Annotated in this window: 24 protein-coding genes and 1 pseudogene; 16 read left to right on the top strand and 9 right to left on the bottom strand. The window is 74.3% G+C overall.

From position 1 onward, the window contains the following. Positions 1-223 (bottom strand): annotated as a pseudogene (locus AC07C1_RS33840) (hypothetical protein); the annotation flags it as partial. Between the two features lie 10 nt (positions 224-233). On the opposite strand from AC07C1_RS33840, the gene AC07C1_RS33835 reads away from it, so the two are divergent. The 8 genes from AC07C1_RS33835 to AC07C1_RS33800 all read left to right on the top strand — a co-directional run bounded on the left by AC07C1_RS33835 (position 234) and on the right by AC07C1_RS33800 (position 26,604). Beyond that, on the top strand, positions 234-20,555 hold the full coding sequence (locus AC07C1_RS33835) for a non-ribosomal peptide synthase/polyketide synthase (RefSeq protein WP_478945357.1): 20,322 nt from the start codon (positions 234-236) through the stop codon (positions 20,553-20,555). A gap of 140 nt (positions 20,556-20,695) precedes the next feature. Further along, the gene (locus AC07C1_RS33830) at positions 20,696-20,899 is read left to right on the top strand and encodes an MbtH family protein (protein WP_132785699.1); all 204 of its coding nucleotides are present in this window, start codon (positions 20,696-20,698) and stop codon (positions 20,897-20,899) included. A 145-nt stretch (positions 20,900-21,044) separates the two neighbouring features. Continuing rightward, positions 21,045-21,770: a GNAT family N-acetyltransferase gene (locus tag AC07C1_RS33825; RefSeq protein ID WP_478945355.1), complete on the top strand. Its 726-nt coding sequence runs from the start codon at positions 21,045-21,047 to the stop codon at positions 21,768-21,770. Continuing rightward, positions 21,767-23,017, top strand: coding sequence for an MFS transporter (locus AC07C1_RS33820; RefSeq protein ID WP_478945353.1), 1,251 nt, complete (start codon positions 21,767-21,769; stop codon positions 23,015-23,017). The genes AC07C1_RS33825 and AC07C1_RS33820 overlap by 4 nt, the downstream gene beginning before the upstream one ends. 46 nt (positions 23,018-23,063) lie before the next feature. Beyond that, positions 23,064-25,508 carry a SpoIIE family protein phosphatase gene (locus AC07C1_RS33815; protein WP_478945351.1) on the top strand — a complete coding sequence of 815 codons (2,445 nt, stop codon included), beginning with the start codon at positions 23,064-23,066 and terminating at the stop codon, positions 25,506-25,508. A gap of 81 nt (positions 25,509-25,589) precedes the next feature. Continuing rightward, complete coding sequence (locus AC07C1_RS33810) at positions 25,590-25,862, top strand: hypothetical protein (protein WP_478945349.1); 273 nt, start codon at positions 25,590-25,592, stop codon at positions 25,860-25,862. 90 nt (positions 25,863-25,952) lie between these two features. Next, complete coding sequence (locus AC07C1_RS33805) at positions 25,953-26,321, top strand: DUF6479 family protein (RefSeq protein WP_478945347.1); 369 nt, start codon at positions 25,953-25,955, stop codon at positions 26,319-26,321. Positions 26,322-26,421: 100 nt separating this feature from the next. Further along, a complete protein-coding gene (locus AC07C1_RS33800) occupies positions 26,422-26,604 on the top strand; it encodes a hypothetical protein (protein WP_478945346.1) in 183 nt (60 codons plus the stop codon). Between the two features lie 120 nt (positions 26,605-26,724). On the opposite strand, the gene AC07C1_RS33795 is transcribed toward AC07C1_RS33800, so the two are convergent. The 3 genes from AC07C1_RS33795 to AC07C1_RS33785 are packed head-to-tail and all read right to left on the bottom strand — an operon-like array spanning position 26,725 to position 29,136. Further along, the gene (locus AC07C1_RS33795; protein ID WP_478945344.1) at positions 26,725-27,309 is read right to left on the bottom strand and encodes an isochorismatase family protein; all 585 of its coding nucleotides are present in this window, start codon (positions 27,307-27,309) and stop codon (positions 26,725-26,727) included. 7 nt (positions 27,310-27,316) lie between these two features. After that, positions 27,317-28,702, bottom strand: a complete 1,386-nt coding sequence (locus tag AC07C1_RS33790; RefSeq protein ID WP_478945342.1) for an MFS transporter — start codon at positions 28,700-28,702, stop codon at positions 27,317-27,319. Then, entirely contained in the window at positions 28,699-29,136 is a 438-nt protein-coding gene (locus AC07C1_RS33785; RefSeq protein ID WP_478945340.1) for a MarR family winged helix-turn-helix transcriptional regulator, read from the bottom strand. The genes AC07C1_RS33790 and AC07C1_RS33785 overlap by 4 nt, the downstream gene beginning before the upstream one ends. Before the next feature lie 139 nt (positions 29,137-29,275). Here AC07C1_RS33785 and AC07C1_RS33780 point away from each other — a divergent pair, with 139 nt between their 5' ends. From AC07C1_RS33780 to AC07C1_RS33765, 4 genes are all read left to right on the top strand, one after another. Further along, entirely contained in the window at positions 29,276-32,320 is a 3,045-nt protein-coding gene (locus AC07C1_RS33780; protein ID WP_478945338.1) for an FAD-binding and (Fe-S)-binding domain-containing protein, read from the top strand. Positions 32,321-32,329: 9 nt separating this feature from the next. Then, positions 32,330-33,439 carry an enolase C-terminal domain-like protein gene (locus AC07C1_RS33775; RefSeq protein WP_478945336.1) on the top strand — a complete coding sequence of 370 codons (1,110 nt, stop codon included), beginning with the start codon at positions 32,330-32,332 and terminating at the stop codon, positions 33,437-33,439. Between the two features lie 64 nt (positions 33,440-33,503). Further along, positions 33,504-34,505, top strand: a complete 1,002-nt coding sequence (locus AC07C1_RS33770; RefSeq protein WP_478945334.1) for an SDR family oxidoreductase — start codon at positions 33,504-33,506, stop codon at positions 34,503-34,505. An 18-nt stretch (positions 34,506-34,523) separates the two neighbouring features. Next, positions 34,524-35,024, top strand: coding sequence for a metallophosphoesterase family protein (locus AC07C1_RS33765; protein ID WP_478945332.1), 501 nt, complete (start codon positions 34,524-34,526; stop codon positions 35,022-35,024). Positions 35,025-35,337: 313 nt separating this feature from the next. On the opposite strand, the gene AC07C1_RS33760 is transcribed toward AC07C1_RS33765, so the two are convergent. Continuing rightward, entirely contained in the window at positions 35,338-36,444 is a 1,107-nt protein-coding gene (locus AC07C1_RS33760; protein WP_478945330.1) for an XdhC family protein, read from the bottom strand. 178 nt (positions 36,445-36,622) lie between these two features. Here AC07C1_RS33760 and AC07C1_RS33755 point away from each other — a divergent pair, with 178 nt between their 5' ends. Continuing rightward, the gene (locus AC07C1_RS33755) at positions 36,623-39,013 is read left to right on the top strand and encodes a GTP-binding protein (RefSeq protein WP_478945328.1); all 2,391 of its coding nucleotides are present in this window, start codon (positions 36,623-36,625) and stop codon (positions 39,011-39,013) included. A gap of 68 nt (positions 39,014-39,081) precedes the next feature. Then, positions 39,082-40,941, top strand: coding sequence for an endoglycosylceramidase (locus AC07C1_RS33750; protein ID WP_478945326.1), 1,860 nt, complete (start codon positions 39,082-39,084; stop codon positions 40,939-40,941). A gap of 55 nt (positions 40,942-40,996) precedes the next feature. On the opposite strand, the gene AC07C1_RS33745 is transcribed toward AC07C1_RS33750, so the two are convergent. Then, complete coding sequence (locus AC07C1_RS33745; RefSeq protein WP_478945324.1) at positions 40,997-42,250, bottom strand: YncE family protein; 1,254 nt, start codon at positions 42,248-42,250, stop codon at positions 40,997-40,999. A gap of 140 nt (positions 42,251-42,390) precedes the next feature. Here AC07C1_RS33745 and AC07C1_RS33740 point away from each other — a divergent pair, with 140 nt between their 5' ends. Then, on the top strand, positions 42,391-43,053 hold the full coding sequence (locus AC07C1_RS33740; protein ID WP_478945322.1) for a TetR/AcrR family transcriptional regulator: 663 nt from the start codon (positions 42,391-42,393) through the stop codon (positions 43,051-43,053). Positions 43,054-43,759: 706 nt separating this feature from the next. Continuing rightward, on the top strand, positions 43,760-44,785 hold the full coding sequence (locus tag AC07C1_RS33735; protein ID WP_478945320.1) for an alcohol dehydrogenase: 1,026 nt from the start codon (positions 43,760-43,762) through the stop codon (positions 44,783-44,785). Positions 44,786-44,789: 4 nt separating this feature from the next. Here the strand turns inward: AC07C1_RS33735 and AC07C1_RS33730 are convergent, their stop codons facing one another. The 3 genes from AC07C1_RS33730 to AC07C1_RS33720 all read right to left on the bottom strand — a co-directional run. After that, positions 44,790-46,019 (bottom strand): glycosyltransferase, encoded by a 1,230-nt coding sequence (locus AC07C1_RS33730; protein ID WP_478945389.1) that lies wholly within the window; start codon positions 46,017-46,019, stop codon positions 44,790-44,792. A 140-nt stretch (positions 46,020-46,159) separates the two neighbouring features. Further along, positions 46,160-46,510 carry a hypothetical protein gene (locus tag AC07C1_RS33725; RefSeq protein ID WP_478945318.1) on the bottom strand — a complete coding sequence of 117 codons (351 nt, stop codon included), beginning with the start codon at positions 46,508-46,510 and terminating at the stop codon, positions 46,160-46,162. Continuing rightward, positions 46,507-47,231: cytochrome c oxidase subunit I (locus tag AC07C1_RS33720; RefSeq protein ID WP_478945316.1), on the bottom strand; the 725-nt coding region annotated here is incomplete at its 5' end. The genes AC07C1_RS33720 and AC07C1_RS33725, both read right to left, overlap by 4 nt.

Here is a 47,231-nt window from a genome sequence, read left to right as displayed (position 1 = left end):
GTGCGGAGCCTTCCGGCTCGACCCGTGCGGAGCCTTCCGGCTCGACCCGTGCGGAGCCTTCCGGCTCGACCCGTGCGGAGCCTTCCGGCTCGACCCGTGCGGAGCCTTCCGGCTCGACCCCTGCGGAGCCTTCCGGCTCCACCCCCGCGAAGCGCCCCGGCTCGACCCCCGCCCCCGCCGCGTCCTCGAAGCGGGACCGTGCCCGGGCCCTGCCCGAGGACATGCGGGAGGCGTTGCGTCGGAGGCTGGCCGGGCGGGCGGGCGGCGCGTCCGACGGCGGCCCGCGCGGCATACCGCGCGCCGGCCGCGACCGGCCGCTGCCCCTGTCCTTCGCCCAGCAGCGCCTGTGGTTCCTGGACCGGCTGCGGCCCGGCGACCCGCGCTACAACAGCGCCGTCGCCGTCCGGCTCACCGGCACCCTGGACCACGGCGCGCTGCAGACGGCCCTGACCGCCGTCGTGGCCCGCCACGAGGCACTGCGCACCACGTTCGAGGAGACCGACGGCCGGCCCGCGCAGCTCGTCCACCCCGCCGGGCCGGTCCCGCTGCCGGCCCGTGACACCACGGACGCCGACGCCGACCTGCTCGCGGAGTACTCCCGTCCCTTCGACCTGCGGCAGGGCCCCTTGCTGCGTGCCCTGCTGCTGCGCGAGTCGGCGAGATCGCACGTGCTGCTGCTGACCGCCCATCACATCGTCACCGACGGCTGGTCGATGGGCATCGTCCTGGACGAGCTGTGCACCGCCTACGACGCCCTCGCCCAGGGCGCCACACCGCAGGCGCCCCCGGTGGCGACGCAGTACCCGGACTTCGCGGTGTGGCAGCGCGAGCAGCTCTCGGGCACCCGGCTGGAACGACAGCTCGCCCACTGGAGGGAGAGGCTGACGGGCACGGTCGCCCCCGAACTGCCCCTGGACCGGCCGCGGCGCGGCGAGGAGGCGGGCGCGGGCGCCATCCACACCTTCACCGTCCCCGCCCGCTTCACGGCACGGCTGCGCGACCTCGCGAGAGAACAGCACACCACCCTCTACACCGCCCTGGTCGCCACCGCCCAGGCCCTGCTGGCCCGCTGGTCCGGCCAGGACGACATCACCGTCGGTTCGCTGACCCCCGGCCGGTCCCGCACCGACCTCGAACGCACCGTCGGCTTCTTCGTGAACACGGTGGTGCTGCGCACGCCGGTGCGGGCGTCCGGAACGTTCCGCGACCTGCTGGCGGAGACGGCCGGTACCGTCAACGACGCCTTCGCGTACGGCGACACGCCGTTCGAGCGGATCGTGGAGGCGGTGGGTGCGCCGCGTGAGGCGGGCCGTAACCCGCTGTTCGACGTGATGGTCCTGCTGCACCCCGACCCGCCCGCCGCGACCGCCCCGCACGGGCTCGCCACCTCCCCGGTCGCCGTGCCCCGCCAGGCGGCCACCTTCGACCTGAGCGTCGAGTTCGTACCGGACGGGGACGCCCTGACCGGCCTGCTGGAGTACCGCACCGACCTGTTCGACCCGGCGACGGCCGAGCGGATGGCCGGGCAGCTGCTGCGACTGCTTCAGGCCGCCACCACCGAACCGGACCGGCCACTCGGCACCCTGCCCCTGTTGCCCGAGCGGGAGGTTCAGCAGGTCACCCGGGACTGGAACGCCACCGCCCACCCCGTCGACGCGGCCACCCACCCGCAGCTCTTCGAGCGCCGGGCGGCCCTCACCCCCGGTGCTCTCGCCCTGGTCGCCGGCGGCGAGCGGCTGGACTACGCCACGCTCAACGCCCGCGCCAACCGGCTCGCCCACCACCTCATCGCCCTCGGCGCCGGGCCCGAACGGCTGGTCGCGCTGCGGCTGCCGCGCACCGCCGACATGATCGTGGCGATCCTCGCCGTCTGGAAGTCCGGCGCGGGCTATCTGCCCCTGGACCCCGCCCTGCCCGAGGAGCGCGTCCGCTACCTGCTGCGGGACGCCCGCCCGGCACTGGTCCTCGACGAGGCCGCGCTGCGGTCCATGCCCGCCGGCCTCCCGGACACCGACCCGACCGACACCGACCGCCGCGTCCCGCTGGACCCGTGGCACACCGCGTACGTCATCTACACCTCCGGTTCCACCGGCCGCCCCAAGGGCGTCGCCGTGGCCCACCGCTCGGCGGTGAACCTGCTGGCCGCACACCGCGCGGGCTTCGTGTCCGACGCCGGCGGCGGCCCGCTGCGGATCGCCCTCACCGCCTCCTTCTCCTTCGACACCTCCCTCGAAGGCGTGCTGCTGATGGCCGACGGCCACCCGCTGCACCTGGTCGACGAGGTGACCCGGATGGACCCGGCCGCCCTGGTCGAGTACGTCGTCGAACACCGCGTCGACTTCCTCGACCTGACTCCCTCGTACCTGCGGCAGCTGCTGCCCGCGGGACTGCTCACCGACCCCCGGCACCGCCCCCGGGTGCTGATGCTCGGCGGCGAGGCGGTCGGGCCCGCCCTGTGGCGCGAGCTGGCCGCGCACCCCGACGTGACGGCCTACAACTTCTACGGACCCACGGAGTGCACGGTCGACGCGCTGGCCTGCCGGATCGAGGGCGCCGGCCGCCCGCTGGTGGGCCGCCCGCTGCCGAACGTCCGGGCCTACGTCCTCGACGACCGGCTGCAGCCGGTCCCCCCCGGTGTCGGCGGCGAGCTGTACCTCGCGGGCGAGCAACTGGCCCGGGGCTACGCCGGCCGCCCGGGCCTGACCGCCGCCCGGTTCACCGCCGACCCGTTCGGGCCGCCCGGCACCCGGATGTACCGCACGGGCGACCTGGCCCGCTGGACCGCGGACGGGCGCCTCGACTACCTCGGACGCGCCGACGACCAGGTCAAGGTGCGCGGCCACCGCGTCGAACCCGGCGAGATCGAGGCGGCCCTGCTCGACCTGCCCGAGGTCGCCGCGGCCGCGGTCGTCGCCGTGACCGACCCGCACGGCCACACCCGGCTGGCCGCCTACGTCGTCCCCGCTCCCGGCGCGTCCCGGCCCGCCCCGGCGGACCTGCGGGCGGCCCTGCGGCGCGTGCTCCCCGACCACATGGTGCCGTCCTCCTTCACCGCGCTCGACGCGCTGCCGCTGACCATCAGCGGCAAGGTGGACCGCCGCGCCCTGCCCGCCCCCGACCTCGAAGGCGCCGAGCGGGGAGGGGAGTTCGTGGCCCCGCGCACCGCCGAGGAGGAGACCCTGGCCGGCATCTGGGCCGAGGTGCTCGGGGTGGCCCGGGTGGGCGTCACGGACAACTTCTTCGAGCTGGGCGGCGACTCGATCCTGAGCATCCAGGCCGTCTCCCGGGCCCGTGCCGCGGGCCTGCGCCTCGGCTCGCAGGACGTCTTCCGGCACCAGACGGTCGCCGACCTGGCCGCGGCGGCGGCCCGCCGGACCGCCACCGTGCCCGCGCCCCGGCGCCCACACGAGGACGGTCCCGCCCCGCTCACCCCGGTGCAGGAGTGGTTCCTCGCCACGCACGGACCGCTGCGCCACTTCAGCATGTCCCTGCTGCTCGACCTGCCGCACGACCTGGACGAGGCGGCTCTGGAACGGGCCCTGGACGCCGTCGTCGCCCGGCACCCGGCACTGCGCACCCGCTTCACCCGCACCGGGGACACCTGGCAACAGCACCCGGGCACGGGCCCGGCCACCGCACTGCTGACCCGGCACACCGCGTCCACCACACCCGCCGAGGCCGCCGACGCCGCCCGGGCGGCCCTGGATCCGGCCACCGGAGCACTGCTGCGCGCGGCCCTGCTGCCGGGCCGGGAGCGGCCGCGACTGTTCCTGACAGCCCATCACCTGGCCGTGGACAGCGTCTCCTGGCGGGTGCTGCTCGCCGACCTCGCACTCGCCTACCGGCAGGCGGCAGCGGGCGAGGACCCCCAGGTGGAGCCCGAGCACACGCCGTTCACCGACTGGTGCCGCCACCTCGCCGAGCGGGTCCGGGCCGGCGACCTCGACGACGACCTGCGGTACTGGACGGCCGAGACCGCCGAACCGCGCACCCCCCTGCCCGTGGACCTGCCCGGCACCCCGCTCGCGGGTTCCGTACGCACCGCGCGCACCCGGGTGGACCGCGCCACCACCGAGGCACTGCTGCGCCGGGTGCCGGGCGTGTACCGCACCCAGGTCAACGACGTGCTGCTGAGCGCGCTGGGCCGGGTGCTCGCCGACTGGGCGGGCGCCGAGCGGATCACCGTCGCCCTGGAGGGCCACGGCCGGGAGGAGGACCTGGCCGAGGGCGTCGATCTGTCCCGGACGGTCGGCTGGTTCACCAGCCAGTACCCCGTCACCCTCACCCCGGCCGGCCCGGCCGGGGCGCCGGACTGGGGCGCCACCCTCAAGAGCGTCAAGGAACGGCTGCGGGCCGTGCCCCGCCGCGGCCTGAGCTACCAGGCACTGGCCCATCTCGGCTCACCCGACCCGTCCGCCCGGCCGCTGCCGGACCTGCCGCTGCCCCAGGTGTGCTTCACCTACCACGGCCAGTGGGAGGCGCCCGGCGGAGGGGACTTCGCCCCCGCCGCCGACGTACCCGGCCGGGACACGGACCCCCGCGAGCCCCTGGACCACCTCCTCGACGTCTCGGCCGTGGTGGCCGACGGCGAGCTGGAGATCACCTGGCACTACAGCGACCAGGTGCACCAGGCGGACACCGTGCGGGGCCTGGCGGACGCAATGGCCCGCGCGCTCGCCGCCATCGCCGAGCACTGCGCCCGCCCCGGCGCCGGCGGGCGCACCCCCTCCGACTTCCCGCTCGCCCGCCTGGACCAGGCCGCGGTGGACCGCCTCGTGGGCGACGGCCGGAACGTGACGGACCTGCTGCCGCTCACCCCTCTCCAGGAAGGCATGCTCTTCCACCGCCTGGCCGGTGGGCCGGACGACGTGTACGTCGACCAGGCCGCGCTGCTGCTGGAAGGCGTGAGCGACCCGGACGCCCTGGCCGTCGCATGGCAGCGGGTCACCGACCGCACCCCGGCGCTGCGCACCTCGGTGGTCTGGGAGGGCGTACCGATCCCGCTCCTGGTCGTCCACCGCCGGGTCCGGCTGCCCGTCACCCAGCTGGACTGGCGGGAACCGGACGCGGGGGAGCGGGCCGACCGGCTGTCCCGGCTGCGCGCCGACGACCTCGCGCACGGCCTGGACCTCGGTGCGGCGCCCCTGATGCGGCTCACCCTCGTCCGGCTGCCCGACGCCCGCCTGCACCTGCTGTGGACCTCCCACCACCTGATCCTGGACGGCTGGAGCCTGGCCCAGGTGCTCACCGACGTGTTCGAGGAGTACGCGGCCCTCACCACCGGCACCGAGCCACGGCCGTCCGTGCGGCGCCCCTTCGGCGACTACGTGCGCTGGCTCGCCGACCAGGACACCGAGGCCGCCCGCGCCCACTGGCAAGGTGTCCTGGACGGGTTCGCCACGCCCACCCCGCTGCCCGTCGACCGCGTCCGGCGGGCGGGACACGAAACACGCTCGACGGGTGTGCTCTCGGCCGGGTTGTCCGGCGAGGTGTCCGCGCGGCTGGCGCGCACCGTCCGGGGGGCGGGGCTGACGCTCGGCACGGTGGTGCAGGGCGCCTGGGCGCTGCTGCTGTCCCGCTACAGCGCCGAGCGGGACGTGCTGTTCGGCACCACCGTCTCCGGCCGCCCCGACGACCTGCCCGGCGTCGAGTCGATGGTGGGCATGTTCATCAACACCCTGCCCACCCGCGTGCACGTGGACGGCGACCGTACCGCCACCGCCTGGCTGCGGGACCTGCAGCAGGCGCAGGCCGAGGCACGGCGGTTCGCCGCGGTGTCCCTCGCCGAGCTGACCGCTCTCAGCGCCGTGCCGTCCGGCAGCGCGCTGTTCGACAGCATGGTCGCGTTCGAGAACTACCCCTTCGACGAGGCCCGTTCGGCCACCGGCATACGCCTGGCCGAGGTCTCCTCGCGGGACGCCACCAACTACGCCCTCGTGCTGCGGGCCTACCAGGGTGAGCGCTTCGGCTTCGACCTCGCCTACGACCCCGGCCTGTTCGACGACACGACCGTACGCGCCCTCGCCGACCGGCTGTGCCTGCTGCTCACCGAGCTGGCCGACGACCCGGACCGCCCGCTGCGCACCCTGGACTGGACCACCGCCGAGGAACGGCGGCGCATCCTGGTCGACTGGAACGGCACCGAGGAGGGCCGGCCCACCGAGACCCTCGTCGACCTCTTCGCGGCACAGGCCGCCCGCACGCCCGACGCCGAGGCCGTCAGCTGCGGCGACGAGCGCCTGGACTACGCCACGCTGAACGCGCGGGCGAACCGGCTCGCCCACCGGCTCGCCGAACTCGGCGCCGCACCCGAGCGGTTCGTGGCCCTCGCGCTGCCCCGCTCCTGCGACCTGGTGGTGTCCGTCCTCGCCGTCCTCAAGACCGGCGCCGCCTACCTGCCCATCGACCCCGCGCTGCCCGCCGAACGCGTCGCCGGGCTGCTGGCGGACGCGGCCCCGGTGGCACTGGTGACGACGGTGGAGACCGCCGCACGGGCCGACGGCACCGCCCTACCTCTCCTGCGGCTGGACGACACCGGGGTACGGGCCGACCTGGCCGGGCGTCCGGCCACGGACCCGCGGGACCCGGGCCGCCGCCCGCTGCCCGAGAGTCCGGCCTACGCCATCTACACCTCCGGCTCCACCGGCCGCCCCAAGGGCGTCGTCGTCCCGCACGCCAACGTGGTGCGCCTGTTCACCCGCACCCGGCACTGGTTCGGCTTCGGCGCGGACGACGTGTGGGCGCTGTTCCACTCCTACGCCTTCGACTTCTCGGTGTGGGAGCTGTGGGGCCCGCTGCTGCACGGCGGCCGGCTGGTCGTCGTCCCCGACGACACCGCCCGTTCCCCGGAGGACTTCCTGCGGCTGCTCGCCGACGAGCGGATCACCGTCCTCAACCAGACCCCGTCCGCCTTCTACCCGTTGGTCCGCGCGGACGCCGAACTCCCGGACGTCAGCGCCCGGCTGGCGCTGCGTACGGTGGTCTTCGGCGGCGAGGCACTGGACGTGTCCGGGCTCGACGACTGGTACGCGCGCCACCCGGACACCGCGCCCCGCCTGGTGAACATGTACGGCATCACCGAGACCACCGTGCACGTCACCTACGCCCCGCTGGACCGTACGACCGCCCGCACGGGCACCGCGAGTCCCATCGGTACCGGCATCCCCGACCTGCGCGTCCACGTCCTCGACGACATGCTGCGGCCCGTACCGCCCGGTGCGGTCGGCGAGCTGTACGTCGGCGGAGAAGGCCTGGCCCGCGGCTACCTGGGCCGGCCCGGCCTGACCGCGACCCGCTTCGTCGCCGACCCGTTCGGGCGGCCCGGCGCCCGCATGTACCGCACCGGCGACCGGGCCCGCCGGCGGTCCGACGGCGCCCTGGAGTACCTGGGCCGTGCCGACCAGCAGGTGAAGATCCGCGGCTACCGTATCGAACCGGGCGAGATCGAGGCCGCCCTGCACACCCACCCCGGTGTCGGCGCCGCGACCGTGGGTGTCTACGAGGACACGGCCGGGACGCGCCGGCTGGTGGCCCACGTCGTCGGCACCGGCAGCGGCGACCGGGCCGCACCGCCCCCCTCCGCCGCCGAACTCCGCTCCCACCTGGGGCGGTTGCTGCCCGCCCACATGGTGCCCGCCGCCTATGTGCCGATGACCGCGCTGCCGCTCACCGTCAACGGCAAGCTCGACCGCCGCGCGCTGCCCGCGCCGGGCCCCGACGGGTTCGCCGCCGGCGGCGACCGCACTCCGCCGCGCACACCCGCCGAGCGGCTGGTCGCCGCGGCCTGGACGGACGTACTGGACACCGACGAGGCCGGCCCGGACGACGACTTCTTCGCCCTCGGCGGCGACTCCATCCTCGCCGTCCGCGTCACCTCCCGGCTGCGCGCCGCCTTCGGCACGGACGTCTCGCCCCGCCTGCTGTTCACCCACCCGACCCTGTCGGACCTCGCGGCCGCCCTCGGCGACCCGCCCGCCGAGCGCACCGCCCCGGCCGACGTCATCGCGGCCACCGGCCCGGACACCCCGGCGCCGCTGTCGTACGCCCAGCAACGGCTGTGGTTCCTCGACCGGTTCGAGCCCGGCAGCACGGAGTACACCACGCTGTCCGTACTGCGGCTGCGCGGCCGGCTCGACGAGGCCGCCCTGTCCACCGCCCTGGACGGCCTGGTCGCCCGGCACGAGGCGCTGCGCACCACCTTCGAGGAACACGACGGCCAGGCCCGGCAGGTCGTCCACCCGCCGAGCGCGGTCGACCTGCCACGGGACCGCCTCGCGGGCGAGGCCGACCTGGACGCCCTCCTCGAGCGTGAGGCAGGCACCCCCTTCGACCTGACCACCGGACCGCTGCTGCGCGCCCGCCTGGCCCGCCTCGCCACCGACGACCACGTCCTCGTCCTGGCCGTCCACCACATCGTCACCGACGGCTGGTCCCTCGGCGTGCTCGGCCGGGACCTCGGGGAGCTGTACGCGGCGGCCCTCGACAACCGCCCGCCCGTCCTGCCCGGCCTGCCCGTGCGCTACGCCGACCACGCCACCTGGCAGCGCACCCGCGCCGACCACATCGAGGCCGGTCTCGCCCACTGGCGCCGGGCCCTGGACGGGGTCACCCCACTGGAACCGCCCACCGACCGGCCGCGCCCGGCCGTCCGCACCCGTGACGGGGCCCTGCTGACCTTCACCCTGCCCGCCGCCCTGACCGAGCGGCTGCGCGAGCGCGGCCGGGAGGCCGACGCCACCCTGTACATGACCCTCGTGACCGCCTGCCAGGTACTGCTCGCCCGCTGGGCGGGGCAGCAGGACGTCACCGTCGGTACCGTCACCGCGGGCCGCGACCGGCCCGAACTGCACGACGTGGTCGGCATGTTCGTCAACACGCTGGTGCTGCGCGCCCGGGTGCGGCCGGACCTGCCGTTCCGTGAGCTGCTGGCCGAGGTGCGGAGCACCGTCCTGGACGCGTTCGCCCACCAGGACGTGCCCTTCGAGCGGGTCGTGGACGCCCTCCGGCCCGAACGGGACACCAGCCGCACCCCGCTGTTCCAGGTCATGGTCGCCCTGCACAACCTGGGCGCCGAGGTGCCCCCGCTGCCGGGCCTGGCGGTCGAGCCGATGACACCGCCGGTCCGCAACGCCACCTTCGACCTCGCCTTCGACTTCGTCGAACGGGACGGCGGCCTCACCGGCTACGTGGAGTACGACACCGGCCTGTTCGACGCCGACACCATCGCGGGTCTGGCCGGCCGGCTGCGGATCCTGCTGGAGGCCGCGGCGGAGGACCCCGAACGCGCCGTCGGTGCCCTGCCGCTGATGACCGGCACCGAACGGCAGCGGGTGCTCGCGTTCGGGCAGGGCACCCCTCTGCCCGAGCCGGACACCACCTTCCCCGCCCTGTTCGAGGCCCAGGCCGCCCGCACCCCGCACCTCACCGCGCTGGTGGCCCGGGACACCACCCTCGACTTCGCCGCACTGGACGATCGGGCCAACCGGCTCGCCCACCACCTCATCGCGCTCGGAGCCGGCCCCGAACGCGTCGTCGCGGTCCGGCTGCCGCGCACCTCCGAGCTGGTGGTGGCCCTGTTCGCGGTGCTCAAGGCGGGCGCCACCCTGCTGTGCCTCGACCCCGAACTGCCCGCGGACCGCATCCGGTTCCTCCTCGACGACGCCCGGCCGCACACACTGCTGACCGACCTGGGCGAGGTGCCCTGGGACCGGCTGCCCGCCCACGACCCGACCGACGCGGACCGGACCGGGCCGCTGCTGCCCGGGCACACCGCCTACCTCGTCTACACCTCCGGCTCGACCGGCCGCCCCAAGGGCGTCGCCGTCGAACACCGGCAGCTGGTCAACCTCTGCCACGACCACCGCGCGGGCCTGCTCGCCCCCCACACGTCCGACGGGCGGCGGCTGCAGGCCGCGCTCAGCGCCTCCTTCTCCTTCGACACCTCCTGGGAGGGACCGCTCCTGCTCGCCCTCGGCCACGAGGTCCACCTCGTCGACGAGGACGTACGCCTGGACCCGGAGGCCTTCTGCGCCCAGGTCACCGAAGGCCGGCTGGACCTGGTGAACGTCACCCCGTCCTTCCTGCGCGAACTCACCTCCGCCGGACTGCTGGCCCCCGGCCGCCACCACCCGCGCCTGCTGCTCGTCGGCGGCGAGGCGGTCACCACCGCCACCTGGCGGGAACTGGCCGCGGCCGAACGGGACCTGGACATCACCGTCCACAACATGTACGGGCCCACCGAGTGCACCGTCGACGCCGTCTACGCCCGCTGCGCCGACAGCCCCGACCGCCCGGTCATCGGCCGCCCCGGCGGCAACCTGCGCGCCTACGTCCTCGACGGCACCCTGCGCCCGGTACCGCCCGGCGTCCCCGGCGAGCTGTACCTGGCCGGATCGCAGGTGGCCCGGGGCTATCCGAACCGGCCCGGCCTGACCGCCGCCCGCTTCGTGGCCGACCCGTTCGGGGCACCCGGGGAGCGCATGTACCGCACCGGGGACCGGGCCCGCTGGGACGGGAACGGGCTGCTGGAGTTCCTCGGCCGGGTCGACGAGCAGGTCAAGATCCGCGGGTTCCGCATCGAGCCCGGCGAGGTGGAGGCCGCCCTCCTGGACCACCCCGACGTCGCCGACGCGGCCGTGGCCGTCCGTGAGCAGGCGGGTCGCCACACGCTGGTCGGCTACGTCGTGCCCGCCGGCGACCGCGTTCCCACGGCCGACGAACTGCGGCTGCGGCTGCGGCGCACGCTGCCCGACCACATGGTGCCCACCGCTTTCGTCCCGCTGGCCCGCGTCCCGCGCACCACCAGCGGCAAGACCGACCGCCGCGCGCTGCCCGCGCCGCCCGCGCAGCCCGGCACCGGCACCCCGTACGTGGCGCCCCGACCCGGCACGGAGGAACGGCTCGCCGCGATCTGGGCGGAGGTGCTCGGCGCCGAACGCGTCGGCGCCCGGGACAACTTCTTCACGCTCGGCGGCGACTCCATCCTCAGCATCCAGATCGTCTCCCGCGCCCGGCAGACCGGGCTCACCCTCACCACGAAGGACGTCTTCCGGCACCAGACCGTCGCCGAACTCGCCCTGCGCGTCGGTGAGGCCACCGCCCGCCCGGCCGTCACCGGCGACGTCCCGCCCGCCGAGGCCCCGCTCACCCCGATCCAGCACTGGTACCTCGACGGCCGCGAACCCGCCCAGGGCCTGCGCTTCACCATGACCCAGCGGCTGCGCACGGCCCCGGGCACCGACCCGGCGGCCCTCGGCCGGGCCGCCGAGGCCCTCGTCGCCCACCACGCGGCCCTGCGCACCCGGTTCCGGCACACCGACGGCTGCTGGCGCCAGCACGTCCTGACCGAGGCGCCGGACGCCGTCTTCACCCGCCATGACGTCACCCGGCTGGACGGCACGACGCTGGAGGCGGAGGTGCAGCGACGCACGGACGAGGCACAGGCCGCCCTCGATCCCACCGCGGGCCGGGTCGTCCGCGTCCTGTTCTTCGACGCAGGCCCGGAACGAGCCGGCCAACTCGTCTTCACCGTCCACCACTTGGCGGTGGACGGGGTGTCCTGGCGCATCCTGCTCGCCGACCTGGAAACCGCGTACCGGGCGGCCGGAACCGGACGGCCCGTGGCGCTGCCCCCGGCGGGCACCTCGTACGGGCACTGGGCCACCCGGCTCGAGGAGCACACCCGCTCCGGCGCTCTCGACGCGAACCTGCCGTACTGGACACGCACCGGCGCGGCCCCGGCCGACCTGCCCGCGGGCCGGCCCGGTCCCAACACCCACGGCACCGCCGCCACCGTCACCGTCACGCTGGACCCGGACACCACCGACGCCCTGCTGCGCCAGGTCCCGGAGGTCTACCGCACCCAGGTCAACGACGTCCTCCTCAGCGCCCTCGGCCGCACCCTCGCCCGCTGGTGCGGACGCGACACCGTGCTGATCGGCGTTGAGGGGCACGGCCGGGAGGACCTCTTCGACGACGTGGACCTGTCGCGGACGGTGGGCTGGTTCACCGCCGAGTTCCCGCTCGCCCTGCGCGTCGACCCGGCCGCCGGCTGGCACGACACTCTGCGCTCGGTCAAGGAGCAGCTGCGCGCGGTGCCGCTGCACGGCCTGAGCCACGGCGCCCTGCGCCACCTGCTGCCCGGCACCCCGCTCACCGGCACCCCGGCCCCGCGGGTCGGCTTCAACTACCACGGACAGTGGGACGCGGGCGGCACCGGCGCCGACGGCCTGTACGCCGGCCCGCTGCCCCCGGCCGGCCGCGACACCGACCCGGACGAAACCCGCCCCTACCTCCTGGACATCACCGGTGTGGTCCAGCGCGGACGGCTCGAGCTGGGCTGGACCTACCCGGCGGCCGTCTACGACGAGGACACCGTCCGCCGGCTGGCCGAGGAGACGGTCACCGCCCTGCGCGACATCGCGGCCCACTGCTCCCGGCCCGGGGCGGGCGGCCGTACCCCGTCCGACTTCCCGCTCACCGGCCTCACCCAGGACCGGCTCGACGCGCTGATCGGCGACGGCCGGCACGTCGAGGACGTCCTGCCGCTCACCCCGCTGCAGTCCGGCATGCTCTTCCACGGGCTCGTCGACACCGAGAACGCCTACTTCGACCGCACCGCGGTACGGCTCTCGGGGGTGGCCGACCCGCACGCGTTCGCCGAGGCCTGGCAGCGGGTCGCCGACCGTACCCCGGTGCTGCGCACCAGCGTGCACTGGCGGGGTCTGCCCCATCCCGTGCAGGTGGTCCAGCACCGCGCCGAGCTGCCCGTGACGCACCTCGACTGGCGCGACCTGACGCCCGAGGCGCGGGCGGCGGAGACCGAACGGCTGCTCGCCGAGGACCGCGCCGCCGGAATGGACCTGAGCACCGCACCGCTCACCCGGCTCACCCTGGCCGCGCTGCCCGGTGACGAGGTGCTGCTGGTGTGGTCCACCCATCACATCGTGCTGGACGGCTGGAGCACCGGACAGCTGCTCACCGAGGTGTGCGAATGCTACGCGGCGCTGACCGGCGGCCCGGAGGCGGCGCCCCCGGTACGGCGGCCGTTCGCGGACTTCCTGCACTGGCTGCGCGGCCAGGACGAGACGGCGGCCGAGCGGCACTGGGCCGACGCGCTGGCCGGGTTCACCGCCCGCACCCCGCTGCCGTACGACCGCACACCCGCCGAGGCGCACCGCGCCCGGTCCGCGGCGGCCGTCCACCACGCACTGGACGAGGAGGTCTCCCGGCGGCTCCGGGAGACCGCCGCGCGCGCCGGGCTGACCGTCAACACCGTGGTGGAGGGCGCCTGGGCGCTGCTGCTGGCCCGCACCGGCGGACGCGACGACGTGGTGTTCGGCACGACCGTCTCGGGCCGCCCGGCCGAACTGCCCGGCGTCGAGACCATGATCGGCATGTTCATCAACACCGTGCCCACCCGGGTCCGCATCCCCGGCGGGAGCGTGCTGCCCTGGCTGCGCGAGCTGCAGGAGCGGCAGAGCGAGGCCCGCCGGTTCGACTTCCTCGCGCTGCCCCGCATCCAGGCCGTGAGCGACGTCGCCGCCGGTGAACCGCTGTTCGACAGCATGGTGGTGTTCGAGAACTACCCCGTGGACGAGTCGGCCACGGCCCGCACCGGCGTCCGGGTGGCGGAGGTGCGCGCCGACGACGCCACCACCTTCCCCTGGTGCCTGCGCGCCCACCTGGCCGAACGGCTCGGTTTCGACCTGGCCTACGACCCCGCGCTCTTCGACCGCGCCACCGTCGAGCGGGCTGCCGGCCGGCTGGCCGCCCTGCTCACCGCCCTCGCCGACGGCGTCGACGGCGACCTCGACGACCTGGACCTGCTCACCGAGGCCGACCGGCGGCTGCTCGCGGACTGGAACTCCACCAGCCGCCCGGCGGTGCCGCGCAGTCCGGTGGACCTGTTCGCCGCACAGGCCCTGAGCACCCCGGAGGCGATCGCGGTGTCCGACGGCGACCAGGAGCTGACCTACCGTCAACTCCACGCGTGGGCGGCCCGGCTGGCCGCCCGGCTGCGGGACCGCGGCCTGAGGGCCGAGGACCGGGTGGCGCTCCTGATGGACCGCTCGGCCGAACTCGTCGTCGCCCAGCTGGCGGTCCTCATGGCGGGCGGCGCCTACGTGCCCGTCGACACCCGGGCCCCCGAGGAACGCCGCCGCACCCTGCTCGCCCAGGCGGGCGCCACGGTGCGGCTCACCGCCCCCGAGGTCACCACCGCCCGCACCGGCACCACGGAAGAGCCCGCACCGCCCACCGCCCCCGGCCCCGAGGCCACCGCCGCCCACACCCCCACCGAGGCCGCTCCCGCTCACACCGGCGCTGAGATCACCGCCGACCGCAGCGGCATCGAGGGCACCGCCGCCGAGGCTGGCGCCCCCCGCACCGCCCCCGAGGCCACCGCCCGCACCGCCACCGCGGAAGAGCCCGCACCGTCCACTGCCTCCGGCCTCGAGGCCACCGCCGCCCACACCCCCACCGAGGCCGCTCCCGCTCACAGCGGCGCTGAGATCACCGCCGACCGCAGCGGCATCGAGGTCTTCGCCGCCGAGGCTGGCGCGCCCCGCACCGCCCCCGAGGTCACCACCGCCCGCACCGGCACCACGGAAGAGCCCGCACCGCCTGCCGCCCCCGGCCCCGAGGCCACCGCCGACCGCAGCGGCATCGAGGTCACCACCACCGATGTCCCCCCCGCCCGCACCGGCGACCCGGGACCGGCCGCACCGCCCGCCGACCCCGACCGGCTGGCCTACGTGATGTTCACCTCCGGTTCCACCGGCCGCCCCAAGGCCGTGGCGGTGCGGCACCGCGACGTGGCGGCGCTGGGCACCGACAGCCGTTTCGCCGGCGGGGCGTGTGCCCGGGTGCTCCTGCACTCGCCGGTGGCCTTCGACGCCGCCACCTTCGAGGTGTGGGCGCCACTGCTCAACGGCGGGTGCGTGGTCGTGGCCCCCGGCGGCAGCGTGGACGCGGCCCTCGTACGGCGGCTGGCCGCCGACGGCGGACTGACGGCACTGTGGCTGACCGCCGGCCTCTTCCGGCTCCTCGCGCAGGACGCCCCGGACTGCTTCCAGGGCCTCGTCCAGGTGTGGACCGGCGGTGACGTGGTCCCGGCCGCGGCCGTGCGCCGGGTGCTGGCCGCCTGCCCGGGCCTGACCGTGGTGGACGGCTACGGGCCCACCGAGACGACGACCTTCGCCACCTCCTTCGCCCTCGCCGACGCGGCGGCGGTCCCGGACACCGTCCCCATCGGCCATCCCCTGGACGACATGCGCGTCCACGTCCTCGACAGCCGGCTGCGGCCCGTCCCGCCCGGCTGCGCCGGTGAGCTGTACGTGGCCGGCGAGGGCGTGGCGCGCGGCTACCTGGGCCGCCCCGGCGACACCGCGGCCCGCTTCCTCGCCGACCCCTGCGGCCCACCCGGCGCCCGGATGTACCGCACGGGCGACCTGGCCCGGCGGCGCCCGGACGGCACCGTCGAGTTCCTCGGCCGTGCCGACGACCAGGTGAAGATCCGCGGCTTCCGGGTGGAGCCCGGTGAGGTCGAGGCCGCCCTCGCCGCCCACCCGGACGTCGTGGACGTGGCCGTGCTGGCCCGCGAGGACCGGCCGGGCGCCAGGCGGCTCGTGGCCTATGTGGTCGGCCCGGCCGGGGAGGACCCGGAGGAGCTGGGCGCCTTCGCCGCCCGCACCCTGCCCGACTACCTCGTGCCCACCGCGTTCGTCCCGCTCGCCGCGCTCCCGCTGAGCGGCAACGGCAAGGTCGACCGGGCGGCGCTCCCGGCACCGGAGACCCTCCCCGGGCGTGAGCGCGTCGAGCCCCGCAACGCGGCCGAGCACCGTACGGCGCAGGTGTTCGGGGAGGTCCTGGGGGTCGAACCGCCCGGCGTGGAGGACGACTTCTTCGGGCTCGGCGGTGACTCCATCCTCAGCATCCGGCTCGCCTCCCGCCTCGCCGAGGCCTTCGGCACCGACCTCACACCCCGCGCGGTGTTCACCCACCCCACGCCCGCCGCACTGGCCCGCCTGCTCGCCGAGCAGCGCCCGGCGGACCGCCCGGCGATCGTCCCGGTGGCCCGCGACGCGGTCGCCCCGATGTCGTACGCCCAGCAACGCCTCTGGTTCCTGGAGGAGTTCACCCCCGGCGGCGCCGAGTACGTCACCGCGCTCGCCCTGCGGCTGCGCGGCACCCTGGACACCGGCGCCCTCGGCGCGGCGCTCGGTTCCCTGGTGGCCCGGCACGAGTCGCTGCGCACCACCTTCGACAGCGTCGACGGCCACGGTGTGCAGATCGTCCACCCGCCGCAGGACGTGCCCCTGCCCCTGCGCGACCTCTCCCCGCTGCCCGCGCAGCAGCGTGAGCCGGCCCTGCGCCGCCTGCTCGCCGAGGACCGCACCCGCCCCTTCGACCTGCGCGGAGGACCGCTGCTGCGCTGCGGCCTGGTGCGGCTGGCCGGCGACGATCACGTCCTCACCCTCACCCTGCACCACATCGTCACCGACGGCTGGTCGACCTCCGTCCTGCTCGGCGACCTGGCGCAGCTGTACCGGGCGGAACTCGGCATGGCGGACGCGGAGCTGGCTCTGCTGCCGGTGCAGTACGCCGACTACGCCCACTGGCAGCGCACGGCCGGCGGCACCGGTACGGACGAGCAACTCGCCTACTGGAAGGAGCAACTGGCCGACGCCGAGCCGCTGGAGCTGCCCACCGACCGCCCCCGGCCGCCGATCCGCACCAGCGACGGGGCGACGACCCGGCTGGTGGTGCCGGCCCGGACCGCCCGGCGCCTGACGCGGCTCGCCCGGGACCGGGGGACCACCCTGTTCACCACGCTGGTCGCCGCCGCCCAGGCCTACCTCGCCCGGCTGTCCGGCGCCACCGACATCGCCGTCGGCACCGTCACCTCCGGCCGCGACCGGGCCGAGACGCAGGGACTCGTCGGGTTCTTCGTCAACACCCTGGTGCTGCGCTCGCCGGTGCGGACCCAGCAGCCCTTCACGGAGTTCCTGACCGGGGTCCGGCAGACGGTCCTGGACGCCTTCGCCCACCAGGACGTGCCGTTCGAGCGGGTCGTGGACGAGGTGCAGCCGGTCCGCGACACCAGCCGCAGCCCGCTCTTCCAGGTCATGGTCGTCCTGCAGAACACCCCGTCCGTCGACCTCGAACTGCCCGGCCTGGACGTCACCGACGTCGAACCGGAGTCGGAACAGGCCGCGTTCGACCTCACCCTGGAGTTCGCCGAGACCGGCTCCGGAGCGTTGCACGGCCTGCTCACCTACAACACCGGCCTGTTCGACACGGCCACGGCCGAGCGGATGGCCGCCCAGCTCGGCACGCTCCTGGCCGCCGTCGCGGAGGATCCCGGCCGCCCCCTCGGCGCCCTGCCGCTGACCTCCGACGACGAGCTGAAGGCCCTGCTGGACCAGGGACGGGGCACCTTCCGCCCGGTGCCCGAGGCGACCCTGCCGGACCTGTTCCAGCGGCAGGCGGCCCGTACGCCGGACGCGGTGGCGCTGGTGGACGGTGACCGGGAGCTGACCTACGCGGACGTGGACCGGGCGGCCAACCGGCTGGCGCACCGGCTCATCCGGGACGGCGTCGGTCCGGAGCGGGTGGTGGCGCTCGCCCTGCCCCGCTCGGCGGAGACGGTGCTGGCCCAGCTCGCCGTCACCAAGGCCGGCGGCGCCTTCCTGCCGGTGGACCCGAACTACCCTCCGCAACGCCGGGAGTTCATGATCCGGGACGCCGGCGCCCACCTGGTGCTCGACGACCCGGCCGAGGTGTGGGCCGCGGAGGGACCGGACACGGCGCCCACGGACGCCGAGCGCACCGCCCCGCTCAGCCCCGGCCACCCCGCCTACGTCATCCACACCTCCGGCTCGACCGGCACCCCCAAGGGGGTGGTGGTCACCCACCGGGGTCTGTCCTCCTTCGCCGCGGCCGCGGCCGAGCGGTACGCGGCGGGCCCCGGCGACCGGGTGCTGCAGTTCGCCTCGCCCAGCTTCGACGCCTCCCTGCTCGAACTGTGCGTGTCCCTGCTCAGCGGGGCCACGCTGGTGACGGGGGAGGAGGGCCCGCTCGTCGGGGAACGGCTGGCCGAGGTGCTCGCCGCACGCCGCATCAGCCACACCCTCGTCCCGCCCGCGGCCCTCGCCACCGTCCCGCCGGAAACGGCGAGCACCCTGCCCGGCCTGCGCACCCTGATCGTCGGCGCCGAGGCCTGCCCGGCGGACCTGGTCGAGACCTGGGCACCCGGCCGCCGGATGATCAACTCCTACGGACCGACCGAGGCCACCGTGGTCGCCACCTGGACCGGCCCGCTGTCACCCGGTGACGGCGCCCCGCCCATCGGCCGCCCCTCCGGCGTCACCCGCGTCCACGTCCTCGACGCCGCCCTGCGTCCGGTCCCGCCCGGTGTCACCGGGGAGTTGTACGTGGCGGGACCCGGCCTCGCCCGCGGCTACCTCGGGCGTCCCGGCCTCACCGCCCAGCGGTTCGTCGCCGACCCGTTCGGCGCGCCGGGGGAGCGCATGTACCGCACCGGGGACCTGGTGCGCTGGACCGCCGACGGCGAACTCCGGTTCGCCGGACGCGTGGACGACCAGGTCAAGCTGCGCGGCTTCCGCATCGAGCCGGGCGAGATAGAGAGCGCCCTGCGCCGCAGCCCCCTGGTGCGCGACGCCGTCGTCGTCGTGCGCGCGGACGCGCCGAAGGAAGGCGCGGCCACCGGACCCGCCCGGCTCGTGGCCTACGTCGTACCGGCGGACCCCGCCGTCGCCGACGTGCCCGTCGGTGAACTGCGGGAGCAGCTGGCGGGGCTGCTGCCCCCGCACATGGTGCCGGCGCTCTTCGTGCCGCTCCCAAGGCTGCCGCTCACCCCGAACGGCAAGACCGACCGGCGGGCCCTGCCCGCACCCGGACCCGCGCACCGGCCCGACGGACAGCGCACCGCGCCGCGCACGGACACCGAGCGCCGTATCGCCCGGATCTGGGCCGACGTACTCGGCATCGAGGAGGTCGGCGCCGACGACAACTTCTTCGCGCTCGGCGGCGACTCCATCCTGAGCATGCAGGTCGTCTCCCGGCTGCGCCGGGACGGCCTGCACCTGGCCACCCGGGACCTGTTCACGCACCAGACCGTGGCCGAACTGGCCACCGTCGTCCGCGGCGCGCCCCAGCGTTCCGAGGACGGACCGGTCACGGGGGAGGTGCCGCTCACCCCCATCCAGGAGTGGTTCCTGACCACCCCGCGCGCCGCCCACCACCACTTCAACCAGTCGGCGCTGCTCGAACTCGACGGCGCCCCCGACCTGCGGGCCCTGCGCACGAGCCTCGACGCCCTGGTGGAGCACCACGACGCGCTGCGCATGCGGTTCACCCGCGACGCGGAGGGCTGGCACCAGTTCAACCCACTGCCCGCCGGCACCGGCGACCGCGACGACATCCTCGCCCGGTACGACCTGACGGGCCTGTCCGCCGAGGAGGCCGACGCGGCCATGCAGAAGGCCGCCGACGACCTGCACGCGAGCTTCGACCTGGCCCACGGCCCGCAACTGCGGGCGGCCCTGTTCACCGGCGACCCGGACCGGCCGGTGTTCCTCCTGCTCGTCGCCCACCACCTCGTGATCGACGCCGTCTCCTGGCGCATCCTGCGCGACGACCTGGAGATCGCCTACCGGCAGGCGGTCGAGGGCGGATCGGTCACGCTGGGGGAGCGCAGCACCAGCTTCCGCGCGTGGTCCAGGAAACTCTCGGCGTACGTCGCCGAGGGCGGCCTGGACCACGAACTGCCCTACTGGGAGGAGGCCGTACGCGCCGAACCGGCGCCGGCGGACGTGCCGCCGGGAGCCGGGGCGGCACCGACCGCCGTGGTCGGCGTGGAACTCGGCGAAGAGGACACGGCGGCCCTGCTGCGCTCGGCCCCGACGGCCTACCGCACCCGCGTCAACGACGTGCTGCTCGCCGCCCTCGCCCTGTCCCTGGCCCGCTGGACCGGGCACGACCGGGTCCGCCTGGACCTCGAAGGACACGGCCGAGAGGACCTGCTCGACGGAGTCGACCTCTCCCGCACGGTCGGCTGGTTCACCACCGTCCACCCGGTCGCCCTCCAGGTGCCCGACCCCGGCGACCTGGGACCCGGGCGGGACTGGCGGTCCCTGGTGAAGTCGGTGCGCCGCCAGCTGCGCACCGTGCCCGGCAACGGACTCGGCTTCGGCGCCCTGCGCACCTTCGGCCCGCCCGAGGTCCGCGAGCGTCTCGGCTCCGGCGCGCACGGCCAGGTGGTGTTCAACTACCTCGGCCAGTGGGACTCCGGCCCCGAGACCCGCGGCAGCGGCCTGGTGCGCACCGAGCACGGCTCCTTCGGGCAGGACCACGACCCCCGGGACCCCGGCTCGCACCTGGTGGAGGTGGTGGGCTCGGTGCAGCACGGCCGCCTCGCCTTCACCTGGCACCACCGGCCCGGCATCCACGACACCGCCACCGTCCGCCGCGTCGCCGAGGAATTCGCCCAGGCCCTGCGGCACATCGCCCAGCACGCCCGGGGAGGCCGGTGACGACGTACCGATCCCGGCCCGGGCCGCCCCGGCGGCCGGCCCGGCACGACCCGCGCTCCCCGCGCGCTCCGACCCGGGGCGGCCGCGCCCGCCCCGCTCCGACCACCCGACCCGACCCAGCGATCGCGAAGGAACGTGACATGGACGAGAACACCCGCTACCAGGTGCTGCGCAACGACGAGGAGCAGTACTCCCTGTGGCCCGTCGACATCGAGGTGCCCGCCGGCTGGCAGCCCGTCGGCAAGGAGGGCACCGAGGCCGAGTGCTCCGCCTACGTCGACGAGGTCTGGACCGACATGCGCCCGCGCAGCCTGCGTGAGCGCATGGAGAACGCCGGAGCCTGACCACCGGCCGGCCCGCACCACCGGCGCCGGGCCGGCCGCACCGCGGCGGCCCGGCGCGTTCCCCCACCACTGCCCGCGGTTCCACCCCACCGGCGCCCCACCGCCCTCGGCCCCACCGCACGCGCCCGCTTCCGAGGAGCCCGTCATGACCCCCGTACTGCGCACCGAACGCCTGGAGTTCCTGCCCTATCGTCCCGAGCACGAGGACGCCTTCGTCGCGCTGCTGCGCAACGAGGAGGTGTGCCGCTGGATGGGGCAGGACCTCGTGCCCGAACCGGACGTCCGCGCGCTGTTCCGGGCCATCCTCACCGACGTCTACCCGCAGCACCGCTTCGACGTGTGGGGCCTGTGGCATCAGGGCACGTACGTCGGCCACGCCGAGGTGAAGAGGACCGGCAACGTCGACGGCCACGAACTCGTCACCGCGCTGGCCCCCGAGCACTGGGGCCGGGGCCTGGGCGGGGAAGTGGTGCGCGGCCTCCTCCGCCACGCCGCCGACAACCTCGGGCTAGAAGAGGCCTACGGCATGGTGGGCGCCGGGAACACCGCGAGCCTGACGATGTGCCACCGGCTGGGCTTCCGCCGGCTGCGCGATGTCGTCGCCGACGACGGTTCCGTGACGAAGCTGCTGGTCGTCCGGACGAGGACGACGAGCCGGACCACGCCCGGCAGCCCGGCGGGGGACCCCGCCCATCCGACGGCGACGACCGACACGCCGCTCCCGACGGCGACCGGCACCTCGCTTCCGGCGGCGGGCCCCGCGGACGCGACACTCCGGGGGGCGGCCACCACGCCGCTCCCGGCAGCGGCGGCGGACCCGGGGAGTGGTGTGCGGGCGGCCGGTCCGGCGCGTACGGCGGACCCGGTGTGAGCCGGCCGCCGCTCACCGAGGACGCCACCGGCGCGCCCGGCACCGGCCGGCCGCCGAGCCTGTGGCGCAACCGTGACTTCAACCTGCTGTGGACCGGCCAGTGCCTGTCGGACCTCGGCGGTGCCATGGCGGACCTGGCCCTGCCGCTGCTGGTCCTGCAGCAGACCGGCTCACCGGCACGGGCCGGGCTCGTCGGCACCACGGGACTCGCCGTCACCCTGGTCTGCCGGTTGCCGGCGGGTGTCCTCGCCGACCGCTTCGACCGGCGCCGGATGATGATCGTCTCCGACGCCTTCCGGATGGCCGTGTACGCCCTGTTCGCCTGCGCGCTCCTGGCGGACACGGCCGGTCTCGCCGTGATCGTCGCGGTGGTGGCCTGCAGTGCCGCCGCCACGGCCGTCTTCAGCACCGCCGAGCACGCCGCGATCCGCAACCTGGTGCGTCCCGACCAGATCGGTACCGCGGTGGCCCGCAACGAGGCCCGCTCGTACGGCACCTCGCTGGCCGGCCCGCCGCTGGGCGGCCTGCTGTTCGGGATCGGCCGGGCCCTGCCGTTCGCCGGCAACGCGTTGAGTTTCCTGCTCTCGCTGGTGGCCGTGGTCTGTGTCCGCCGGCCCCTGCAGCAACCCCGGCGGGAGTCACCCCCGCCCGCGCGCGGGTCCGCCGTACAGGGCCTGCGGTTCGTGCTGGCCCACCCGTTCCTGCGGGCCCTGCTCCTGATCGCCGCCCCGCTCAACATGGCCTTCACCGGCATGGTCTTCGCGCTGACCCTCTCACTCAGACGCGCCGGGCTCTCGCCGTTCCTGATCGGCCTCGCGGGCACGATCTTCGCCGTGGGCGGCTTCCTCGGCGCGTTCGCCGCGCCGGCCCTGCAGCGCATGCTGCGCCTGCCCGTCCTGCTCACGCTGCTCTGCTGGGTCACCGCCGCGCTGATGGCGGTCAGCGCGCTGCTGTCCACCACGATCCTCGCCGCCGTGCCTCTGGCCGTCGCGGTGTTCCTCGGGCCCACCGCCAACGCCGCCCTCTTCGGCCACCAGGCCGCCCTGACCCCCGACCACCTCCAGGGGCGCGTGGTCAGCGTGCTCCTCCTGGCCGCCGGGTCGGCGGCGGCCCTCGCCCCCGCCCTGGCCGGAGCACTGCTGGGCCGCTGGGGTGGCGCACCGGCGATGCTCGTCTTCTCCGCGCTGGTCAGCGTCGCCGCCGTGGCCGCCGGCCGCAGCCGGGGCATCCGGGGCGGCGCCGCGTAGCGTCACAGGGGCTGCGCGGGCGGCCCACACGCGCTGTAATGGCGAAGTGGTGAGTGAGGGCGCTGCGATCAGCAGAACGAGGACGGAGCGTGTGGAAGCCGCCCTTGACACGCTCACCGCGTTCGCCACGCCCGACCGGCTCCGCCGCGTCCTCGAACAGGCCCTCGTGTTCGCCGGAGCGGCCTTCGCCGGGGTGTACACGCCCGGCGGCGACCCGTCCCATCTGGTCCTCGCCGAGTCGGCGGGCCTGCCGCGCACCCTGTACGGGCTCCGGGACGGCTATCCGGCCGCGGGCGGCTCCCCGGTCGCCGAGGCCCACCGCGCCGGGCGGCCGCTGTGGCTCGGCCCGGCGGAACTGGCCGGCTGCCCCGAGGCGCGGCGCACCCCGTCCGGTGACTTCTCCCTGGCCGCGCTGCCGCTCGGCCCCGCGGGCGGCGGCTGCCTGCTGGCCGTCAGCGAGCACCCCGGCGGCTTCGGCACCGACGACCGCGCCTGCCTGGAGGTGATCGCCCGCGCGATCGCCGTACCCGTGCGGGAGGCGGCCGCGGACGACACGGGTGAGCTGCCCCCGAACGCCTTCAGACTCGCCATGGACACCGGCCGGGTCGAGGTCGGCGACGACATCCTGCGGCTGTTCGGGATCAGCCGGGACGGCTTCGACGGCCGGGTGGAGACCCTGCTCGGGCGGACCGTGCCCGAGGACCTGCCCGCGCTGATGTCCGTGGTCGAGGCGGACCACATGTCCATCGGCGACCGCGAGCTGGAGTTCCGCATCCTGCAGCCCTCCGGCCCGCCCAAGTGGCTCAGGCTGCGCGGCCGGCTGGTGCCCGGCGGGGAGGGCCGTCCGGCCCGGCTCGTCGGCACCGTCGCCGATGCCTCCACCCTGCGCTCCGACGTCACCGATGTGGCCCGCGTGCAGCGCCTGGCCGCCGCCCTGGCCACCGCCGGCACCGTCAAGGACGTCGGCCAGGCCGTCGTCGCCGCCCTGCGCAAGCCGCTGCAGGCCGACCGGATCGCCCTCGCCGAACTGGAGAACGACCGGCTGGTGGTCACCGTCCTCGACCCGCCCGAACCCGAGGCCTGGCCCGAGGTGTGGCGCAGTGAGTGGCGCACCGAGTGGCCTGACGCGCCGGTGCGCGCCATGCCCACGCTGGCCGCCGGGCTCCGCGAGGGCCGCGCCCGGATCTGGCCCGCCGGCAGCCGGCTGGAGCCCGCCCTCGCCGAGGTCGGTCCCGGCGGCCTCGCGGTGCTGCCGCTGCCCGCCGGCGGCCGCATGGCCGGCGCCTGCCTGATCGGCTGGGACCGCCCGCACGACTTCGCCCCCGACGAACGCGCCCTGCTCACCGTCTGCGCCGGCCTGACCGGCCAGGCCCTGCTGCGCGCCCACGCCTTCGACGCCGAGCACGAACTCGTCGGCATGCTCCAGCGCACCCTGCTGCCCCGCCGCCTGCCCCGGCTGCCCGGTGCGGTCGCCGTCGCCCGCTACCTGCCCACCACCGCCGGGCTGGAGGTCGGCGGCGACTGGTACGACGTGATCCCGCTCGCCGACAACCACGTGGCCCTCGTCATCGGGGACGTCCAGGGCCACAACGCGGGCGCCGCCACCCTGATGGGCCAGATGCGCACCGCGCTGCGCGCCTACGCCGTCGAGGGCCACGCCCCCGACGTCGTCGTCTCGCACGCCAACCGGCTGCTGCTGGACATGGAGACCGACCTCTTCGCCACCTGCGCCTACGTCGACGTCGACATGGAGCAGGGCACCGCCTGGTGCGTGCGGGCCGGCCATCTGCCGCCCGTGCTGCGCCACCCGGACGGCTCGGTCCGGATCGTGCAGGCCGAGGGCGGTCCGCCGCTCGGGGTGCTCGACCGGGCCGAGTACCCGATGACACCGCTCCGGCTCCAGCCCGGCACGGTGATCGCGCTGACCACCGACGGCCTGGTGGAGGCCTCCGACGCCGACATCGACGTGGGCATGGACCGGCTCGCGGGCGAGCTCGCCGCCGCCGACCCCGGCCACCTCGGCCTGGTCGCCGACGCCCTGCTCGCCGGGGCCCACCGCGGCGACGACGTGGCCCTGCTGCTGATGCGCTACGACGGCATGGCCGTACGGCCGCTGCGCGAGAGCTGGACGGTGTGGCGGGTACCGGAGGCGGCCCGCCACGCCCGCCGCTTCACCCGGCGCACCCTGCGCACCTGGGGCGTCTCCCAGGACAGCCTCGACGCGGCGCTGCTGGTGGTCTCCGAACTCGTCACCAACGCCCTCGTGCACACCGGCGGCCCGGTCCGGCTCGACATGAGCCTGCTCAACCACCGGCTGCGGCTCGCCGTGGCCGACTCCTCGCCGCGCAGCCCCGTGAAGCCCGCCAGCATCGGCTGGGAGGCCACCGGCGGCCGGGGCATTCTGCTGGTGGAGGCCGTGTCGGTGGCCTGGGGCACGATCCCGGTCAGCGGCGGCAAACAGGTCTGGGCGGACCTCGTCACCGACGGCTGACCCGCCACCCGGGTGCGGAGGATAGCCGTTCAGGCACGCTGGGGAGGCGAGCCGCGCAACCCGTGCCTAGGGTCTGATGATGTGGCACACACCTTCGAAGAACTGGTGCAGAAGCAGCGCGCGGCCGACGCGGCCCACGCCACCGTCGAGGACCTGCGGGACGCCTACGGCCCGCCTGCCGACCGACGGATGACGGGCGCCCAGTCGGGCACCTACGAGACCGCCCTGCGCGCCTGGCGGGACCTGGCCCGGGACGTGCAGAGCGCGGTGAGCGAGTACGCCAAGCAGACGGGCCGGCCACGTGCCGAGATCGAGACCGAGGTCGAACGGGCGGCGGCGGAGCAGGGTAGCTGACCGGGGCCGGGGACGCGCGGTGCCCGGCGCCGGGTGGCTGAAGCGCACCGGCGCGCGCATCCGACGCGCGCCGCCGGGTACCCGAGGACCATGAACACTGCCATGTACCAAGCGGCCACCGGCGCCCAGGTGTTCGGGTACCTCCTGATCCTGGTCGCCGGGGTGGCCTGCGTCGTTGGACTGATCTGGGCCTTCCGGCTGGGTATCAAGGTGCGCGAACGCGAACCGGCTCCGCCGCGCCCCGACGAGCAGCCCAAGATGCCGCCGTCCGGACCGGTCCACGAGATCCGCGAGGTGCGTGAGCCCGACGAGATGCCCCACGCCACCGACGGGGGCGAGCGGCTCACCCCGCACCAGCTCGGCAACGTCGGTACCAAGCGCGCCGACGACCAGAGCCGCGAACGCTGGTCGTCCGGTTCCAGCGGGTCCTTCGGCGGCGGTGGCGGCGGCCGGACCTGAACCGCTCGCGCCCGCCGGGGTTTGCGGGCGGCAGGGCGTGGGGACCCGGCGGGGCACAGATCGCGCCGGATGATCACCCGGATGATCGCGCAGAGAGAAGATGAACGACGTGACCGCGCATGCCAGCCAGAAACCCGCCCTGCCCCACGCCGAGACCGGCTGGTCGAAGGCCCGCCGACGCGGCCGGGGAGTGCGCACCTGCCTCCCCGCCGTCCTGGACCGCACGTCCGCGGGACAGCAGTGCGTCGGGCCCGAGGACAACATCGTGCGCGGCGAGGACTGACGACCGGACGACGGATCGGCCGGGACGACCGGACGACCGATCGGCCGGGAGACGCCCAGCGATCCCGGCCCCGTGCCGCGTGTGTGCGGGCGCCCCGCGGCACGGGGCCGGGTCGGCCTGTCAGGCGTGGGTCTTGGCCAGCAGCTCCAGTACCTCGGCGGTCGTGCCGCTCTCGCCGAGCCGCGGGAAGATCCGCTCGACGCTGCCCGTGTGCGCCTCGGGGTCGCTGTCGGCCATGGCGTCCGTAGCGAGGGTGACGTGGTAGCCGTGTGCGTAGGCGTCGCGGGCGGTGGACTCCACGCCGATGCTGGTGGCGATGCCGGTCAGCACGATCTGGGTGATGCCCCGGCGGCGCAGCTGGACGTCCAGGTCGGTGCCGTGGAAGGCGCTCCAGTTGTGCTTGGTGACACGGATGTCGCCGGGGTGCCCGGCCAGGTCGTCGACGATGAGGTCCCAGCCCTCCGCGAAGGCGAGTCCGCGCGGCTGGCGCTCGGTGCGGCCGGGGACGGCGTCCGCCCCGTCGGGCGCGAAGGAGACCCGGACGAGTACCACGGGCAGGCCGCGGGAGCGGAAGGCGTCGGCGAGTTCGGCCGTGCGGGCGACGACGTCCGCGCCCGGATACGGCTGGGTGGGCATGGCCACGATGCCGTTCTGCAGGTCGATCGAGACGAGCGCGGTACGGGCGTCGAGGGTGGTGAGCGACATGGGTCGGTCAGGCCTTTCGAGGGGTGAGCCGGCCGAGGGAACGGTCGGGCAGGGTCGTCGCCGGCAACAGGGCGGAGCAGGCGAGCATGAACAGGGCCAGGTCGTGCAGTCCGGCCGTGTCGGCGCGGTGCGGGAAGAACGCCGCGGTCGCGGCGGACGCGCCCAGCGCGCCGAGGTAGGTGAAGGTCCGCAGCAGTCCCGCCGCGGAGGCGATCCGCTCCGGGTCGGCCTGCCGGTACAGGGCGCTCTGCGTGGCCAGGCCGATGAGCCCCTGCGGAACGCCGAGCAGCGCGCCGACCGCGAGCAGCAGCCACAGCGGGCTGTCGGCGCGCATCAGGAGCAGCAGGGCGCTGCCCGCGAGCTGCAGCACGGAACCGGCGAGCAGCTTGGTCCGCACCGCCTCGCGGCGCCCGGTGAGCGTGGAGACGGTGAGCGCGGCCACCGACAGCGGTAGCAGCGCGAGCCCGGCGGTGGAGGCGCTGAGCCCGCGCGCCTCCTCCAGCCACTGCGTGTAGCCGTAGATGAAGGCGTAGGCGGTGGTGTAGCCGAGCAACTGGCGCAGGTAGGTGGCGAGGAGCGGGCCGTTGCCGCCGAGGACGCGCAGGTCGATGAACGGGTCCGGCACCCGCAGTTCGCGCACCGCGAAGGCGGCGGCAGCGGTGGCGGACAGCCCCGGCAGGTACCAGTGGCCGGACCGCGGGCCCATCAGGAACAGCATGAGCGCGACCAGCACCGCCGCGAACAGCGCCATGCCGGGCAGGTCCACGCCGCGCCGCCGCGTCTCGGTGCGGGGCAGCCGCAGGGCCCCGAGCACCAGACAGGCCGCCGACAGCGGCACGTTGACGGCGAAGACCGCCCGCCAGCCGCCCAGGCCGATGAGCAGGCCGCCGAGCGTGGGGCCGATGAGGGCGACGGTCTGGCCGGCGACGGCGAGGGCGGTCAGCACGCCCGCCGGGCTGTCCCGCCCGGTGCGTACGGCTTCGGCCCGGGTCAGCCGCATGGCCGCCGGATAGGCCGCCGACGTCCCTAAGCCCAGCAGGACCCGCGCGGAGATCAGCGCGCCGAGCGAGGGCGCGAGGGCGCCCAGCAGACCCGCGGCGCCGACCAGGGCCGTACCGCCGAGGTAGAGCCGGCGCGGGCCGTACATGTCCACCAGGCGGCCGACGACGGGCTGGCCGACCGCCGTGGCCAGGTAGAGCGCCGAGACCAGCCAGACCGTCTCGGCGGGCGGTGCCCCGAAGGCGACGCCGATCGGGACCAGGGCCACGGCGATCATCGAGGAGTTGACCGGGTTCAGGACCGTCCCCAGGATCATCGGCGGGACGAGCCGGCGGTCGAAGGCGGTGGGGGAGCGGTCGGCCGCCCCGGCGCGGGCGGTGAGCCTCGGTATCACGGCTGCGACAGCCGTTCCATCAGCTCCAGCGCCTTGCGCACCGTCTGCCGCTCCTCGTCGGTGAACCGGTCCTGGAAGGCGCGGGCCAGCCACTCATCGCGGACCTGCTTGTTGCCCTCGATACGGGCCCGGCCGGCGTCGGTCAGGGTGACCAGCTGGCGGCGGCCGTCGTCGGGGTCGGGGGCGCGGCGGATCAGCCCGTGCTGTTCCAGGGCGGCCAGCGTGGTGGCCATGGACTGCGGCCGTACGCCCTCGGCGGCGGCCAGGGCGCTGGCCGTGGCCGCGCCGTGCTTGCCGACCAGGGTGAGCGCCGACTCCTGGGACGGTGTCAGGTCGGCGTCCTGGGCGATCTCGCGGATACGGCGCCGCAGCCGGCTGAAGACCACGCGCAGGTCGCGCGCGGCCCGGACGGCCGAGTCGGAGATCTGATCCACGCCGTCAGCGTAGAACGGTCAGCCCGAACTGTCCAGGCAAAACTGTTCAGCTTTGCCTGAAGAATTGTCGGGTACTCGCCGGTCCTCGGACAGCACAACGGGTCGGTGACCCGCACGCCGGTGAAGTGAAGGAGCGCAGATGACCTCTCCGGACACGTCCGGCCTGGAGGCGGCCCTGCGCGCCGAGGTGGACGGCGAAGTCCGCTTCGACGCGGGCAGCCGCGGCGCCTACGCGACGGACGGATCGAACTACCGGCAGGTCCCCCTCGGTGTCGTCGTCCCCCGCACGGTGGAGGCCGGCGCCCGCGCCCTGTCGGTGTGCGCACGCTTCGCCGCCCCCGTCCTGTCCCGCGGCGGCGGCACCAGCCTGGCCGGACAGTCGACCAACACCGCCGTGGTGATCGACTGGAGCAAGTACTGCACCAAAGTCCTCTCCGTCGATCCGCGGCAGCGCACCTGCGTGGTCGAACCCGGGATCGTCCTCGACGAACTGAACCGGCAACTCGCCCGCCACCGGCTGCAGTTCGGGCCGAAGCCCTCCACCCACAGCCACTGCGCCCTCGGCGGCATGATCGGCAACAACTCCTGCGGCGCCTCCGCCCAGGCCTACGGCAAGACCGTCGACAACGTCCGGCGGCTGGAGATCCTCACCTACGACGGGCAGCGCGCCTGGGTCGGCCCGACCCCGCCCGACGAGCGCACCCGGATCCGCGCCGGCGGCGGACGGCTCGCCGAGATCTACACCGGCCTCGACCGCATCGCCACCGAGTACCTGGCCGACATCCGCCGCGGCTACCCCAAGATCCCGCGACGCGTCTCCGGGTACAACCTCGACTCCCTGTTGCCCGAGAACGGCTTCGACGTGGCCAAGGCCCTCGTCGGCAGCGAGGGCACCCTGGTCACCGTCCTGCGCGCCGAACTCGACCTCGTCCCGGTCCCGGCGTACCAGTCACTGCTGGTCCTCGGCTACGACGACATCTGCGCCGCCGCCGACGACGTACCCCAGCTGCTGGAACACTGCTCACCCACCCAGCTGGAGGCCCTGGACGGGCGCATGGCACAGCTGATGCGCGAGGAGGGCGCCTACCTCGAATCCCTGAACATCCTGCCGGACGGGGACAGCTGGCTGATGCTGCAGTACAGCGGCGACAGCCAGGAGGCCGTCGACGAGCAGGCACACGCGCTGCTCCGCGCCCTCGGCCGCGGCGCGAACGACGCGAACGTCGCCTTCTCCGACAACCCGGAACGCGAGCAGAAGATGCTCAAGGCACGCGAGGCCGGACTCGGCGTCACCGCGCGCCCTCCGGACGACCGCGAGACCTGGGAGGGCTGGGAGGACTCCGCCGTACCGCCCGAGCGGCTCGGCGACTACCTGCGCGACCTCAAGAAGCTGTTCCAGGAGTTCGACTACGACCACCCGTCGCTGTACGGGCACTTCGGGCAGGGCTGCGTCCACACCCGTATCCCGTTCGGGCTGAAGACCGCCGACGGCGTCGCCGCCTTCCGCCGGTTCCTGGAACGCGCCGCCGACCTCGTCGCCTCCTACGGCGGCTCCCTGTCCGGCGAGCACGGCGACGGCCAGGCCCGGGGCGAGCTGCTCACCCGGATGTTCGGCGAACGGCTCGTGACCGCCTTCGGCGAGCTGAAGGCCCTCTTCGACCCGGGCGACCGGATGAACCCCGGCAAGATCGTCCGCCCCAACCCCGTCGACGGACAGCTGCGGCTCGGCCCCGACTGGCGGCCGGACACCCCCGCGACCCACTTCGGCTTCCCCGAGGACGAGCACGACTTCAACCGCGCGGTCATGCGCTGTGTGGGCATCGGCAACTGCCGCGGCCACTCCGGCGGGGTGATGTGCCCCTCCTACCGGGCCACCATGGAGGAGGAGCACTCCACCCGCGGCCGCGCCCGGCTGCTGTTCGAGATGCTCGACGGGCACGCCGACTCCGCCATCAAGGACGGCTGGCGTTCCACCGCCGTGCACGACGCGCTCGACCTCTGCCTGGCCTGCAAGGGCTGCAAGTCCGACTGCCCGACCGGCGTCGACATGGCCACGCTCAAGGCGGAGTTCCTCTCCCACCACTACGAAGGCCGCATCCGTCCCGCCGCCCATTACTCGATGGGCTGGCTGCCGGTCTGGGCGCGGTTGTCCCGGCTCGCGCCCTCCCTGGTCAACTCCGCGCTCCACGCGCCCCTGCTGGCGCGCGCCGGCAAGCGGCTGGCCGGTCTCGACGAGGCCCGCTCGGCACCCGTCTTCGCCGAGCAGTCCTTCCTCCAGTGGTGGCAGGCACGCGACACCGAGGAGCCCGACCCGGCCGACCCGCGCACCGTTGTGCTGTGGCCCGACACCTTCAGCGGCTACTTCCACCCCTCCATCGCGAAGTCGGCCGTACGTGTTCTGGAGGACGCCGGCTTCCGGGTCGCCGTCCCCACCGAACCCGTGTGCTGCGGCCTGACCTGGATCTCCACCGGGCAACTCCCCGTCGCGAAGAAGGTGTTGCGACGCACCCTGACGGTGCTGCGCCCCTACCTGGAAGCCGGCACCCCGATCATCGGCCTCGAACCCTCCTGCACGGCCGTCTTCCGCGCCGACGCCCCCGAACTGCTGCCGGCCGACCAGGACGTGCAGCGGCTGGCCGGACAGGTCCGCACCTTCGCCGAACAACTCGTCCACCACGCGCCCGACGACTGGCGGCCACCGCGGCTCGCCCGGCAGGCGACCGTGCAGACCCACTGCCACCAGCACGCCGTCATGAAGTTCGACGCCGACCGCGAACTGATGCGCCACGCCCACCTCGACGCCGAGGTCCTCGACGAGGGCTGCTGCGGCCTGGCCGGCAACTTCGGCTTCGAACGCGGCCACCACGAGGTCTCCATGGCCGTCGCCGAACAGGGCGTCCTGCCCGCCGTACGGGGGGCCGCACCCGACAGCCTGGTCCTCGCCGACGGCTTCAGCTGCCGCACCCAGATCGAGCAGGGCGGCACCGGCCGCCGCGCCCTGCACCTCGCCGAGGTCCTGGCCCTTGCCCTGGACGGCAACCTGCCCAGCGATCACCCGGAGCGCCTGGCCGACCGCCCGCCCGAGCCGTCCCGTACGGCCCGCTGGACGACGACCGCCGCCGCCGCGGCCCTCGTCGCAGCGGCCGGCGCGGGCGCCGCCCTCCGGCTGCGGCGCCGGACCTGAGGAGGCCACGTGAGCGACCAGCCGGCCGTCGAGGCCGTGGACACCGCCGTCTTCAGCGTGCCCACCGACGCGCCCGAGGCGGACGGCACCCTCGCCTGGGACAAGACCACCCTCGTCCTGGTCACCGCCCGCTCCGGCATCACCACCGGGCTCGGGTACACCTACGCACCGGCAGCCACCGCCCACCTCGTCCGCGAACTGCTCGCCGACACGGTCACCGGCCTCTCGGCGTTCGACGTGCCGCGCGCCAACGAGCGGATGTGCCGGGCGGTGCGCAACGCCGGACTGCCGGGAGTGGCCGCCCAGGCGATCGCCGCCGTCGACATCGCCCTGTGGGATCTGAAGGCCCGCCTGCTCGGCCTGCCCCTCGTCCGTCTGCTGGGCGCCGCCCGCGACGACGTGCCCGTCTACGGCAGCGGCGGCTTCACCACCTACGACGCCGAGCGCCAGGACCGCCAGTTGCGCGGCTGGACCGAGGAACAGGGCATCCCACGCGTCAAGATCAAGATCGGGGAGTCGTGGGGCACCCGGGAAGCCCGCGACCTGGAACGGGTCGCCCGCGCGCGGGGCAGTATCGGTGACACAGCCGAGTTGTACGTGGACGCCAACGGCGCGTACACCGGCGGCCAGGCCGTACGGATCGCGGACGGGCTCGCCGGCGAGGGCGTGACCTGGTTCGAGGAGCCCGTCTCCTCCGACCACCTCACCCTGCTCGCGGACCTCCGCGGCCGGGTCCCGATGGACGTCGCGGCCGGCGAGTACGGCTACACCCTGCCCTACTTCGCACACATGCTGACCGCCGGCGCCGTCGACTGCCTCCAGGCGGACGTCACCCGGTGCGGCGGCATCACCGTCTGGCTGCGCGCCGCCGCGCTCGCCCACGCGCGCGGGACCGACATCTCCGGGCACTGCGCGCCCCACGCCCACGCCCATGTGGCCGCCGCCGTGCCCAACCTCCGCCACCTGGAGTGGTTCCACGACCACGTCCGCATCGAGCGGCTCCTGTTCGACGGCGCCCTCGACCCCGGCGGCGGCAGCATCGTCCCGGGCGCCGACGGGGCACCCGGGCTTGGCCTGAGCCTCGCCGAGGAGCGGGCGCGGCAGTACCGGGTGGAGTGAACGCGGGAGGAGCGAACCGGGGGAGGAGCAGTGACGAGCAAGGATGGACGAGAAAGGACCCAGCATGCCCCCGACCGTCGTCATCACCGGTGCCAGCGCCGGTATCGGACGTGCCACCGCCCGTCTCTACGCCACCAGGGGCGCCGACGTCGTCCTGATCGCCCGGGGCAAAGGCGGTCTGGAAGACGCGGCCGACGAGGTCGCGGCGCTCGGCGGGCGGCCCCTCGTGCAGGTGGCCGACGTGGCCGACCCCGCACAGGTGGAGGCCGCCGCCGACGCCGCCGAGGATGCGTTCGGCCCGATCGACGTATGGATCAACTGCGCCTTCTCCACGGTGTTCGCGCCTTTCGAGGAGATCACCGCCGAGGAGTTCAAGCGGGTCACGGAGGTGACCTACCTCGGCTTCGTCAACGGCACCCGCTCCGCCCTCAAGCGCATGCTGCCCCGCGACCGGGGCACGATCGTGCAGGTCGGCTCCGCGCTCGCGGAACGGTCGATCCCGCTTCAGTCGGCGTACTGCGGCGCCAAGCACGCCATCAACGGCTTCACCTCCGCCCTGCGCACGGAACTGCTGCACCGCGGCAGCGACGTGCACGTCACGGTCGCCCAGATGCCCGCGGTCAACACCCCCCAGTTCCAGTGGGTCCGCTCCCGGCTGGCCAAGCACCCCATGCCGGTCCCGCCGATCTACCAGCCCGAGGTCGCGGCCCGCGGCGTGGTGTACGCGGCCGACCACCCGCGCCGCAAGCAGTACTACGTCGGCGCCACCACCGTCGCCACCATCTGGGCGAACCGTCTCGCCCCCGCCCTGCTCGACCGCTATCTGGCCCGCACCGGCTTCGACTCCCAGCAGTCCGACCGCCTGCCGCCCGCCGGCCTGGACAACCTCTTCGAACCGGTCGACCGCGACCCCGCCGGCGACCAGGGTGCCCACGGCGCCTTCGACGACATCGCCCACTCCCGCTCCTGGCAGGAGACCCTGGTCCGGCACCCCGCCGCCACGGCCCTCGGCGCGGGCGCCGCCGTGCTGGGCGCCGTACGCGGCATCCGCCGCCTGACCTCCTGAGCCGCATAGGCTGACGGTGTGCGCCTCCTCCTCATGTCCGACACGCACCTCCCGAAGCGGGCCAAGCGGCTCCCGGAGCCGCTGCTCGCCGAACTCCCCGGCGCGGACGTCGTGTTCCACGCCGGGGACTGGGTCGACACCGCCACCCTCGACCTGCTGGAGAGCCGCAGCCGCCGGCTGATCGGGGTCTACGGCAACAACGACGGCCCCGGACTGCGCGCCCGGCTGCCCGAGGTGGCGTACGCCGAGCTGGACGGCCTGCGCTTCGGCGTCGTGCACGAGACCGGCCCCGCCCAGGGCCGCGAGGCCCGCTGCGCCGCCCGCTTCCCCGACCTCGACGTCCTGGTCTTCGGCCACAGCCACATCCCGTGGGACACCACCGCCCCCGGCGGCCTGCGGCTGCTCAACCCCGGCTCCCCGACCGACCGCCGCCGCCAGCCCCACTGCACCTACCTCACGGCGACGGTCACCGACGGAGCACTCACCGACGTGACCCTGCACCGCCTGCCGCAGCGGTAGGGCCTTTCATTTGGATCTTGCCGGATCAGGGAGCGGGGCCTGGCGCCGTGCATCGCAAGGCGGAGGAGGGCGTCATGGCGGAGCCATGGCAACCGACGACAGCGCGGCGAGGTGCGGTGCCAGGCCCCGCGAGCCCGGCATGATCCAAACGAAAGGCACCTAGGCCTCTCGTCGCCCGCGACCGCGCGGAAACCGAGCAGGCGGGACCTCCGGCTGTGCCGCCTGCGCGGCTTCCGCGCTGTCGCACCGGCCGACGTGCACCGCCTGCCGTGGTGGTGGCGGGCGTGCCCCGCCTGCCGCCATCCCCTCGCCGTCAGGGGGCCGCGGGTGGGTGGATGGCCCCGGTGGTCGCGGTGAGCGGCGCCCCGCTGCCGCCCCAGCGCAGGGCGACGATCTCGGCGGCGACGGACACGGCGACCTCCTCGGGCGTACGGGCCCCGAGGTCGAGCCCGAGCGGGGAGCGCAGCCGGGACAGCTCGGCCTCGGTCAGGCCGGCCTCGGTCAGCCGTTTGCGCCGCTCGTCGTGGGTACGCCGGCTGCCCATCGCCCCGATGTAGGCGGCCGGCCGACGCAGCGCCTCCTGAAGCAGCGGCACGTCGAACTTCGGGTCGTGGGTGAGGACGCAGATCACCGTGCGCCCGTCCGTACCGGTGCCCTCGAGATAGCGGTGCGGCCACTCGACGACGACCTCCACGGCCGCCGGGAAACGCTTGGGCGTGGCGAAGACCGGGCGGGCGTCGCACACCGTGACCCGGTAGCCGAGGAAGTCGCCGATACGGGCCACCGCGGCCGCGTAGTCGATCGCGCCGAAGACCAGCATGCGCGGCGGCGGCGCGAAGGACTGCAGGAACACCGTGACGTCGTCCTCGCGGCGCTCCCCGTGCGGCCCGTAGTGCCTGCGGACCGTGGCGCCGAGCGCGAGTTCGCCACGCGCGTCGGCGGTGACGGCCACATCGAGCCCGGTCGTGCCGAGTGTCCCGGCCACGGCGTCCGGCCAGGCCGCGAGGGAGGCCCCTCGCGGGGCGGGGCCGTCGACCACGGTCGCCACGGTCACCGGCTCACCCGCCGCCACGGACGCGGCGACCGCGCCGAACGCCGGATCCGATGTGGCAGTGACCGGCCGCACCAGCAGGGTGATCTCACCCCCGCAGGTCAGACCGACCGCGAACGCGTCCTCGTCGCTGTACCCGAAGGTCTCCAGCCGTGCCTCGCCGCTCGCCACCACCTCCCGCGCGAGTTCGAACACCGCACCTTCCACACAGCCCCCGGACACGCTTCCCACGACCTCGTCGCCCGGCCCCACGGCCATGGCGGCGCCGGGCCCGCGCGGGGCGCTGCGGCTGACCGCGACGACCGTGGCGAGTCCGAACGGGACTCGGGCCGCATACCAACGTTCCAGCGCCGGGAGGATCTCACGCACCACCGTGCTCCTTTCACGACCGCCACACATTCGTTGAGCGTTAATCCATTGCCGTCGGAAGGCCTCCCTGCTGCACTGCTCGGGACCCGAAGGCATACACCGAGAGGACCTCAGATGCGCACTGCGTGCATGTCCACCCACGACGGAACCCACCTCATGCCGAAGGACATCACGCTCAGTGCATCTGCTCAATCTCGGAATTCTCGCGCATGTCGACGCCGGTAAGACCAGCCTGACCGAACGGCTGCTGCACACGGCCGGAGTGATCGACGAGGTCGGCAGCGTCGACACCGGCAGCACCACCACGGACACGCTCGCACTGGAGCGGCAGCGCGGCATCACCATCAAGTCCGCCGTCGTCTCGTTCCCGCTCGACGGCGTCACCGTCAACCTCATCGACACCCCCGGTCACCCGGACTTCATCGCCGAGGTCGAGCGGGTGCTCGGCGTCCTCGACGGCGCTGTCCTGGTCGTCTCGGCGGTGGAAGGCGTCCAGGCGCAGACACGGGTGCTGATGCGGACCCTGCGCCGACTGCGCATCCCGACCCTGGTCTTCGTCAACAAGATCGACCGGCGGGGCGCCCAGGACGACGCCGTGCTGCGCCGGATGGCGCGCCGGCTGGCCGTACCGCTCGTCCCCATGGGGCGGGTCACCGCACTCGGGACCCGTGCCGCGCGCTTCGTCCCCGGCCTTGGACCGGCCGCGCTGGACGCCCTGGCCGACCACGACGACGACCTGCTCGCCGCCTACCTGGACGGCGGTGTCCCCGACGGCCGTCTGCATGCCGCTCTGGTGGCCCAGACCCGGCGGGGGCTGGTCCATCCGGTGTACTTCGGCTCCGCCATCACGGGCGCCGGTGTGCGCGAGCTGATCTGGGGCATCGAGCGGCTGCTGCCCGTGGCCGACGGTGACCCGGACGGCCCGCTGTCGGCCACGGTCTTCAAGGTCGAGCGAGGCCCGGCGGGGGAGAAGGTGGCCTACGCGCGCATCTTCTCCGGCACCATGCGCGTCCGCGACCGCATCCCTTTCGGGGACGGCCGCGAGACGGGCCGGACTGCGGACAGCCGACAGGAAGGTCGATCTGCCAACGGCGGCGCCGCAGCCCAGGAAGCCTACGGCGGTACGGCGGCCCGCGAGGCCGACGACCGTACGGAAGGCCGCGAAGCCGACGACCGTACGGAAGGCCGCGAAGCCCACGGCCGTAAGGAAGGCCGCGAAGCCGACGGCCGTACGGAAGGCCGCGAAGCCCACGGCCGTAAGGAAGGCCGGGACGCCGACGGCCGTAAGGAAGACCTGAAGGCCCACGGCCGGCGTATGGAAAGCCGGCCCACCGACCGCCCCGAGGAAGGGCAGCAAACCGTCGACCGTGAGAAAGCCCGCGAAGCCGACGGCCGTAAGGAAGGCCGGGACGCCCACGGCCGTGGAAAAGGCCGGCAAACCGCCGGCCGCCCAGAAGGCCGCGTCACCGCGCTCAGTGTCTTCGAGCGGGGCGCGGACGACCGGCGGGAATGTGCCGGCGCCGGGCGGATCGTGAAGGTGTGGGGCCTCGGCGGCATCCGGATCGGCGATGCGCTCGGCGAGCCGGGAACGGCGTACGAGCACCACTTCGCGCCGCCCACGCTGGAGACCGTCGTCGTCCCCGGCCCCGGCGCCGACCGGCGCTCCCTGCACCTCGCGCTCACCCAGCTCGCCGAACAGGACCCGCTCATCGGCGTCCGTCACGACGAGCCGCGCGGGGAGACGTCGGTCTCCCTCTACGGCGAGGTCCAGAAGGAGGTCATCCAGGCGACCCTCGCCGACGAGTACGGCCTGGACGTCACCTTCCGTGAGACGACGACCCTGTGCGTCGAACGGCCGGTCGGCAGCGGGCACGCCGTGGAGTTCAACAAGAAGGACGCCAACCCCTTCCTGGCCACCGTCGGCCTGCGCGTCGACCCGGCCCCGCCCGGCTCCGGCGTGGAGTTCCGGCTGGAGGTGGAGCTGGGCTCCATGCCGTACGCCTTCTTCAAGGCCGTCGAGGACACCGTCCGCGAGACGCTCGGCCAGGGACTGCACGGCTGGCAGGTCACCGACTGCACGGTCACGATGACCCACTCCGGTTACTCCCCCCGGCAGAGCCACGCCCACCAGGGCTTCGACAAGAGCATGTCGAGCACCGGCTACGACTTCCGGGGCGTCACGCCGCTCGTCCTGGTCGAGGCGCTGCGCCGGGCCGGCAGCCTGGTGCACGAGCCGATGCACCGCTTCCGGCTGGAGGCGCCGGTGGACACGCTCGGCGTGCTGCTGCCGGTGCTCGCCCGGCTGGGCGCCGTACCCGAGACCACCGGCACGCACGGCCCGGCCTGCGTGCTGGAGGGAACGGTGCCGGCCGCCCGGGTGCACGAGCTGGAACAGCGGCTGCCGGGGCTGACCCGGGGCGAGGGCGAGCTGGAGACGGCCTTCGCGCACTACGCACCGGTCACGCGCGGCACGGTCCCGGAGCGGCCGCGTACGGACCACAACCCGCTGAACCGGAAGGAGTACCTGCTGAATGTCATGCGCCGGGTGGGAGACCGAGCCGTGACCTGACTGGACGTCAACTCACCTGCCGGTCACGTGTATTGACGCTGCCCGCACATCGCCGGACCGTGGTGGACATGCCGACTGTCCGGGTGCGTCTGCTGGTTGTCCTGGTCGTCCTCTGCGGATTCCTGACGGTGGCGGGAACCCCGCCCGCCACCGCCGCCACCCCCTCCGGCTCCCTGTGGTTCGACGGCTCCCCGCTCACCGTGCGGGACGGCCGCTTCACCGACGGCCAGGGCCGCGAGGTCGTGCTGCGCGGCTACAACGTCTCCGGCGAGGCCAAGCTGGCGGAGAACGGGGGTCTGCCCTTCGCCTCGGTCGCCGACGCCCGGAAGTCCGCGACCGCGCTGCGCGCCCTCGGCGGCGGCAACGCGGTCCGCTTCCTTCTTTCCTGGGCGTATGCCGAACCGGTGCGCGGCCAGGTGGACACCGCCTACCTGGCCGCCGTCACCGAGCAGATGCGCGCGTTCCTCGACGCGGGCATCCGCGTCCTCCCCGACTTCCACCAGGACCTGTACTCCCGCCACCTGTTCCACACGGGCAGCTGGTACACGGGCGACGGCGCCCCCACGTGGGCTGTCGAGGCGGGAGGTTACCCGAGGGAGTCCTGCGGCATCTGCCTCTTCTGGGGCCAGAACATCACCCAGAACGCGGCCGTGCGGCAGGCGCAGTACGACTTCTGGCACAACGCCCACGGTCTCCAGGACGCTTTCCTCGTCACCGCCGGGACGGCCATGTCCTACCTCCGACAGCACCTGGACACAGCGGAGTTCGCCGGCATCGCCGGCTTCGACCCGTACAACGAGCCGTACGCGGGCGGTTACGACTCCGGACAGAACTCGCGCACCTGGGAACGCGACCTGCTCTGGCCGTTCTATGTGAAGTTCCGCGCCCGCATGGACGCCGCCGGCTGGCAGGAGAAGCCCGCCCTCGTCGAGCCCAACCTCTTCTGGAACGCCGACATCGCCACCCAGAAGCAGGAGGGCGGCCTGCTCGACGCGGGCACGCTCGGCCCGCGTTACGTCTTCAACACCCACTTCTACGACCAGAAGGCCATCTCCGGCATCCTGATGTGGGGCAGGGCGGCCGACGGCCAGTACGCCGCCGACCTCGCCGGTGTCCGCGACCGCGCGTCGGCCGCCGGCACCGCGGCCCTGGTCAGCGAGTTCGGCCATCCACTGTCCGGCACGGTCGCCGACAAGGCGCCGACCGTCCTCAAGGCCATGTACCAGGCGCTCGACTCCCGTGTCCCCGGCGCCCGCTGGTGGACGGACCCGGCCGCGTCCGGCCCGGTGCTGTCCGGCACCCAGTGGCAGTGGGACCTCTACAACGGTCGGCACCACGAGCTGATGAACGGCAACCCCGACAAGGTGATCACCGCCGGCGACGGCTGGAACGACGAGGACCTCTCCGCCGTGCGGCTCGACGACTCCGGCGACGTCACCCTGCGCCAGGACGCCCGCCTGCTGGACCGCCTCTATCCGAGCGCCACGGCCGGTACGACCCTCGCCTTCACCTACGAGGACCGTTCCCGGGACGGCTCGGCCACCCTCACCTGGAACCCGGTGCCGGGTTCGCTGCCGAACGTGGCGAAGCTGGTGGGCCCGGGCCGGTACGGACTCCTGGTGTGGCGCTCCGGCAGCGGCACCGCACCCACCGAACTGCATCTCCCGGCGTCGTTCCCCACCGCGTCCACGACCGTCGTCTCCGACCTGGGCACGGCGTACGCCCCGCCCGTGTACACCGCCGGCACCCCGGTCGGCGTGGCCCCCGAGCCGGGTGGCGCGGGCAGCCGCCGCCTGCTGCTCACCGACCCGGATTCGGGCGTCCCGCACTACGCGCTGGTGACCGACGGCACCACGGCGGCACCCTCGGCGGAGCTGCTGAACGCGGCGAAGGCCGAGCTGGCCGCGTGGGTGGCGGCCCGCTTCTGACACACAGTCGTACGGCCTCCGGGCGAGTGGGGCGTCCCGGAGACCGTACGACCGCTCAACTCCCGCTCGGACCGGTCCAGTCGGCCGCCACATGTCCCAGCCGGACGCGCTGCGGATGGTCACCGACCGGGACCGACGTCACCTTCCGGCCGGTGGCGAAGTCGATCGCCGTCACCTGGTCGGCGCCGCTCTCGGAGACGACGCAGTCCTTGCCGTCACCGCTGATCGTCGCCCAGTACGGCTTCGACGTCGTGACCAGCGGCCCCTCCTGGAGCGTGGCACGGTCGACGACGGTGGCGTAGTCGTCCATGGTGCCCGCGACGCACAGCTTCGTGCCGTCGGGGTTCATCGAAATGCCGTGGTGGCGCGAGTCGTTGACCCACGTGGTGCGGTCCTCGCTGGTCGCCGGGTTCTTCGGCAGGGTCTTGATGCGGGTGATCCTGTCGGTGGCGAGGTCGTACTCCAGGAAGCCGTTGAAGAACGACACCTGGAAGTACAGCTTCGACTCGTCGGGGGAGAAGACCGCGGGGCGTACCGCGTCGGAGAAGTCCTTCAGCCCGAACGCGTCCAGCCGCTGGCGCATGTCGATGACCTTGACCTGCTTGTACGTCGTCGCGTCCACGACGGTGATGCGCCGGTCGCCCTTGGTCCAGTCCCAGCCGGGGTCGTCCAGCGCGGTGTTGACGTCACCGATGGACATGTTCCAGATGTACTTGCCGTCCTTGGTGAAGATGTTCTCGTGCGGCTTGTCACCGGTGGCGAACGACCCCAGCTGCCTGCCGGTGCCGATGTCGAGCACATGCACGGTGTTCGCGGTCGAGGCGGACACCGCGACCCGGGTGCCGTCCGGCGAGACCGCCATGTGGTCGGCGCGGTAACCGGCCACACCGAACCGCCAGTTGACCTTTCCGGTGGCCAGGTCGATGGAGACGACGTCCGCGAAGCTCGGCCGGGACACCACGACCGAACGGCCGTCCGGGGTGGAGTACATGTCGTCGGCGAACTGGTCGTGCCCCTCGCCGACGCTGTTGCGGATCGCCTGGAAGTAGATCCACCTGATGGGGTCCGCGTTGATCTCCGCCATCCGCTGGTCCTTGTCGGGGATGACGCTGATCCGGCCGATCTTCGAGAAGTCGCCGGACGACTTGATGACATCGGCGGTGCCGTCCCAGTTGTTGCCGACGAACAGCACCTCGCGCAGTCCTCCGGACGAGTCGGTGGCGGCGGAGGCGGCGGTCACCGGACCGGCGAGGGTCAGGGTGAGGGCGGTGGCCACGGAGCAAAGGTGCCTGGTTCTGGAGGCAGGCATGACTGCTCTCTTTCCTCGGGGGAATCTGAACACGGGTGCTTTCACAGTGAACTTACTGAAAAGTAAGGAGCAGGCGGCCTTCTCGACAAGATGTGTGCACGACAAGATTGGGTGATCGGTGGGCCGACGGAGGGGGAAGCGTGACGGGCAGGCTCAAGGCGCCCACAGGCCGCTACGGCGGCAAGTCCGCCGAGGAACGGCAGGCCGAACGACGCCGGCGTTTCCTGGACGCGGCACTCGGGCTCTTCGGTGACACGCCGGGTTACCGGGGGACGACGGTCGCCGCGCTGAGCCAGGCCGCCGGCCTGTCCACGCGTCAGTTCTACGAGGAGTTCCGCACCCTGGAGGACGCCCTCGCCGCGCTCCACCTCCAGGTCAACGGCTGGGCCGAACAGGCCGTGCTGGACGCCCTCGCCACGGCGGAAGAGCTGCCGCTGGCCGAGCGCGCCGCGGTGCTCTTCCGCGCCTACGCACGAGACGTCACCTGCGACCCGCGACGCATCCGCATCGCCTTCGTGGAGATCATCGGCGTCAGCCCGCGCCTGGAGCGGCAGCGCCTCGCCCGCCGGGCCCGCTGGGTCGACCTCATCCGCGCCGAGGCGGACGCGGCCGTGGCACGCGGGGAAGCGGCGCCACGCGACTACCGGCTCGCGGCCACCGCCTTCATCGGCAGCGTCAACGGCCTCCTGCACGACTGGAGCGCCGGCTGGGTGGACGCCACGCTGGACGAGGTGGTGGACGAGCTGGTGCGGCTACTCCTGGGAATGCTCCGCCCGGAGGGCTGGCGCCCCGCGCCCGGCTGAGAGGACGCGACACGGCGGCCGGAACGCCGATGCCGAGGCCACGGGGAGACGGCGGGATGCGGCGGCGGGAGGGCCGGCGGCCCGAGGCCTGGGTGAGACGGTGGGTTGGAGCGGCCGGAGGGCTGGGATGCCGCGGCCCGGGGGAGAGGGAGGGATGGAGCGGCGGGAGGGCTGGCGCACCGAGCCCTGGGGGAGACCGCGGGCTCGGGGCGGCCGGAGTGCTGGCATACCGGGGCCGGGTGAGGCGGCGGGATGCGGCGGTCGGAGGGTGGCATGCCGGGGCCCGGGGGAGGTGGCGGGACGCAGCGACCGGAGGGCTGGCGCACCGAGCGCCGGGGGGAGACCGCAAGGTGGAGCGGCCGGAGGGCCGGCGGCCCGAGGCCTGGGTGAGACGGTGGGTTGGAGCGGCCGGAGCGCTGGGATGCCGCGGCCGGGTGAGGCGGCGGGATGCGGCGGCCGGAAGGCCGGCATGCCGTGGCCGGGGGACGGCGGGAGGGAGCGGCCGGGGGGCCGGGACGCCGGGAACGGGTCAGGCGGGCGGGGGGTTCCGGTCGGCGGCCCGGCGTCGCGGGGCCGGGTGGCATCGGCGGCCGTACGGACCGGAAAGTCCAGGTCAGCCGGGGTGCCGGCGGTTCGGCGCGCGGGATCGGCCGGGAGCTGGTCTGCTGGTGCGGGGGCCCGTCGTACCCGTTCTCCGGAGAGACACATGACTACCTACCGAGTCGCGCAGGCGACGGCCGCGGGCGGCCCGTTCGAACTGGCCGAGCGGGAGGTGCCGCGGCCGGGGCCCCGCCACGTGCGGATCGCCACGGAGGCGTGCGGCATCTGCCACAGTGACGCCCTCTTCGTGAACGGCGCGCTACCGGGCGTCACGTTCCCGGTGGTCGCGGGACACGAGATCGCCGGGTCGGTCGAGGAGCTGGGCGAGGGCGCGCAAGACTGGGGGTACCAGGTCGGCGACCGGGTCGCGGTCGGCTGGTTCGGCGGCAGCTGCGGCCACTGCACCCCCTGCCGCCAGGGCGACTTCATCGTGTGCGTCAACCTCAAGGTCCCCGGATGGGCCTACGACGGAGGCTTCGCCGACAAGGTGATCGCGCCCGTGGACGCCCTGGCCCGGATTCCCGATGCGCTGTCGGCCGTCGACGCGGGACCCCTGGCCTGCGCGGGCGTGACCACGTACAACGGCCTGCGACGCAGCTCCGCCAAACCCGGTGACCTGGTGGCGGTACTGGGCATCGGCGGCCTGGGCCACCTCGGTGTGCAGTACGCGGTCGCGATGGGCTTCGAGACCGTGGCGATCGCCCGGGGCGCCGAGAAAGCCGACTTCACCAAACAGCTCGGCGCGCACCACTATGTCGACAGCACCTCCGGCACCCCGGTCGACGAAGCACTGAGGTCCCTCGGCGGTGCCCATGTCGTGCTGGCCACCGCCGGGAACTCCGGGGCCATCACGGCGACCGTCGACGGCCTCGCGCCCCGCGGCGAACTGGTGGTCATCGGCGCGGACCCCGAGCCGCTGGGAATAAGCCCCGTCCAACTGCTCATGAGCGGCCGGATCGTCCGCGGCCACCCGTCCGGCACCTCGCAGGACGTGCAGGACACCATGGCGTTCAGCGCCCTGCACAACATCCGCCCGATGACCGAGACCGTCCCCCTCGACGACGCGGCCGAGGCCTATCAGAAGATGCTCTCCGGCCGGGCCCGCTTCCGGATGGTGCTCACTCCCGGATGACGCCTCAGCCGCCCAGCCGGTCCACCGCCGCGAGGACGGGAGCGGCGCCGTCCTCGCCCCGGACGCGGACGCCCAGGGACCGCGCCCGCTCCCGGTACGCCGGGTCACGCGTGGCCCGGACCAGGGCCGAGGCCAGCGCGGGCACCATCAGGCGGCGCAGCGGGACGACGTCCGGGGCGACACCCAGGGAGACCAGCCGGGCGGACCAGAACCCCGCGTCGAACTGGATCGGCACCGGCACGGCCGGCACCCCCGCGCGCAGCCCCGCCGCCGTCGTGCCCGCGCCCGCGTGATGGACCACGGCCGCCATCCGCGGGAAGAGCAGCGCGTGCGGTACGTCGCCGATGGTGAGCATGTCGTCGCCGTCGGCCGCGAGCCCGCCCCAGCCGCGCTGGATCACCCCGCGCAGCCCGGCCAGCCGCAGGGCCGCGACCACCTGGGCGCTGAGCCGGCCGGCGTCGGGCACGGTGGCGCTGCCCAGTCCGACGAAGACGGGCGACGGACCGGCGTCGATGAACTCGCTCACCGCCGCCGGGAGTTGTGCGCCGCTGTCGTACGGCCACCAGTAGCCGCTCACCTCCAGCCCCGGCCGCCAGTCCCCGGGCCGGGGCACCACCGTCGGGCTGAACCCGTGCTGCACAGGCCAGCGCTTCCGTTCCCGCCTCCGCCACGCGGCACCGGCCCGGACCGGAGGCAGGCCCAGCCGAGCGCGCACGGAGGAAACGGTACCGGCGAAAACCCGCTCCGCGGCGAGGTTCACCGCCTGCCCGGCGATCCGGTTGGCCGTCCCACCCCAGGAGCCGCCGCTGAGCATGGGCGGCGCGAACTCCCGCGTGGGCGCGAGGGGTTGCAGATAGACGCCCATGCTCGGCAGCCGCAGTCCCTCGGCGATCGTATGGCCGAGCGGGGCCAGGGACGCCGACAGCAGCAGGGCGTCGCTCTCCGCGGCCGCCGCCAGGAGGTCGTCGGTCATCCGCCCGACCAGCCGCCGCGCCATCTCGACGATCCGCATCAGCTTTCCGGCGCTGCTCGCGCTGTCGCGCAGGCTCCGGCCGCGGGTCGACTCCAGCTCCGCCCGGGGGTCGACCGGCAGCGCGTGGAACCCGGCTCCGGAGCCCGCCACGAGCGGTTCGAACCGGCCGTGCGTCACCAGCGTGACCGTGTGTCCGGCACGGTGCAGCCGGTGGGCCAGACCGGTGTAGGGGGCCACATCGCCGCGTGAGCCCGCCGTCATGATCGCAACCCGCACGAGCCTCAGTATGGCGGGCTCCCCGCCCTTCGGCGGCCGAACGCGCCACACGGAGCGCCGACTTCTGCCACCTGTGACGACCGCAGGGGAGCCTGCCCACGTGCACACCGTCCGGTGCGGAACGCTCAGCCCAGGCGCAGCAGCAGAAGACCCGCCGCAGCCGGCACCGCACAGCCCAGCAGGAAGCAGGCCAGCAGCCGCTGACACAGCACCTGGTAGCGCGACTCGTACGCCTGCCGCAGCTCCTCGGCGCGCTCGGCGGTACGGCGCCATGAGACACGGGCCAGCGCCAGGTACTCGGCCTCGAACTGCCGCTCCAGCTCCTCCCTTTGGGTGTCGGTCAGCCAGCCCAGCCGGGCGGCGAGGCGGGCCGCCGCCGTACGGCCCTCCTCCCGGGCGGCGGCCAGCAGCAGATGGCCCTCGATCTCCTGGACGAGGACCCGTGCCCCCTGATCCTGGTGCTCCCCGGTCGTCACGGCGCGGTCAACTCCCGTTCCTCGGAGGCGACCTCGGGATGGTGGAGGTCGAACGCCGGGGACTCGCTGCGAATGCGGGGGAGGGTGACGAAGTTGTGCCGGGGCGGCGGGCAGGAGGTCGCCCACTCCAGTGAGCGGCCGAAGCCCCACGGGTCGTCGGCCGTCACCCGCTCCCCGTATCTGGCCGTCTTCCAAACGTTGTAGAAGAAGGGGAGCAGGGACGAACCGAGCAGGAACGAGAAGATCGAGGAGACCGTGTTGAGCGTCGTGAACCCTTCCGCCGCCAGATAGTCGGGGATCCGGCGCTGCATGCCTTCGGCGCCCAGCCAGTGCTGGACCAGAAAGGTGCCGTGGAAGCCGATGAACAGCGTCCAGAAGGTGATCTTGCCCAGGCGCTCGTCCAGCATCTTGCCCGTCATCTTCGGCCACCAGAAGTGGAATCCGGCGAACATAGCGAAGACGACCGTGCCGAAGACCACGTAGTGGAAGTGCGCCACCACGAAGTACGAGTCGGATATGTGGAAGTCGATCGGCGGCGAGGCGAGCATGACGCCCGTCAGCCCGCCGAAGACAAAGGTGATCAGGAAACCCATCACCCAGAGCATCGGCGTCTCGAAGGACAACGAGCCCTTCCACATCGTGCCGATCCAGTTGAAGAACTTCACACCGGTCGGGACCGCGATCAGGAAGGTCATGAAGGAGAAGAACGGCAGCAGCACAC

The sequence above is a fragment of the Streptomyces sp. NPDC045022 genome (assembly GCF_056432605.1).
Note: the sequence above shows the minus strand (reverse complement) of the source record. Positions and strands in the feature narration are given on the sequence as shown.

Bases quoted from the DNA above. Each gene is read 5' to 3' on its own strand.
- AC07C1_RS33830 (WP_132785699.1), top strand. From the start codon at position 20,696: ATGGACGAGAACACCCGCTACCAGGTGCTGCGCAACGACGAGGAGCAG.
- AC07C1_RS33825 (WP_478945355.1), top strand. From the start codon at position 21,045: ATGACCCCCGTACTGCGCACCGAACGCCTGGAGTTCCTGCCCTATCGT.
- AC07C1_RS33805 (WP_478945347.1), top strand. From the start codon at position 25,953: ATGAACACTGCCATGTACCAAGCGGCCACCGGCGCCCAGGTGTTCGGG.
- AC07C1_RS33800 (WP_478945346.1), top strand. From the start codon at position 26,422: ATGAACGACGTGACCGCGCATGCCAGCCAGAAACCCGCCCTGCCCCAC.
- AC07C1_RS33795 (WP_478945344.1), bottom strand. From the start codon at position 27,309: ATGTCGCTCACCACCCTCGACGCCCGTACCGCGCTCGTCTCGATCGAC.
- AC07C1_RS33780 (WP_478945338.1), top strand. From the start codon at position 29,276: ATGACCTCTCCGGACACGTCCGGCCTGGAGGCGGCCCTGCGCGCCGAG.
- AC07C1_RS33770 (WP_478945334.1), top strand. From the start codon at position 33,504: ATGCCCCCGACCGTCGTCATCACCGGTGCCAGCGCCGGTATCGGACGT.
- AC07C1_RS33750 (WP_478945326.1), top strand. From the start codon at position 39,082: ATGCCGACTGTCCGGGTGCGTCTGCTGGTTGTCCTGGTCGTCCTCTGC.
- AC07C1_RS33745 (WP_478945324.1), bottom strand. From the start codon at position 42,250: ATGCCTGCCTCCAGAACCAGGCACCTTTGCTCCGTGGCCACCGCCCTC.
- AC07C1_RS33735 (WP_478945320.1), top strand. From the start codon at position 43,760: ATGACTACCTACCGAGTCGCGCAGGCGACGGCCGCGGGCGGCCCGTTC.
- AC07C1_RS33730 (WP_478945389.1), bottom strand. From the start codon at position 46,019: ATGACGGCGGGCTCACGCGGCGATGTGGCCCCCTACACCGGTCTGGCC.